Genomic DNA, 56,652 nt, shown 5'->3' on the forward strand with positions numbered 1-56,652 from the left:
TGTGTTTTTGCGGGTTGAGCCGGCGACCAAAGAAGCCGAGCACAGCCCGACAAAAACCAACCTTTGGACGAGGACTTGCAGCGAAAAGCCCGACCTAGAGCTTGTCGGAGGGGCACGCCCAAACTATAATTAAGTATTTATTTCAAGGTCTTTGATGTAGTCTTCGTGTTCGTAGAAAAAGTATTCGAAGGATTCCATTTTTTCTGCAAAGAAGGTAAAAATTGTGTTCCAAGTGGCTTTGTTATTGATGCTAATGTTATCGATTTCGACCCAAATTCGGCTGATGATTTTTCCGTTTTCAAGGTGGAAGTTTTTTTCGAAGATGGCGTCTTGTAAATAATTTTCTGCCAGTATGGTTTTGAGTGATTCCATTTTTTCGAAATAAATTTTTCGGTGTTCTTCGTCTTTGGGTTCGATATCTAAAGAAACCATGGCTTTTTTATTATCGACATGAAATTTGAAGGTTACATCTTTTATTTTGGTGTTGTATAGTAACCATTTTCTTGGATATTCCTGTGCGAAGGTGATCCAAAATTCTCGTTTTATCTTTTGTGCTTCTTCTTTACTGAACATTAGTTAATGAGGGTTACTTTGATTTTTATATTCAAAAGTGGAAATTCTTTTTTGTCGGTTTCTTGGTTGGCAATTTCGTCCATTACATCAAAACCTTTGGTTATTTTGCCAAAAACAGTGTGTTCTTTGTCTAAATGATGAGCTCCGTTTTTGTTTTGAACGAAATAAAACTCATAAGGATTACTGAGTTTTTCGGGGTTTTCTTCCCATAGTCTTGCGGAAGCTAAGGCTCCGTAATGGTGTTTGAGTCCGTTGTTGAATTCGGGAGGAATGAGGTATTTGCCAATGTTTTTTCTATCTTTTTTTGTGATAGATTCATCTGAGCTTCCGCCTTGTATGATAAAATTTTTGACTACTCGATGAAAATAAGTGGTGTTGAAATAGTTTTTTTTGACTAAATAGATAAAATTGGCTCTGTGTAATGGTGTTTTATCTGACAATTCGACTTCTATATTTCCATATTTTGTTTCGATAAGGACTTTGTTTTCGGGATTTCTTTCGCCATACCAGGTTAAAAAGCCGACTACATTTTCGTCTGTAAGTACAATTGTTTCTAAATCATATTTTGGTTTTTCAGCACTATTTTTTTTGTTTACTGAATCATTTTTTTGCTCTCTATTTTTTTCTGATGTATCTTTAGGTTTATTTTCACATGAAAATAAAATTGATATCGTTAAAAAAAGGAGTATTGTATGGAATTTCATAGTTTTTTAAAATATGTTCCAAAAATAGCAAAAGAATCGCTTCCTGCTACAAGTGCTCATTTAAAAATGGCTCCTTTGTTTCGACAAGAGTTGTTGAAAGAGATGGATTATGATTCGTATCAACCTAGAAAAGCAGCAGTTTTAATGCTTTTTTATCCTAAAAATAATGAAACGCATTTAGTTTTAATTGTTCGAAATACGTATCCTGGCGTTCATTCGTCTCAGATTGCTTTTCCTGGTGGAAAGGTAGAATTGGAAGATGAATCGTTAGCTCACACTGCTTTGCGTGAAGCAGAAGAAGAAATTGGGGTGAATCGGACATGTGTAGAAATCGTTAAATCGTTTACGGAGGTATATATTCCACCTAGTAATTTTTTGGTTTCTCCCTTTTTAGGGATTAGTCAGAAAGAATTGGAGTTTGTTATGCAGGAAGATGAAGTCGCCGGAATAATTGAATTGTCATTACGTGATTTTTTAGATGATAATAATGTGGTGATGAGAAAATTAACGACTTCATATGCCAATGAAATTGATGTTCCTGCTTTTTTGGTGAAAGAGCACATTGTTTGGGGAGCCACAGCAATGATGATGAGTGAGCTAAAAGAAACTATTAAAATGGTACTTTAATTGATTTGATTTTTATAAATTCGCAATCAATTTTTCTAATAAAAATAATTATGGGATTGTTTAAAAGAAATCCTTTCGGACATATTCTGTTTTTAAAAAAATGGCTGATACGTATTTTTGGTGTGATGACGCATCAACGTTATCGCGGTTTTAATGAAATGCATATTGAAGGTTCTGAGATCATTAAAAATTTGCCTGACACTGGTGTTTTGTTCATCTCCAATCACCAGACCTATTTTGCTGATGTAGTGGCGATGTTTCATGTTTTTAATGCCAGTTTAAGTGGTCGTGAGGATAACATTAAAAACGTTGGTTATTTATGGAATCCTAAATTGAATATTTATTATGTTGCTGCAAGCGAAACCATGAAAGAGGGTTTGTTACCCAGAATTCTGGCGTATGCTGGTGCAATAACGGTAGAAAGAACATGGCGAGCTAAAGGTCAAGATATTAAACGTGAAGTCAATCCGAACGATACTGAGAATATAAAAATAGCCCTAGATGATGGTTGGGTAATCACTTTTCCGCAAGGAACTACGCGTTCGTTTAAACCCGTTCGAAAAGGAACGGCTCACATTATCAAACAACATAAACCGATTGTGGTTCCAATCGTAATTGACGGTTTTAGAAGGTCGTTTGATCGTAAAGGACTTCGTATTAAGAAAAAGGGCATTCTTCAATCTATGGTCATTAAAGAACCACTTGAAATTGATTATGACAACGAAACCATTGAAGAAATTGTTGAGAAGATCGAATTTGCCATTGAGCAACACGCTTCGTTACTCAAAGTAATTCCGGTAGAAGTTTTAGAAGAACAAAAAGAATTAGACAAAAAAAGAATGTGGGAATATTAAAAAACAGCTTCAACTTTATAACCCGCTTTTCTCAATAAGACTATAACGCCATTTTCTCCGCCTAAATGGCCGGCTCCAACGCCAAAAAATGTTGGCGTTTCTTTAGCTATTGTTTCAATTTGTGGAATCCATTTTTTGTTTCTATCGGTTAGCAAAACTTCTTCAAACTTTGATGTTATTTCGTTTTCCGATTCTTTCATCATGGCTACCATCGCAGTGATATCTTCCGATTTATATGTTTTAAGCATTAAATCCATTTCAGTTTTGTCGTGGTCTAAATTACTTTTAGCGGTTTTAACTAATTCGTTCATTTGAACCTCATAAGGAATTGCGTCAAATACGGCAAGTTGTTCTTGAACGGTTTCTAAACCTAAAATTTCTTCATTTTGTTCTTTAGATAAGGCTATTAAAGCTCCTTCCACCGATTTCATTTCACAATCAATCATTTTCGGGTAAAGCATAGCACTAATCATAAAGGGTTTGATAGTGTTGAGCATTTGTGCTGAATAGCCCAAGTTTTTTTGTAAAAAATCGTCAACAAGTTTAAAATCCTCTGCTGAGGATAAAGAGGTTAATGTTTTACCCTCTTTCATCATCATTCCGCCCATCATCGATTGTTGTAGAGTTGGATCGTCCATATCTAATTCCAAATAGAGCTGTTTGGTTTGATTCATTGCTTTAACAGCCTTGGGTGGCAATTTATCATCACATGTTATATGGATGGTTCCATACAAATAGGAAGCCTCTTTTAAACCATTTCCTGAAATTTTCCACAGAAGGGAATTTTCTAAATTCTGTCCTTCAACTTGAGTTGAAAAAATTGTCAATAATGCTAAAACTATCTTTTTCATATTAAAAATCCATTTTCTTTAATTCTTCATAATTTTTGTATAATCTTCTCATCAAAAACCCATAAACTAACCGGTAGAATAGCCAGAACAATCCAAAAGTTACAGCGAATAAAACGAAGTACGTTAATCCAATCACAATCCAAAATGCCTGTGGATTACTGTCTTTTGCATTTTCCAAAACCGAATTAATATTCGGATCATACGTGATTTGAGAAATGACCACAATTATAAAAATTAAGGCAAACATGCCTAAATTATACCAAATGTAATACTGAACTGTTTTACGAGTTTTTATAATCGAACGCATCAATTTTTTGACTGTATCAGTCGTCGAAATTGTTCTGAAATTTTTATAAAATACATAGATAAAAAAGAAAACAATAACATAGTTAATTACAGTTAACACCTTAAATAATGAATCAATATGATACATTTCTAAGGTTTTTAAATAATTATCATCCACGGTGAACAAGCCAATTCCTGCCCATAAAATCAATTCGGCAATACTAATCATCAAAATCCATTTTACAATGGAAGACGATCGTTTGTGAATCATTTTATATATTTGGTTTTCCGTCACTTGCTCATATGAGTGTGCGTCTTTTTTCCAAGCTTTTTTCAATAAATCCAATTCCTCAGTCATACTACTTATGGATTAACGATTTTTTTTAATTTTCCTTTAATTCTATTCATTTTTACTCTTGCATTAACTTCAGTAATTCCCAGCGTTTCGGCAATTTCTTCATAATCTTTGTCTTCCAAATACATAAAAACCAGTGCTTTTTCAATGTCATTCAATTGTTGCACGGCTTTGTATAACAACTTTATTTGCTCTTCCTCTTCAAAATTATAATCATCCGGGGCAATAAACTGTTTTTTGCCTTCCATGTCGGTGGTAGCAATCGACCGCGTACTTTTTCGATACAACGTAATGGCAGTATTTAATCCCACACGATACGCCCACGTCGAAAATTTCGAGTCGCCACGAAACTTCGGAAATGCTTTCCATAACTGAATCGTAATTTCCTGAAATAAATCATTGTGCGCATCTTCACCCGACGTGTACAAACGACAAATCTTGTGAACGATGTTCTGATTTTCCTTTAATTGCGTAACAAAAGATTGCTCCAGTGAATTGCTCATAGTGTGTTAGTAGTCGGAATATAAAATTTGTTACAAGATACACTATTTTTCAGAAGCTAATCCCGCTATCCGTTCCAAGCTTTTTTGTCTTGTTGCGTTTTTCTAAGGCAAAAAAAGAGTCCCGATAGCTATCGGGATTGGTCGCTTTTTTTTGCCAAGAAAAACTGCAACAATCCTGCAAAAGGCTTTCCACTGCTATCGGGGCTATTTCCGTTGTCAGTTATCAGTTATCAGTTTTCAGTTTTCAAGTTTCAAGTTTCAGGTTGCGACTAATCCTTTTTCGATATTCTATTAATTTTTTACAATTTGTGGTCACAATTCGCAACCCGCAACTTTCCAACCCGCAACCCTAAGCTCTGTGCCTTGTCTTCTTTCTGGCAAAATTACCAACCAAAAATGATAAAATTCAGTTAAATTTTGACCTATCAAAAAACGAGTAATTCATCAAATGTTAAAATCAACTATCTTTGCCATACAAAATCTCAGTAGCTCAGTTACTCAGAACCTCAGCAACAAAAAAAATGAACATCCCAAATACCAATCTTCCTCGCATAGTCATCATCGGTGGCGGATTTGCCGGAATTGCACTCGCCAAAAGCCTCAAAAACCAACGTGTTCAGGTCGTTTTAATCGACAAACACAATTACCATACATTCCAACCGCTTTTATATCAAGTAGCTACGGGCGGACTCGAAGCCGGTTCAATCGCTTACCCCATTCGGAAAGTGGTTCAAGAATACCAAAACTTTTATTTCCGTTTAGGTTTTGTCAACGAAATCGATACACAAAACCAAAAAGTAAAAGCCGATATTGGCGATTTGCGGTATGATTATTTGGTGTTAGCCACCGGTTCCAAAACCAATTTTTTTGGCAACAAAGAGATCGAACGAAATAGTGTGGCAATGAAAACCATTCCACAATCACTCAACATCAGAAGTTTGATTCTCGAAAATTTTGAACAAGCCTTGTTGACGAACGATATTCACGACCGACACAGTTTAATCAATTTTGTACTCGTTGGTGGTGGACCAACCGGAGTAGAATTAGCCGGAGCTTTGGCCGAAATGAAAAAAGCCATTCTTCCCAAAGATTATCCCGATTTGGATGTGCGAAAAATGCAAATTAATTTGATCCAAGCAAGCGATAGAATTCTCGATACCATGAGCGAAAAATCATCACAAGCCGCAGAAGATTTTTTGATTAACTTAGGTGTCAATGTTTGGAAAAATGTGCGTGTGACCGGCTATGACGGAACTACCGTAACCACCAACACTGATTTGACCTTTGAAACCGCTACCGTAATCTGGACAGCCGGAGTGCAAGGAGCATTGCCTTCCGGAATAGATTCAAATGCGATAATTCCACGAGCGGATCGCGTAAAAGTAAATGAATTTAACCAAGTAGAAGGTTACGATAACATTTTTGCGATTGGCGATATTGCTGCGATGTTGTCTGAGAAAAACCCGAAAGGACATCCTATGATGGCACAACCAGCGATGCAACAAGGAAAATGGCTGGGCGAAAATATCGTTAAAAAAATAAATAAAAAACCGCTCAAACCGTTTGTTTACAACGACAAAGGTTCGATGGCAACGATTGGTAGAAACAAAGCTGTGGTTGATCTACCAAGGTTTCATTTTAGTGGCGTTTTTGCTTGGTTTGTTTGGATATTTGTACACTTATTTTCCCTCATCGGGTTTAAAAATAAAGCGGTAGTGTTGACCAATTGGATATACAATTATATCCGTTTAGACCGCGAAGGACGATTAATTATCAGACCGTTTAAAAAGAAAAATGTGACTTCTTTTGTGGCGGATGAAGTTTAATTATGCAGTGTTCAGTTTTTAGTGTTCAGTGAATCATGCCTACTAAAAACTGCTTACTGAACACTCTTTAATTATGCAGTGTTCAGTTTTTAGTGTTCAGTAAATCCTGCCTACTAAAAACTGCTTACTGAACACTCTTTTCCATCCCAATCATCAATCCCACAAACTTACTATAGCCTTCCAAACCGTCTTTTTGTTTGTTGAATTTTAAAAAATTGTCGTAAAAGGTTTTGAAAATCGGTTCTAAAAACGTTTTGTATTCTTCGTGAAATTGTTTACTTTCTTCAAAGTTTTTGAGAATTCCCGGATTGAGTAAGGGTAAAAACTTTTCACTGCTGCCTTCTTTGATGCGTTCTAAATTTCGCAGACAATGTTTCACGGCAAAACTATAACCGGAATATTGAAAGTAAATATCGTCACTTTTCACAGAAGCTAAAAACCCGATAAAATTGGCTTCGCTTTCACTGGCATAGCCGATTTGATGAGCCATTTCGTGCAACGTGGTAGTCGGGAAATTATATTTTGGTAGGCAATCATTCACTTGAGCTTCATTGGTAAATGGATTTAAATAACCGCCAAATCCCATATAACTTAATGGAACACTAATCAGCGAGGGTTTGATGCTTTCTTTTTCATACCCAAAAAAAGAAAATTCCTTTTCAAGTGTAGTATAACTTTTGACGCTCAAATCAAAAATTTCCTGAGTTGAGTAGGGAACGACCACTTTTACGGAATCATTTTGTGTGATTTGTTGTTGAATGGCATTGGTTTTTTCTATTAACCTTAGCGTAAAAGCTTCTAATTCTGATATGGAATATTCTTTGTTAATTTCCATTTTTTCATACAATTTCACCCGATGATAATTGGTTGCCCACAACAAATGAAACAGAAAGTAAAATACGGAAGCAAAACTTGCAATTTTCAACAAATTGTCTTTCCAACTAATTTTCCACGTTTTTCGAACCTTCCAAAACCATCGGAAAACCAAAAACAAAACGATACCGTAAATAAGATCACCAATGGAAATGGAAGTAAATCCAAACGTAGTTCTTGAAATTTTTGAGATAATCGGGTAAATACCGTTGCTATAATAATCTTCTATAAACTTCGGAAATAAAGAAGCGATTTTTAATACAATAATTTGCATCAAAAGGAATAGTGGGAGTATGTATTTTTTTTGAATCATAGCAGGGTCAAATATATGAAAAGGTGATGGGTTATTGGTAATTGGTAAAAGGTTTGGCGAAATTTTAATAAATTTAACTTCTTTATTTAGAATAAATAAGAATAATATTTTTACATTTGTAACATCATTTTTCAATCATGGGAAAAGCAAAAAAATCCGAAAAAGTAATTTATTTCTGCGACGGCAAAAAATGTTGTAAGTACAATAGCGAAATCAAAGATTGTCTAAAAGACTTAGTCAAAGAAAATGGTTTGAAAGATAAAGTTTTCATTGAAAAAATGAAATGCCAAGGCATCTGCAAACAAGCTCCGGTTTTGTGTATTCACAAGAATGAATGTGTGGGCAAAGTATCGACTAAGGATGCTAAAAAACTCTTTGAAAAGCATATTGCTTAACGTTTTACTTCTTTCTTAATAATTAAATTGAGGTGATTATTATTGCTTACCAAGCGCAATTAAAGTTCTAGAATGCCAACTTGTTTTTGAATAGGTTTAAATGTTATATATTTGAGGTACTTACAAATCATCTGTGAGTCTTAAATTCTTAAGAACTATGAAATGGACCTACAGTATAAAAAATAAATTGACGGCTTCCGGTGCACTTTTTTCACTTTGTGTATTGGTGTTGTTCAGTAATTACCTTGACAGAACGCATACAGAAAACGTAAAAAAGGCAATCAGCACCTTGTATGAAGACCGATTAATTGCTGAGGAATTTATTTTAAAAATGACGAGTGGTTTTTATCAAATTAAAGAAGTAATAAATTCTGATTCGACTGATGTTATTAAAATCAACAGTGTACATAATTTAATTGCCGATATTGTAACGGTAAGCAATGCCTATCAAAAAACTAAATTTACAACTGCAGAAACAAGCAAAGCAGATGAATTGTTACTTATACTCAAAGCGTTTGAATCCGATATTCATCCTATTCAAGTAAAATTAGAATTTGCGAATAAGGCACTTGTAATTCTCAATGAACTTTCTGCAATTCAGTTAGCCGAATCTAAACAAATCATGGATCATGCTGAAGAATTGTATCTCTCAGGAAAAACATCGTCCCAGTTTGTTTTTGTTATCATAGTTATCATATTGATTGTGCTTCAAGCGCTTGTATTTACCTCTAAAAGTTTAGTTTCAAACACAAAATTTCCAAATTTGAACTAACGAAACTAGAAAAGAAATGAACAATACTAAAATTTTTAAAACCTCTTTTGCAAGTGTTTATCCTTATTATATTTTAAAAGCGGAGAAAAAAGGTCGCACCAAAGCAGAAGTGGATGAAATTATATTTTGGCTCACAGGATATAACGAAGAATCCTTCCAAAACCAATTGGATCTTAAAGTTGATTTTGAAACTTTTTTTGCTCAAGCACCACAAATGAATCCAAATGTTTCAAAAATAACAGGCGTCATTTGCGGCTACCGTGTAGAAGAAATGGAAGACAAACTCATGCAGCAAATTCGTTATTTAGATAAGTTGGTAGATGAGTTATCAAAAGGGAAAACAATGGAGAAGATTTTCAGACAGTAGCCATTTTGAAATCTCAATCATTTTAGTTTGAACTACATTTTCTAAATACGCTTCGATTCTAATTTTCCAAAAACTTTCCCTTTTTCATTTCCAAAAATCCCTCAATTTCTTTGTAACTTTGCATTGCTGAAAAAAACTCAGCAACTCAGAATCTTAGAATCTCAGCAACTCAGAAAAAATGAACCAAGAAATCAGAAACCTAGCACCCAAAGCACTTTGGAATAAATTTGCCGATTTAAACGCCGTTCCACGTCCGTCTAAAAAAGAAGAACGGGTAATTGCTTTTATGATGGATTTCGGAAAGCAATTAGGCTTAGAAACCATCAAAGATGAAGTCGGAAATGTAATCATCAGAAAACCGGCTACTGCAGGATTAGAAAATAGAAAAACAATCGTGATGCAATCGCATTTAGATATGGTTCATCAAAAAAATAACGATACTACTTTCGACTTTGATACACAAGGAATCGAAATGGTGGTAGATGGCGATTGGGTTCGTGCCAGAGGAACTACACTTGGAGCCGACAACGGTTTGGGTGTTGCGACTATTATGGCAATTTTGGAAAGCAATGATATTCCACATCCGGCCATTGAAGCCCTTTTTACTATTGACGAAGAAACCGGAATGACCGGAGCTATGGGTTTAAAAGGCGGCTTGTTGAATGGAGAAATTCTGTTGAATTTAGATACAGAAGAAGACGATGAAATCGACATCGGTTGTGCCGGTGGAGTAGATGTAACCGCAACCCGAAATTATCAAGAAGAAGAAACGCCCGAAAATTCGTTGGCTTTTATCATTACCGTTAAAGGGTTAAAAGGTGGTCATTCCGGAATGGATATTCACAAAGGTTTGGGCAATGCCAACAAGATCATGAACCGTTTATTATTTGACGGATTTGAAAATTTCGGTTTGCAAATTGCAGAAATTAATGGTGGAAGTTTACGCAATGCCATCCCAAGAGAAAGTGTTGCCAGAGTGATTATTTCGGCTATTTATGAAGGAGCATTTCAATTGGATATGCAAGAAGTGATTGATGACATTAGAACCGAATTCAAAACCACCGAACCTAATTTAACGATAGAAATCACCGAAACCGAATTACCTAAAAAAGTAATGGATTTAGGTGTGCAAGAAGGTTTACTTCGTGCAATTTATGCCGCTCATAATGGTGTTTACCGAATGAGTGCCGATATGGAAGATTTGGTGGAGACTTCAAATAATATCGCAAAAGTTACTGTAAAAGATGGAACTATAACCGTTCAATGTTTGACGCGTTCGTCGGTGGAAACTTCTAAATTTGATTTGGCAAATGCGTTGCGTTCTGCGTTTGAATTAATGGGTTGCGAAGTCACTTTTGGCGGAAGTTATCCGGGTTGGACACCGAATGTTAATTCTCCAATCTTAGATGTTTTAGTGAATATTTACGAAAAACAAAACGGTGCAAAACCAAATGTTGTAGCTTGCCACGCCGGATTAGAATGTGGTATTTTAGGCACCAATTATCCGGACATGGATATGATTTCATTTGGACCAACGATTCACGGAGCTCACTCCCCGGATGAACGAGCTTCCATTTCATCGGCACAAAAATATTGGAAATTTGTGTTGGAGATTTTGGAGAATATTCCGGTGAAAAAGTAAGAAGATAGAAATCCTGATGAAAGTCGGGATTTTTTGTGAGCTAAAAAGGCTATCACATGCCGTTTTTCTTTTTTCGCCATTCTTTAAGATTACTCATTTTATTAGTTTTCGGCTCAAAAAACTTTACTTCAAAAGGTTCAGAAAAAACAGCAAAATTGTATTTAGCAAAATTATCATCTTCATAATTATCTCCTTTTCCAACCCTAATCCAGTAATAATCTGTTTCGTCAATTAAAGGACCCTGATAAATATATACTGAATATCCTTTTACTTCAGGAAAATTTTTAAAATAGTCTAGAATTTGAGTTCTGACCTCATTATCATCATTGATGGTTATGTCAAAATCAGGGTGTCCAGTTGGAAAATATATTTCTTTAAAAAAGAGATTATTCTTCTCAATGTTTATAATACGATTTAGAACAGGTTGGTAATAAAAATAATGTTGGTGACGTCTTTTGTCATTTTTTATTTCATTGTATACTTTTAAGGCAGAATCTTTGTTTTCGATACTTTCATAATAATTTCCAAGTGCATAATCATAAATATAACAGCCTTTACCAATACTATCTATAAAAGATTTTGCTAAATCTCTTTTCCCAAGTTTGATGTAGTTTGCAGCAATAGCTGTTGCATCTTGAGAATGAATGGACTTATATTTATAATTTGATTTATAAATATTTGCTATTGACATTTCATAATTTCCTGTACCGTAATATATCTCAGCTTTTAAATAAAATAAACTTGAAATAATATGATCTGAAATCTGTAATTTAAATTCGTCTTTCTCTTTTTTTGTAACCTCAATAATGCTATCAATTTTAGTTAAAACTTTTTGCGGCTGGTTTTCTGATTCTTGATACAAAATCACTAGCTGTTGGTCAAATTTTTTAATTTCTGTACTTACTTTATCTAATTCTTTATGAATTTCGTTATGATATTCTTCATAAGTTTGGTTATCACTTGTAGATTGTCTACATGAAATAAAAGTTATAACCATAACTAAAAAATAAATTATTAAGAATCGTTGCATATTTTCTTAAATAGAGTTCAAATTGTAATAAAATAGTAATGATTTAGAAATCTTCTAAAGACAGACTTATCAGCTAAATTAGGAGAATTTATCTGAAAAATTTATATTTCATCCTCTAATTGATAGACAATCCCCTCTTATTGTAAACAATGAAACTACCCATTCTCCAATCAAAATTTAGCAAATCTTGAACAATCAGACACCTACCAAATCTTGATACTTCGTTTGTGTAGAATGAAATTGCTTTCCATCATAATCAAACAACGCACTACAATTCATCACGTTTGGAATGTTGTCAAATTTACAGAGTAAAACGATTACCGCTTCTAAACCGTTAAATAAAACCTTTTTGCCTACCTTTTTAGAGGAAAAAGTGGTGTGGTGAAGGGGAAGTTGATATCCACACCCTTGCAAGAACGTTTTTTCAATTTCCAATAGTTCCAATGGGGAATAGCCATTGAATTTTCTTTCCAATCGCTGGTGAACTACTCCAACATAGTTTAATTGTAAGCTGCCATTAGCATCTGAAAACTCTTTCCAATACGTTTTGTGGTCTAAAATCGTTCCCACTGCACAATGCTGAAAGGACAAAGGTTTTAAGTTGTTTTCGTGAAAAGCTTTATACAATTTATTGACGGTCTCATTAAATCTTTTAGAAGTTCCCATGACTTACTTTTTTGAATGTATTCAAATTTATGAATAAATTCATCAGAATTCATGGAACAATCGTTAACTTTTTGAAGTAGATTAATTCACTTTCTTAAACGGAAACCCCTGACTCTTCCCATCACCACTAATCTCAGCATACAAACTGTCTTTCATTACTAATTTATAAGTAATTTTTTTTGGAAAATCGTGCGTAGGATTTTCAAAAACTAAATAATCTGAAGTAGAAGAAGTTAATTTGAATTCCACCGGTTTAGCTTCATTTTGATTGGGAACGGTGACGATGTAAAATAAATCATTTTCACGTTGAGCTAATCGAACGGTTTCGGAAAAAAGTGTATCATTTTCTTTAATGAAAAAACTTTTACCCAACAACAAAGAATCATTTTCAACTATCCATTCTTCTGAGAAAGTGCCTTCGGGAGTTTCATTTTCCCATTGGCCTAAAAACCAGTTCGCTTTTTCTAATTCTGCATATGTTGTTGCATTTTGTTGACAGGAAAAACAGCAAAATAGAAGTATGGATGCGATATAAAATATATTTTTCATATTTTAAAATTTGATTTAACAATACTACAACAAAACATTGAAATGAGAAACTTGACACTTGAAACAAAAAATCGTACTTTTGCACTCCAAAATAGAGTTATAAGACCATGTTAGACAGATTACAATATGTAAAACAACGTTTCGATGAGATATCGGATTTGATTATTCAACCGGATGTGATTTCCGATCAGAAGCGTTATGTGCAATTGAACCAAGAATATAAAACCTTAAAAGGTTTGGTGGACAAGCGTGAAGAATACATCCGTTTGACGCAAAGCATTGAAGAAGCCAACGAAATCATTGCCGATGGTTCGGATGCCGAAATGGTGGAAATGGCCAAGATGGAATTGGATGATGCCAAGGAAAGAATGCCTCATTTGGAAGACGAAATCAAATTTATGTTGATTCCGAAAGATGCTGAAGATGCGAAGAATGTAATGGTGGAGATTCGTGCCGGAACAGGTGGAGATGAAGCTTCAATTTTTGCAGGTGATTTGTTTAGAATGTACACTAAATATTGCGAATCACGTGGTTGGAGAACTTCGGTTGTAGATATGAATGAGGGAACTTCAGGTGGTTTTAAAGAGGTTATTTTTGAAGTAACCGGCGAAGATGTTTACGGAACTTTGAAATTTGAAGCAGGCGTACATCGTGTACAACGTGTTCCACAAACGGAAACACAAGGTAGAGTTCACACATCGGCGGCAACCGTTATGGTTTTGCCGGAAGCAGAAGAATTTGATGTTCAGATTGATATGAACGATGTTCGTATTGATTATTTCTGTTCGTCCGGTCCTGGTGGGCAATCGGTGAATACAACAAAATCAGCGGTTCGATTAACGCATATTCCAACTGGATTGGTGGCTCAATGTCAAGATCAAAAATCGCAACATAAGAATAAAGATAAGGCGTTAGACGTTTTGCGTTCCCGTTTATATGAACAAGAATTAGCTAAAAAACAAGCCGAAGATGCTGTAAAAAGAACATCACAGGTTAGTTCAGGTGACCGTTCTGCAAAAATTAGAACCTACAATTATTCGCAAGGTCGCGTAACAGACCATCGAATTGGTTTAGATGTTTTTGATATGGATGGAGTGATGAATGGAAAAATCCAAAAATTTGTTGATGAACTTCAGTTAGTCAATAACATGGAGAAATTAAAAGAATCGGAAGTATTTTAAATAAAAAAACGGAGCCAAATTGGCTCCGTTTTCCTTTCCACAAAAGAGTAGGTTATTCTTTTGCTTCGGCATTTTCTGTTGATTTTGCTGACATTCTATTAATCTTGAAGAACGTAGCAAATCGAGTTTTTAAGCCTGCAATTTTTAAATTATCTGAACCGGATAATCCTTCTTTTTCAACTGTATTTTTACGGGTATTTAATGCTTCCCAAAGCAATTTGATTTCGTCCCACTCTTCTCTTGTATAGTTGTCTTTATTATCTGAAGCCGTGTTTACAAAAGTTTCAAAGGTTTGTAAGATGTTGTCTTTGTTTACCCAAGCAAAACTCATGTCGTCATTAATTTCTTGACCACCAAAAAGTGAAGATCTTACTTTAGCTTTATAATTAGCCGCTTCCATTTTTTGTCTTTCAGCAACTAAATTTGCTTTAAATTCTTCGTATTTTGCTGAAGATGCTTCAACTTTTCTGTCTAATTCTGCTCTATCTTCTAAATTTTCTAAAGCCGATTCTGCCTCAATTTTTTTAGCTACATAAGCATTTTCAATAGCATCCCATTTTTCAGCTAGATCTTCTGAAGCAACATTGCTAACAGAATCAATGTAAGCTGTGTAATTGTTTACGGCTTTTTCTGCTTCCGTTTTTTTCTCGTCTGCACATGAAACAAATGTAGTAGCAACAATTGATGCTAGGAATAGTGATTTTAAATTTTTCATTTTATTTAGGTTTAAGGTTGTTATAATTTATTTAATTCTGGTTCTTCTGTATCTGAAACAGTTTCATTTGAACTTACTTTTGTTAAGTAATTGGTCACTACAAATTGTAAAACTGTACCAAGTACTTTTTTTATCGGATTACTGGAACTTCCCACAATAACTTTTTTAGAGATATATCCACCAACAATACTGAGCACGGTTGGAAGCAAATGGTTTTTGTTTGTTACTGTTTCATATACTCCTTGCAGTCCTTCTTGAATAATGTTGGATGGAGAAATGCTTTCTTGAACAAGTCTAAACTGTTCTTTTATTTCATTAAGTTCTTGCTTGTGCTGTGCTGTGAGTAATGCAATTCTTTGATCCAATAATTCGTTTTGATTTAGCTTTTTCATAGTACTATCCATTTGAATTATTGATTGTCTCTTCGTAGAAATTTTCATCTTTCGTTTTCAGTAGCTTTCCTACTACGATGTTGTCGATGGGAACTTTAATTAATGATTTTCGGAAAACATAAATTAGGATACCAACAAAAACATAAAATCCTGATACAATAAAAAATCCAATTGCATAATTTGCTAAGATTTTACCAATTAGCAGAGCTAATCCAATATTTATAAACAATGTAAATATAGCCACAACAAGTGTAAGGGTTAGAACAACGGCAAGCGATGATATTACATCTGATGATTTATCAATTGCATTCAATTTAATGAGTTCTAAGCTCGTTCTTGAGTACTGCTCCGCTTTGTCGTAAAGCTTACCCAAATTTGTGGCTATATTTTCCATGATTTATACTTTTATTTATTCAATTCGCGGTTAATTTTTTCAAGATTCGCTTTTCCTTCGTTGGCTACGTTTTGAGCAACGTCCTCTGCTTTTGAAGAAAGCGAATGATACTGATCTTCCACTGAAGTTAAAAAATCATTAAAACTTGATTTAACGGTATCTTTTATATCACCACTTTTTTTGGCAATTTTTTTACGGGTGTTTTCACCTTTATCCGGTGCAAATAATACACCTAAAATTGCTCCTGCGGCTAATCCGCCAATTACTCCTAATACTACATTTGATGCTTTCATAATTTCTAATTTTTAGATGGTTAATAGTTATATGTTTTTTCCTTTTATTAGTCTAAATAATATTGCAATTACAGCAATAACTAATAAGATGTGAATGATCGATCCTATGCTGTACACAAAAAATCCTAGTGCCCATAATATGATCAATATTACAGCGATGGTGTATAATAAATTTGACATAATTTATCGTTTTAAAATGTTATTAATTAAAATTTAAAGGCTGCATAAATACTAAGATTACTGTTCTTTCCATCAGGAAAAGTGTAATTCGTACCTAAAAAGTCTCTTTCTTTTCCAACTTTGGCTAAACCATAGTTGTATCGAGCTCCAATTCCAAATGAATCAAAATCAAATCCTAATCCGGCAGATAATCCGTAGTCGAATTTATTGAAGTCATCATTGCTCAAATTCTCTTCAAAGTCAAAATTTCCGGAGGATGATTCATTGGTTACATCTGCGTCGATCAAATAAGCAAAGTAGGGACCGGCGTGAACGTTGAAGTTTTTTGTTAAATTAATTTTTAACAAAACCGGCACTTCAATATAATTCAATTTAAATTTTGCTGTACCTGTAGCAAAGGCGTTGTTATAGACCAGTTCGGCTCCTTTTCTTGAATAAAGAACTTCGGGTTGAATGGCTAAGAATTCCGTAATGGGCATTGTGACAAAGATACCCACATTAAAACTGGTAAGTACATTATTGTCGTCCACGTCTTCTGTGTAAAGATTGGAGAAGTTAACTCCACCCTTAACCCCAAAGCTTGCGCCTGTGGCTGTATTGTCATTTGTTTGTGCATTTGAAAATGTAAAAGCAACGAGGGACAATGTTGTTAAAATTAATTTTTTCATGTTTAAAAATTTAGGTATTTGATGTTTTTAATTTGATTCTGTTTGTTATTGTTATTTAACAGTACAAAGTTGCAACAGTATGTCTCCTTTTGTGTTACATGATATTTTTAATTTGTTACAGAATTACCACTTCCCCATGTTTTCCTATGATTTCAGCAGGATTTATAAACAAAAAAATCTCATTTCAAAATGAGATTTAGCTTAGTTACCGATATGGAAATTAATTTTTTTTGAACTAGTTTGTTTTAATGTCGTCTATGCAAATGTCATTTTCCTTTTTTAATTCTTTAATTTCATCATCAGCAGATTGAATTGTTTTGGCGTCTGTTGTTACAGCAATGTATTGAACAATTTCAGCGTATTTTGATGGTTTGATGGGTTCTGCAAATTTTACAGCATAGCATTTTGCAAAAGTAGCTCCTAAATAGAGAATCACAGAAGAATAATAGACCCACACCATCAAAACTACTATAGAACCGGCAGCACCGTAGACAGAGCTGATATTTGAATTAGCTATATAAAAGGTGATTATAAATTTCCCTAGCATAAATAAAAAGGTCGTTGTTAATGCGGCCACTCGAACTTGCTTCCAAGTTATTTCTGCATCCGGAAGGATTGTAAAAATAGCTCCAAAAAGGAGAGAGGTAATTATCACAGTTGCAAGAATATTTGATACATAAAAAAAACCTACACTTATTTCAGAATACGTTTGTGTCAATTGATTACTTATTCCGTCTAATAAAGTTGAAAAACCTAAGGCAACTAAAAGAATAAATCCCAGACTCCCAATTACACCAAACGATAATAATCGAGCTTTAATAAATAACCATAACCCTGATCTTTTCTTTGGTCGTAATCCCCAAATGGTGTTAATAGAATCTTGTATTTCGGCAAAGACAGACGTAGCAGCAAAAATCAAAGTAGCAATTCCGATTACGGCAGCAATAGTACTGCTTTGTGATAACGCTAAATTCTGAATCATGGATTGCAATTGTTCAGCACTTGAAGCACCCACAAAACTTTTAGCTTGTGAGTAGATGGCTCCTTCAATGGCTTCTCTTCCCCAAAAAACGTCGCAAATAAATAAAATTACTAATAAAAGTGGAGCCAACGAAAAAACAGTTATATAGGCTAAAGAGGCACTCATTTTCAGTATTTTGAACTCTGTAAAGCCTTCTAAAGTATCTTTGATTACTTCGTAAAACGATTTGATATAGCTTTGATTTGTAGGCATTTAATTTTTGTTTTATGCTGTAGGTAAATAAATTATAATCTTGGCTCCTTCATCGGGTTGACCTTCGGCACAAATGAAACCGTAATGATTTTTAACTATTTTTTTACAAATTGCTAATCCAACTCCTGTTCCTTGGTAGCTGTCTTTTGCATGCAGTCTGTTGAAAAGTAAAAATATTTTCTTTGAATCATCCGGATGAAATCCAATACCGTTATCTAAGAAAGTAATTTTGTGATACATTCTAGTTGAATTATCCTCAATATTATCTTCTTCATTTGCTTTTACTTTATCACATGCAACGGTAATAATTGGTGGTTGATTTAGTTTCCTGTATTTGATGGAGTTATTGATTAAATTGATAAACAATTGCCTTAACTGAAAGGGAATTCCTTTCACTTTAGGAAGCTCTTCAAAATGAACCGTTGCATTGGTTTCTTCCATCAATTGAGATAATTCCTGAATTGACGCATAGGCTGTATCATTTAAATCAACTTCTTCAAAACTGCTGTCGGTTTTATTGGTTCTTGAATATTGCAACAAGTCATCAATCAATACACGCATTCTGCTAGCGGCCACCACAATTCTTTCCAGATATTCTTTTCCTGTTTCTGTCAAATGGTCTTTTTCTTTTTCGTTTATTCGAGAAATAAAGGTTTGAATTTTTCGCAGTGGTTCCTGTAAATCATGACTGGCGGCATAATTAAATTCAACCAATTCTTTGTTGTTTCTCTCTAAATCTGCATTTTTTTCATGTAAAATTATTTTTTTCAAAATATCTTCTGTGACGTCTTGCGTTGTTCCGATGATGATTTTTTCATCAAATCGGTTTATGAATAACTTTCCGACAGAACGCAAATGTCTCACCGCACCATCTTTTCTAATTATTCTGTAATTTATTGTTGGAAGGCTTTCATTATTTATAACGTTATTTATGGAATTTGCAGCAATTTCCATATCCTCGGGATGTACAAATTTTAAAAAATCTGCAACAGTTGCTTCAAAAGATTGCGGTTCTAATCCGTGAAGTCTGAATTGATTGTCTGAAAATTGGATTTCATTTTTTTCCATGTTCCAAGTCCAACTGCTGTAATTTCCCAAAATTTCAGCTTGTTTTATTGATTCTTGAGAAACTTTTAATTTGGAATTGGATTGCTCAATTCTTTTAAAATCACTGTTTATTTTGATGTAGGCTAGGATGATAAAAAATAAGGTTATAAATATGACGAGCAAGGCGTAAAGAGGCGTATAAGAAAGGGAGTCGTTAAAATGATATTCTCGTCTTTCCAAAAGTTTATTTTCGAGAGAAATCATTTCGTCAACTTTCTTACGAATTTGATCCATCACAATCTTACCATTGCTTTCATAATATTTTTTATATAGATCTTTGTCTTCGTATTTTTTATTAAAATAAGTATACCGCAACACAATTAAATGATGGAGTTCTTTTAGTTTTTTTTGTTGTGATTGATTGTCTGCTGTAATTTTTTGGAGTCTAAAAAAAGCGTTGTCCACTTTTTTTCTTGAATGTGTGTAGGAGTCTAAAAACAGCGTATCTCCGTATAATAAATAACCCCGATAACCGGTTTCGCCATCTTTAATATAAGAGATAACACGCTCTAGTTCGAGTTGAACTTCATAGGAGTGAATTACTAAGTCTCTCGATTTGTTGAGGTTTATGATGTGTTTATACGATACAGCAGCGGTAAACAAAATGGCAGCCAACGAAACAACAAACACTATTCTAAGTAAAAGAGGCGATTTATGTAGGTTAATAATTTTAAGCATTTTACATTCTCAATAAGAAATTATCTTTGTTTAATCTAGAGGTGTGATATTGCCAGTTTAAGGTCACCACTTCTCGTAATATCTTTTTTAAAGTATCAAAATCACTTGGTTTTTTAATATAAATATTGGCTCCTTGCACAAATGTGTTTTCTACATCTTCTTCTGAGGAGGATGTAGAATAAATGGCAATGGCTATATCATTAAATTTTTCTACTTTCTTTATTTCTAATAAACATTCAAAGCCATTTTTCTTTGGCATGTTTAAATCTAGAAATAGAATGTTTGGCAAAATCGTTTCCGGATGATGCAAAAAATTCATTAATTCTTCACCATCGCAATGTGTGGTAACAACAGTATTAATTTTTAACTCTTCAAAAGCGTCTTCAAAGAAAAGTCGATCATCTTCATCATCATCAGCAAGAGCAATAGTAATGTGGTTTTTTTGCATAATTTATAGGTTAGTTTTTTAATGATTGTACCCTTCGTTTTGCGATAATACGCTGAAAAGCTGAAGGAGTGATTCCGGTAATTTTTTTAAACTGCGTGCTCAAATGGGCCACACTGGAGTAATTGAGTTGATATGCAATTTCAGTTAAAGTCAGTTGGTTGTTGAGAATTAAGTTTTTAGCCAATTCAATTTTCTGTATCATAATGAAATTTTCTATGGAAGTATAGGTAACTTCTGAAAATAAATTAGATAAATAGCCATAACTGTGATTCAATTTTTCTGTAAGATAAACAGAACTCTTAACAGATAAAGGTTCTTCACTATTCACCATTTCTGTAATAGTATCTTTTATTTTTTGTATCAGTATACTTTTTTGATTTTCAATTATTTCAATACCGTATTCCGATAAGGCAGTTGTTATTAGCTCTAATTTTTCATTCGAAATAGTATCTTGTAGTTCAATTTCGCCAAAGCCAATGACCGAAAACTTGAGGTTGAGTGCAGCCAGTTTTTCTTCCACAATTTTTTTCGTTAAAATGGTATAATCAAACTTTAAATATGCTTTCATAGGCAGTTAATATATTGAGTAAAAATAGATAAATCTTTCTGGAAATTAAATAGTTTTGTAGTAATAGTTTTATTTCCTGTAGGATTAATTAGTCTATAATTTTGGATTTTTCTTTTCTCATTTTTTTCCAAATTTTCAATCGTATTCTTGCATTGCTGCGTAAATGTTCATCTAAAGGTTCACCAATTAAAAACCCATAAGGCTTTAATTCAGGAATGGTGTCAAAAATAACTTTTAAACTGGCAACAACCGGAAGGGCTACAATCATTCCGGCAATTCCCCAAAGCATTGAAAACAAAATTATAGAAAGAATGGCAACAAATGCATTGATACTTACTTTGGAACCAGTAACTTTTGGGGTGATGAAATTTCCTTCCAAAAACTGAATAAAGCCAAAAATCGCAATAACCATAATAGGATATAACAAAGAGTCTTTTGTCGCGAGTGCCACAATAGCCGGAAGCAGCGAGCCAATGATGATTCCGATATAAGGAATTAAAAGCAGTAATGCAGCTAAAAAACCAAAGAAAATCGCGTTGTCTATTCCTAAAATTAATAAACCAATCGAGTTCAGAATTCCAACAATTCCCATAACGGTAAACAAACCAATTAAATAGTTTTGTTGAACGTGATATAGTTTACCTAAAATTGTTTTAGCTCGTAAGGTATTGCCGTCTTTTGAAAAAGCCCTGTAAATAAAGCTCTTGAAAAATTTGCGGTAGATTAAAAAGAAAAAGATGTAGAGTGGAATTAATACTACATCGGTGAAGATACTACCCGACATGGTAACAAATTCAATAATATTTGATGAGTTTTCCTTTAAAGTTTCACCAAGATTTATTTTTTTTAAGGATAATTCGCGTTGGTCTATTCCAAAGGTCGATTCAGCTTTAGTGGCTAGGGAATTATAGACATCACTCAATTTGTCTGCATACGTCCCACCTTTATCCATAATGTCTGAAATCTGAAAACCGATAAAAGTGAGTAAGGAAAACACCATCAGTGACAGCAACACAATTGCAAAAATAGCAGAAACCACTCGGTTAAAGTGCCATTTCCGTTCCAGATAAGATACAAAAGGAAAAACAGAAACACTTAGGATAATGGCAATAATAATAGGGACCACTACTGGTTTCAGCACATATAAAACAAAAACCAGACTTATAATAAAAACCAGGTTCTGTGCATAGGAATTTTCATTTTTTGCAGTGGTTATCATACAAAAATTATTGGTTAGATTTAAAAAAGAGGAATTATCACAATTCCTCTTTTCAGTTTAAAGGTACACAATTTTAAAGCTCTTCAATCATTTTCTTCACTTCTTCTTTGGTTTTGCCAACCCTTTGTTGAATTTTTCCGTAAAGTTCATCTTCTTTTCCTTCAACATAAAGCAAATCATCGTCTGTTAAGTCAGCATATTTTTGCTTCAATTTTCCTTTTAACTCGTTCCATTTTCCTTTCATTTCAGTCGTTTCCATGATCGTTTGATTTAAATTAATATACGTTTGTTTTGTACTTACAAATTTACCACCGGTTCATTAGAATGGTGTTACATAATTTTTTCAGATTGTTATATAATTATATGGAAAGTCGTTTTCATCTTTGTAAATTTGCCAAACAACTAACTTTTTTGTCTTGACTACAACACAACTTATTGAACAGATTCATCTGAAAAAATCGTTTTTATGTATTGGTTTAGATGTCGATTTGACTAAAATTCCACAATATCTTCTTCAAACAGAAGATCCGATTTTTGAATTCAACAAAGCCATTATCGATGCAACACATGACGTGTGCGTTTCCTACAAACCCAATACCGCATTTTATGAAGCGTATGGTTTGCAGGGATGGCAATCGCTACAAAAAACAATTGATTATATCAATCAAAATTTCCCTGAAATTTTTACCATTGCCGATGCCAAACGTGGCGATATTGGAAACACTTCATCCATGTATGCTAAAGCTTTTTTAGAAGATTTGAATTTTGATTCCGTCACCGTTGCACCTTATATGGGAAAAGATTCGGTGGAACCATTTTTGGCTTTTGATAATAAGCATACCATTTTATTGGCATTAACATCCAATGAAGGAGCCTTCGATTTTCAAACCAAACTTTCTGATGGGACTGAAATTTATAAACACGTTGTAGAAACTTCAAAGACATGGAAGAACAGTCAAAATTTGATGTACGTAGTCGGAGCCACCAAAGCCGAGTATTTCTCTGAAATCCGGAAAATTGTTCCCGATAGTTTTTTACTTGTTCCCGGAGTTGGAGCACAAGGCGGAAGCTTACAGGAAGTTTGCAAATACGGATTGAATGCAAATGTTGGTTTGCTCATCAATTCTTCACGCGGAATTATTTATGCTTCAAACGAAGAGGATTTTGCGATTAAAGCTAGAGTGGAAGCGTTGAAATTGCAAAAAGAGATGGAAGAAATTTTGAAATAGAAATCAAAAATGATTTACATCGACCAAATAGAAACTGAACATACATTTGAGACCACTCCCAAACGCATTGTTTCCCTCGTTCCTTCGCAAACCGAATTGTTATATGATTTAGGTTTGGAAGATTCCATTGTGGGCATCACAAAATTTTGTGTTCATCCCTCTCATTTTAAGGCAACCAAGCAAATCGTTGGCGGAACAAAAACAATCAAATTCAAGAAAATACTTGCTTTAAAACCCGATCTTGTTATTTGCAACAAAGAAGAAAACACCAAAGAAATAGTAGAAGAATTAAGTCTAATTTGTCCGGTTTGGGTAACAGATATTGTTACGATTCAAGATAATTTGCAAATGATTTCCGATTTTGGTCAGCTCTTCAACAAACGCACGGAAGCTCAAAAATGGGTGGATAAAATCAATTTTGCCTACAACGATTTTCAACACTTTGTCAAAGAAAAACCCATTCGAAAAACAGCTTATTTCATTTGGGCAAATCCGTATATGGTAGCCGGAAAAGAAACGTTTATCAATGAAATGCTATTGTTAAATCATTTTCAGAATATTTACCAGGAAAAAGGACGTTATCCTGAAATTGAATTGGAGAAAATGCGACAAGAGGGCGACCCCGAGATTGTTTTTTTATCCTCAGAACCATTTCCATTCAAAGACAGTCATGCTTTTGAAATTGGACGATGTACGCATCATGCCAAAACCATTTTTGTAGATGGAGAAATGTTTTCTTGGTATGGTAGCCGAATCCTAAAAGCCTTTGATTATTTTAAAAAAATACATGAACAACTATAGTTCAACCTCTTCTAATACGAGGGTTTCCCTTTTTTCAGTTTAAACATTTTCCGGTTTTTCAGCACTAGGTTGCTTTTTGTTTTTCAAGAAGTTTGAAAATTCTTCCTTTAAAAACTGTAATTCTTTATTTTCTTTAAATACGCCTTTCATGGGGGTGAAGTTTTATTTTAGCAAAGATACATTATTGAAACATTAAATTTTCATTAAGATTTGTTAAGATTGCAATTGTAGATAAAATGACTATTTTTGTTGAAAATCAAAATTTAGTGATTGCTTATACTATTTACAACAATAATTCCAGTTCAGAATGGGTAACTTTTGTGCATGGAGCGGGAGGAAGCTCTTCCATTTGGTTCAAACAAATTAGGGAGTTTCAAAAACATTTTAATGTTTTGTTACTGGATTTAAGGGGTCACGGTGATTCCAAACCCAATTTAAAAAACGGATTCAAACAAAAATATACCTTCAAATCCATCGCTCAAGATGTGTATGAAGTAATCGAGCATTTAAAAATTGAATCTTCGCATTTTGTGGGAATATCACTCGGAACGATTGTGATTAGACAATTGGCAGAAATGCATCCTACTAAAGTAAAATCCATGATTATGGGTGGAGCCATTTTAAAAATGAATTTCCGCTCACAAATTCTCATGAAACTCGGAAATATTTTTAAATACGTTTTACCTTATTTAGTGCTCTATCGCTTTTTTGCTTTTGTGATCATGCCCAAGAAAAATCACAAACAATCGCGATTACTTTTTATCAACGAAGCCAAAAAATTATACCAAAAAGAATTCATCAAATGGTTTAAATTAACAGCCGAAATAAATCCCGTACTAAAATGGTTTCGTCAAGTCGAAATCAATATTCCAACACTTTATGTGATGGGTGAAGAAGATTACATGTTCCTGCCTTCCGTTCGTCAAGTAGTGGAAAAACACTATAAAACGGCAGAATTATTTGTGATAGAAAATTGTGGACACGTAGTAAATGTGGAGCAACCACTTCAGTTCAATTCTGCGGTTATTTCATTCGTTCAGTCTAAAGCATAAAAAAAAGTCAGCGGTCTCAATCACTGACTTTCTTTTAACTAACTAACTCTAACCAAACAAACCTTAAATTTATACTGCAAATATCGGCAGAAAAAGTAGAACGTTGTGTTAAGCATTTGTTATATATATGTTATTGATTATTAAATTTTTAGATCCGTCAAAAAACCCATCACCCATCACCATTCACCCATCACCTTATTTATTATCCTGCATCGCAAAAACCCGCTTTAATAAATCCGAACTTCTCGCACTCAAATTCGTTCGAATCTCTTTTTCTTCCACAGCCACCATTTTAAACACACCTTCCATGGCTTTGTTGGTAGTATAATCTGTTAAATCCGGATTAACTTTTGTAACCAACGGAATCGAATTATATTTTGTAATGATGTTGGTCCAAACTTTATCGGCACCCACTTTTGCAAACGAATTTTTAATCACCGGATTAAATTTTGAATACAACGCGTTCGAAGTCGTGTTCTGCAAATAGGAAGTGGCCGCTGTCTGATTTCCCATTAAAATAGTCTTTGCATCATTAAACGTCATTTGTTTCACGGCATCCACAAAAATCGGAGTCGCTTCTTTCACCGCATCTTCCGCAGCACGGTTCAACACTTTCAAACCTTCATCAGCCAAACTCGATAAACCCATCGCACGTAGCCTCGAATCCACCATTTTTAACTCATCCGGAAGCAAAATTTTAACCGCCTCATTTTTAAAAAAGCCATCCGTTTTGGTCAGTTTCGACACTTGTTTGTCAATGCCATTGTTCAACGCTTCCTTCAACCCATTGGCAATATCAGCATTTCCGAGGATTCCACCGGTTTGAGGAAGTTGATTGGCAATTTGTTGCATTTCTGCACAACTAAAAAAGGTAAAGGCACACAAAAACAAAATCGTTTTTTTCATAGTAGAGTAAATTTATATCCCAAAAGTAAGCAAATAGCATGCCTTTTCCATCCGCACTAAGTTTTTTTTAAGAAGCTATTCCCGCTTTCCGTTCCAAGCTTTTTTGTCTTGTTGTTTTTTTCTAAGGCAAAAAAAGAGCTTCCGTTGGTCGCTTTTTTTTAGCCAAGAAAAAATACAACAATCCTGCAAAAGGCTTTCCATTGCAATCGGGGCTAGGGGAGCAGAGTTAAAAAGAAGTTTCAGGTTTCAAGTTTCAGGTTGATGCGTCCATTTTTCAGTTTCATAAACTTTGTGCTTTAATTTCTTTGTGGCAAAAAAAGTCTCAGTGTTCAAATTAATGAAATTGTTAGCCAAATAAATCCGTTAAAATCGCACATAGCGAAGCTATCAAAATCCGTTAAAATCTGCGTTTAGCTTTAGCTAATCCGTTCAATCCGTGTTCCAATTAAGAGTTTCCAGAAACTTTGTGCCTTAATTTCTTCGTGGCAAAAAGAAGTTTCAAGTTTCAGGTTTCAAGTTTCAGGTTGATGCGTCCATTTTTCAGTTTCATAAACTTTGTGCCTTAATTTCTTTGTGGCAAAAAAAGTCTCAGTGTTCAAATTAATGAAATTGTTAGCCAAATGAATCCGTTAAAATCCCACATAGCGAAGCTATCAAAATCCGTTAAAATCTGCGTTTAGCTTTAGCTAATCCGTTCAATCCGTGTTCCAATTAAGAGTTCCCAAAAGCTTCGTGCCTTTCCAACTTCGTGGCAAAACCGAAACAAATAATCCCTCCAATTTTTAAAATCTGTGTTCAAAATAACCGACAACAGAAAACCGACAACAGAAAACAAAAAAACCGCTATTGTTTTTTATTAATTCCGTAAATTGCACCCTCAAAAACATCATTTTTTTATCAATGGAACAAGCAACTCCTTATATTCCTAAAAATAAAGTAAGAATTGTAACAGCCGCATCCCTTTTCGACGGGCACGATGCTGCTATCAATATTATGCGTCGTATTATTCAATCCACCGGCGTAGAAGTCATTCACCTTGGTCACGACCGAAGTGTAGAAGAAGTCGTTAACACTGCTATTCAAGAAGATGCCAATGCAATTGCGATGACATCCTACCAAGGTGGTCACAACGAATATTTCAAATACATGCACGATTTGCTCAAAGAAAAAGGAGCGGGTCATATCAAAATATTTGGCGGTGGAGGAGGCGTAATCCTTCCCGAAGAAATCAAAGACCTTCATGCTTACGGAATAACAAGAATTTATTCTCCCGATGACGGCCGTGCGATGGGTTTACAAGGAATGATTAATGATTTAGTGCAGCAATCCGATTACCCCATTGGCGATAATTTGAATGGTGAAGCCAATCACTTGGAAGAAAAAAATCCAAGAGCTATCGCAAGAGTGATTTCCGCCGCAGAGAATTTCCCTGATATCGCAAAAGAAACGCTCGATGCCATTCACAAGAAAAATGAAACCTCCAAAATTCCCGTTCTCGGAATCACCGGAACCGGTGGAGCCGGAAAATCATCATTAGTAGATGAATTAGTTCGTCGTTTTCTAATCGATTTCCCTGAAAAAACAATCGGATTAATTTCCGTAGATCCATCCAAAAGAAAAACAGGTGGAGCGTTGTTGGGCGACAGAATCCGGATGAACGCCATCAATAATCCACGCGTTTACATGCGTTCGTTGGCTACACGTCAATCCAATTTAGCGTTATCAAAATATGTTGCTGAAGCCATTCAAGTGCTCAAAGCAGCAAAATACGACATCATTATCCTCGAAACTTCCGGAATTGGTCAAAGTGATACCGAAATCATTGAACATTCCGATGTTTCGTTATATGTAATGACTCCCGAATTCGGTGCTGCAACGCAATTAGAAAAAATCGATATGCTTGATTTTGCTGATTTAGTTGCTATCAACAAATTCGATAAAAGAGGTTCACTCGATGCTCTTCGCGATGTCAAAAAACAATACCAACGCAACCATAATTTGTGGGATGCCGATTTAGATTCACTTCCCGTTTTCGGAACAATTGCTTCGCAGTTTAATGATCCGGGAATGAACACACTTTACAAAAAAGTGATGGACAAAATCGTTGAAAAAACCGAAGCTGATTTACAATCTACCTTTGAAATCACACGTGAAATGAGCGAGAAAATCTTCGTCATTCCGCCACATAGAACCCGCTATCTTTCTGAAATTTCAGAGAATAACCGCAAGTATGACGAAACAGTTCTTTCACAAGTAGATGTCGCTCAAAAATTATACGGAATTTATAAAACCATCGAATCGGTTGGTCATATCAATGCTTTAGGGTTAACCAAATTCGGAATCAACGAAGAACAACTTCAAAACGCTGAATCAACCACCAATAAAGAATTTTTAAGTTTATTGACCAAAGAATTCGACCGAGTAAAAATGAACTTCGACCCATTCAACTGGGAAATCATTTTAACGTGGGACGAAAAAGTAAATAAATACAAAAACCCGGTTTACAGTTTTAAAGTTCGTGACAAAGTCATTAATATAGATACGCATACCGAATCCCTTTCGCATTCGCAAATACCAAAAGTGGCGTTGCCAAAATACCAAGCCTGGGGCGATATTTTAAAATGGAATTTACAGGAAAATGTGCCCGGAGAATTCCCTTTTGCATCAGGACTTTACCCGTTCAAACGAGAAGGCGAAGATCCATCCAGAATGTTTGCCGGAGAAGGCGGACCGGAGCGAACCAACAAACGTTTTCACTACGTGAGTGCAGGTTTACCCGCCAAACGTTTGTCAACGGCGTTTGACTCGGTGACCTTATACGGAAACGACCCCGATTTGCGTCCGGATATTTACGGAAAAATTGGTAATGCCGGGGTTTCCATTTGCTGTTTAGACGATGCTAAAAAATTATATTCCGGTTTCGATTTGAGTCATCCGATGACTTCGGTGAGTATGACCATAAACGGTCCGGCTCCGATGTTGCTTGGCTTTTTTATGAATGCTGCCATCGATCAGAACTGTGAAAAATACATCATCGAAAATAATTTACAAGTTGAGGTTGAAGAAAAAATCAACGAAATTTATAAGAAAAAAGGATTCGAAATACCAAGATATAATGGCGAACTTCCGGAAGGAAATAACGGTTTAGGCTTGATGTTATTAGGCGTAACCGGAGACCAAGTGTTGCCGCAAGACGTGTACCAAGACATCAAAATTAAAACCTTAGCACAAGTTCGCGGAACCGTTCAAGCCGACATTTTAAAAGAAGATCAGGCACAAAACACCTGTATTTTCTCCACCGAATTCGCTCTTCGATTGATGGGCGACGTGCAGGAATATTTCATTCAAAAGAATGTGCGTAATTTCTATTCGGTTTCCATTTCGGGTTATCACATTGCAGAAGCAGGAGCAAACCCCATCACGCAATTAGCGTTCACGTTGTCGAATGGTTTCACTTATGTGGAATATTATTTGAGTCGTGGCATGAACATCAACGATTTCGGACCGAATTTATCCTTCTTTTTCTCCAACGGAATCGATCCGGAATATGCCGTGATTGGCCGTGTGGCGAGAAAAATTTGGGCAAAAGCCTTAAAAAATAAATACGGAGCAAACGAAAGAGCTCAGATGCTGAAATACCATATTCAAACGTCCGGACGTTCGTTGCATGCACAGGAAATTGATTTTAATGACATCCGAACCACGTTGCAAGCCTTGTATGCCATTTACGACAACTGTAACTCGTTGCACACAAATGCGTATGACGAAGCCATTACCACACCAACCGAAGAATCCGTTCGTCGTGCAATGGCAATCCAATTGATTATCAACAAAGAATTAGGTTTAGCCAAAAACGAAAACCCAATTCAAGGTTCGTTCATCATTGAAGAATTAACCGATTTAGTGGAAGATGCCGTCTTACAAGAATTCGACCGAATCACTGAACGTGGTGGCGTTTTAGGTGCAATGGAAACAATGTACCAACGTTCCAAAATTCAAGAAGAATCGTTGTATTATGAAACCTTAAAACACAATGGCGATTTCCCAATCATTGGGGTAAATACGTTTTTAAGTTCAAAAGGTTCGCCAACAGTAGTGCCAAGAGAAGTAATTCGTGCCACCGAAGACGAAAAACAATTTCAAATTAAAACCTTAGAAACTTTACATCAATTGCACGAGCAAAAAGTGAACGAACAACTAAATGGTTTACAAGAAGCCGCCATTAAAAACCAAAACATTTTTGAACGGTTGATGGAAGCCACCAAATATTGCTCGTTAGGTCAAATTACGAGTGCGTTGTTTGAAGTGGGAGGGCAGTATAGGAGGAATATGTAGTTTAACTTTATATGATTTAAAAGGACGACGGGAGTTGTCCTTTTTTTTGTTTGTGCTAATACGAGGCTGTGTCATTTCGACGATAGGAGAAATCACATAACGTGAACAAATTATGTGATTTCTCCTGCGTCGAAATGACACAATAGGTATTAGATAGGTAATTTCCAATTCAACATCAGTTTAATTGTATTTGTTTTTAATTCAGTAAAACCTTCGGTAAAAAAAGTTTGATTTTTAGTAATATTAGCAAGACCTATTTCATTTCTTAAATCAATAGTAATTTGATGATTACTCAGGTTAAATTGATAACCAAGTGCAATTAAAAGCCCATAATCGCTATTTTGAATAATATTGTTGATTGGAAAAGGATTAATCATTTCACTTGTCTGATTAACCTTAGTTTCACTTTTTACATCTAATAAATAATTATAAAATCCTCCGGCATTTATATTTAGTCTGTTGTTTTTTCCAAAATAATATCTTGCAAAGACCGGTATACTAATATAATTGAACTTTATTCTATTTTTTGCAGTAAATTCAGATGGATTTCCAAAATCATCGGGTATTCCAAATCTTTCAGACTCCATTATTTTATTATCATAATTTACATTCGATAATAGTGAGATTTTTTCACTGACTTTAATTTCAAATGATATTCCAACAGAATAACTTAATTTTCCATCATATTTATCAAAGAACTCCTCTTGTTTTAAATCAAGTAGATTTGTGCCTATATTTAAGCCAAATTTTACATTATCGCTAACGAAACTTTGTGCGAAGCTTTGATAAGATATAAAGGTAAAAAATAAAAAACTAATTATGATTTTTTTCATATTTTAAAGTTTAGTACCGGTTTGTGACTTTGCTTTTCGTAGGGCATAACAGCGTGATTAAAAATTAAGTAGACTTCGTTTTGCTTGGATTATTATTCGCTTCGAAGTCAGAGACATTCGAAGAGCAGCGTGTTATAATACTGCTATTAATGACTTTTATTCAGACTTCGTGGAGTTGTTGTAATTACTTCAACCACACGAAAGGATTCGTGCCGCAGCGGCTGAGAATGCAAACCAATGCAAATTCACATTACTAATTATTAATCTCTTTTTCTTTGCGTAAACTATTCTTTAAACCGATTAAGCCACAAACCATAAGTACAAATAAAGCTCCACAAATAATATAATTATTCATTCCATATTTATCGAAATCAGTTTTTTGAGTGTACGAGATTAATATAATAATAGGACCAACAATAAGCATTATTGCAGCATTTTTCTGTGATTTTATTTTTCTGCTTTTTTCGTTATTCATTTTGTAGTTCTTAAGTTTTGATTGATTTTAAATTGGAGCTAACTTTCATGTAATCAATAATTAATCATTTTATCAACATTTATAATTTTAGAGGTATCGCTATGCTTAATTTAATTACGTTTTATTTTTTTACTAAAATACTAAAAATTTTCTCACTTTACTATTTCCTTATAAAATTAGCAAAACCAAAACCCTTTTACCAAGTCATAAAACTCAATAAAGGGGTTATATATAAAAAGTAAGAACGTTCACCAATCAACCTACACAAACAAATTCGCATTCGGTTCTTTAATCGAATTAACCATTATAATTATCGGTTCCGAAGAAAAAAACACTAAAAGCTCTGCATTAAAAAATTTCATAGGTCCAGTCATTTTTTAAAATGAAAAACAATTGTATAGTAAGTTTAGGATTAAAAATTATAGTTGTCTAACTATAATAGGATTTATTTATTAATCTGTATAGTTATTTTAGGACGAGTCAGGACGAGTCAAGGACGGGTCAACTGTATAGATACAGTATTGATACAGTATGGATAAAGTATGGATAGTGTATGAATAAAGCATCAATCGTGACAGATTTTCTAGATCCTCAATTGCCCTTCAACTAAAGTCTTCTTAAATTACACTCTAGGCTTTGATTCATTTAAGTAATCGCTAAATAAAAGAATAGGGCAAAGAAACCCTTAGTCACTCTTTATTTAGGTTATCTCAACGTAAGCTGAATGCTCTGTGCAAAGATGAAAGTAACAACCCCTTCACTAAGCTATAAAACTTAATAAAGGGGTTATATATAAAAAGTAAGAACGTTAACCAATCAACCTACACAAACAAATTCGCATTCGGCTCTTTGATCGAATTCACCATCGTGATAATCGGTTCCGAAGACAAAAACTCTAAAAGCTCTGCGTTAAATAGTTCCGGTTGCTCCATATTGGATAAATGTCCGGCATTATTAATCACTTTCAACGTCGAGTCTTTAATGTGTTTATTCATAAATTCGGATTGTTCCAAAGGGGTCACTTCATCTTCACGGCCACAAATAATCAACGTAGGAACAGCAATTTTTTCCAAAGAGGAACGCGTTTCCGTTCGGGTTGCCAACGCTTTCAAACCGGCTGTTATGACTTCCGGTGTATTGGCCAAAATATCGGCATTTATTTTTCCTACTAATTGTTTTTTCGTCGAATAAGTGTCATCAGCAAAAAGCGAGTCCAAAAACGTAGCCGAGAATTTCGACGTTCCGTTTTTCTCAATTTCTTCAATTGTTTTATACCGTTTTGCTTTTTGTTCCAAAGTGTCGGCAACACAGTTTGTATCACATAAAATTAGTGCTGCAAAACGTTCCGGAAAGCGTGTAATCGCATTTAATGCCACAAATCCGCCCATTGAAAGTCCGCAAATAATCACTTGTCGCAATTTCAACGCATTCAAAAAACCAATCAAATCATCTGCCAATACATCCATACTTAATTCCGAACCATCATTTGACGACTGTCCGAAACTTCTAAAATCTAACGAGATAAAACGATGCGTATCCTTAAAGGTTGCCAATTGGTTATCCCACATCGACTTATTAAATGGAAAACCGTGTAAAAAAACAACCGGAATTTTTCCAATTCCCACATCGTTATAGGATAATTTGATGTTATTGACTTCGATTGTGCTATTGATATTTGAATTAGACTTTTCCATAACAAATGTGTTTAAAATTATAACCATAAAGGTCGATTAAATTTTAACTTTTGCGTTATAAGATTAAGTGATATCATTACATAATTTACACCATCAGAATGCCTATTTTTGTGTAAACTTTTTTACATGGATTCACTCAGTCAAATCGTTCTCGGTGCCGCAGTCGGAAACCAAGTGCTCGGCAAAAAGATCGGCAACAAAGCTATTCTTTACGGAGCTATCATTGGAACGATGCCCGATTTGGATGTGCTTTATGGAGAGTTTTTAGATCCGTTAACCGCCACAGATATTCATCGTGGCTTTAGTCATTCCACTATGTTTTTTATTTTTCTTTCTCCCATTTTAGGATGGATTTTACAAAAAGTAGAACATAAACAGAAAGTGAATTTCAAAGAAGCAACATTGTGCTCCTATTTAATTTTACAGACACATGCATTGCTGGATTTGTTTACTACATGGGGAACCCAGCTACTTTGGCCGTTGGAAACACGATTTTCATTGCAATCTATTTTTGTAATTGATCCGCTTTATACCTTGCCTTTTTTGTTCTTGCTAATTCTTTCGATGAAGAAAAAGAAACAAGATCCAAAAAGAATGTTTTGGAACAGAACCGCTTTGATTGTGAGTACGTCTTATTTGTTTTTCACCCTAATCGTTCAAGCCATTGCCTTGCAAAAATTTGAAAAACAATTGGAACAAAACAAAATTAGTTACCAAGAAATTGTGGTAAAACCATCGCCGTTCAACATTATTTTATGGACAACCAATGTCAAAGTGGATAACGGCTATTACATTGGCGATTATTCTTTTTTTGATACAAAACCCATTCAATTTCAATTCATTCCTACGCAAAAAGAATTGATAAGTAACATTGAAGATGCCGCCGTAATCATTCAATTAAAAAGAATCTCCGAAGGTTGGTACTGCATTACTGAAAAGGAAGAACAACTACTTTTTAACGATTTGCGGTTTGGTGTGATGAATGCGGATAAAAACGACATGCAGTTTTCGTTCAGTTACCATATCACTGAAGAAAACGGGGAAGTCAAAGCGGTGGAATTACCCAATAAAAACCGAAAAGAAGCGAAGAAATTGTTGGGGAAACTTTGGGTGAGGATGTGGGGGAATTGATTATTTTGCACCTCTAAACTTAGCATACCTTTTTTCCATCTCCTGCTCAATTCCTGTGCTATCACCAAATCCACGAGTTTTATTTAATATTTCTTCATAATTTGGATGCAATCCACCCTCGCAAATAATAGTATGTAAATCATTTTCCAACACCTTTACACCACGTTGATAAATATGAATTAGCAACGCACTAGTGTTATAAGTTTCAATACTATTTCTTCCTCGAATGTAATTATAACCAATTAATCTTTCATTAGGAAATCCGTATTTATCTGTCAACTTATCAAAATCTAAAAGAATTTCATAAGATCCATCAATTAATTCTTGTAATGACATTTCAATTTTTTTCTCTCTCCATTCGTGATTTTTATCATTGAATTTTTTATCACGTTCAATCAATGCTACTAATTCTTCCCTTAATTCAGGTTTAAAATTCTGATTATAATAATCGGAATAAGTTTTAAAATCAGATGCAAATTTATCAAACCATTTAAAAGATTTTAGTTTAACAAAGTACCTGAAAGGAACACCTCCTTTTGCTAATTGAATGGAAATTTTTTCAGACCATTCATTATTTTTATTTTTTTGGGCAATTAATAAAGCTAAATTTAAGTCTTTACCTAACGGAAAATCTACTTTTGAAAAAGCAAGTTTCAGTTTATTCTCAGCTTCTTTATATTTCTTGTTATTATAATCTTTAGTTGCAGCACTTATCAAAGGATAGTATTCAGCGTATTTACAATTTTGAGCAAACAAAAATTGTATAGAAATTATAAAAGAAAGTACAATGAGAACTTTTTTCATGTTTTTCATTTTACTGCATAAACCTCACCTCACTAATCTTACCATCCGTAATCGTATACATCGCAATCGCATAAACTTTAGGTTCCGATTTCATAAAAACAACTTCTTCATGGTCGATGACTTTGTTATTCAACACAATTCGATTGACCAATTTGCAATGTAAATCGGGTAATTGATTAAACATAGAGGTATATTCTTCTCGCATCTTAGCTTTACCTTCATATAAAAGTTGATCCGGAAAAGTATATACTTTTACATTTTCACTATAAGGTTTTAAAAAAGCTTCGATATCTCTTTTATTATAACCGTCCAATTGTTCTTGGGCTAGGGCGGTGGCTTCTTTTTCTATGGCAACTTTGTCTTGGGCAATTCCATAAGAAATAGTGAAAAATACGAAAGTAATCAAAAGTAAATTTTTCATAGTAAAGATTTAATTAGTTAGTGGTTTCATTTTCATCACCATTAAACTTCCGCACAATCGCCTTCAACTTCTCTTTTCTTGCCATTTCCTTCTCTTTCTTTTTGGCTTGCTCTTTGTGCAACTTATCGTTGTGAATTTTGATGTTTTTCGGATTATTTCTGCCCATCTTTCAGTAGTTTATCAATTTTTACATACCCAATTTCTAAAACATCCTCTTGATTAGAATCGGATTTCGAAATTTTCAATTGGAATTTTTCTTTAAATTGTGGAGACAAAATATCTTCAATTTCATGAATATCATCCACATCTACGCCATATTTATCGTCAATGTGTGAGGTGGAACCTTTAAATCCACAATGTTTATAAAACGTAGTCGCTTTTGCTTTTTTAATGGCTTCGGCTTTGTTTTGGGCAACGGTTAATACTTTATAATGGTATTCTTCAAATTCATTTTCTTTATAACCACCAAGGTTAATGAAAAATAATTTTTCATTGTTGCGTAACTTTTCCTCACGGGAAACCACTTCAATTGTATAACCATCAATGCAAGTCACTTTTCGCCATGCATCAATGTGAATTCTGCCTTTCGCTTCCGGCCAAAAGTCTTTCATATTGGGAACTAATTCTTTCAAATTTTGTCCAATTCCAAAAAAAATATCGTGTTGTTCGGTCAATCTCCCGGGCGGAGTGGCTCCTAGCATGACCATAAAAAGCGTCTGATTTTCTTCCATCTTTCAAAAGTAAGAAAAATAAAATTAGGGCAAATCATTCAAAAAAGATAACTTTGGCACAAGTATTGGTTAGAAATAACTATCGTTAATCATTAAAAAAAATAGACGTATGAAAAAATTTACATTCATTTTAGTGTTAATCGGGATGATAACATTACAAAGTTGCGAAGGTCCTCAAGGTCCTCCGGGAAGAGATGGGTTTAGTGTTGAAGCGGAGGTATTTGAAGTAACAACAAATTTTGGACCTCAAAATGATTATAGTAGGTTTATTAACTTAAATCCACCAATTTTAGCCTCAGATGTAGTCCTGGTTTATGTGCTTTGGGAGGTTGATGGCGGCACACCAATTTGGCGATTGATGCCGCAAACTGTTCAACTTTTTGAAGGTGATTTACAATATAACTATGATTTTACTCGCTTTGATGTCAATATCTTTTTGAGTTCCTTAGACTTTAATTTAGGTATTTTAGGGCCAGAATGGACTCAAAATCAAAGGTTCAGAATCGTAATTATCCCGGGTTACTTCTCAGGAAGAATGGATTTCAGAAACTATGAGCAAGTAATGGCAATGAATGGTTTAACCGAAGCCGATGTAAAACCAATCAGTGCACGTCAATAATTCTAAATAAATTTTTAAAAGGTCTTTCATAGACCTTTTTTTATGCCTACTATTTGCCTAATTTTGCAACACATTTTTATAAGTTATTATGGATTTTCTATTTATCATTCTCGGTTTAGTTCTTCTCGTTTTTGGTGGCGATTGGTTGCTCAAAGCTGCAGTCGGAATGTCACTTCGCCTCAATATTTCCAAAATCGTAATCGGGATGACCGTGGTTTCATTTGCTACTTCTGCACCGGAACTAATTGTGAGTGTCAAATCGGCTATGGCTGGTTTTCCGGATATTGCTCTCGGAAACGTAGTCGGTTCTAACATTGCTAATATTGGTCTGATTCTCGGATTGGTGATGATTATCAGTAAAATGAAAGTAGATACCTCCTTCTTTAAAACCGATTGGCCTGCCATGATTGTAGCTTCTTTTCTGCTTTTCGGAGTACTTTTATACGATGGAGAAATTAGTAGAACAGAAGGATTTATCTTTTTTTTCTTAATCATCGCTTTTGTGGTTTACCTTGTCAAATCACAAAAAAAGAAAGAAGAAATAGAAATTCCACTCGAAAAAACCATGGAAATGTACAAAATTATGGGATTTTTGGTCGTAGGTGGTGCGGCTCTTTATGGGGGTTCCGAGTTTTTAATTAAAGGAGCTGTTAATGTTGCCCAAGCATTTGGTGTTTCAGATCGAGTTATCGCCGTAACCGTTGTAGCAGTGGGAACAAGCATTCCCGAACTCGCCGCATCGCTCATCGCCGCCATCAAAAAAGAAAGTTCCATTTCCATCGGAAACGTGTTGGGTTCAAACATATTTAATATTTTGTCTGTACTTGGTATTACCGCCATTATCCATCCTATAAAATTAGTCGACAACCGTCTTATCACCTTCGATATTTATTGGATGCTCGGCTTTTCACTTATACTTTTACCATTAGTATTGCTGCCACAAAAAGGCTTCCTCGATCGCAAAGCGGGTGTCATTTTACTCGGTAGTTACATTCTGTTTGTCTATCTCACGTTTGCCTGATTTTTTTCAGGAGCTATTCCGGCTATCCGCTGCAACTCCTCGGCCTAAAAGCTATTTTTCTATAACTTTTTCGCGGCTTCTTTGGTCGCCCCAAAAAGCCAAGAAAAAGTAGCTTTTAGTCCTGCGGGGTTTCCGCTGCTATCCGGGCTAAAAGTTGCGAGTTTGAAAGTTACGGGTTTCAGGTTTCAGGTTTCAAGTTTCAGGTTTCAAGTCAAGCATTTCAAGTCAAGCATTTCAAGTTTTCAAAAGCGTCGTGCTTTTCTTTCTTCGTGGCAAATAATAAGTCTTAGTTTTTAAACAATCTTGTTATCCTGACGAAGGAAGGATCTCAGCAACTCAGTATCTCAACAACTCAGCAACTCAAAACTATCATTTCCTCAAAAATTACACCCATTTAATCGATATTTTTTACTTTTTATGGATTTAACCCCTAAAAAAATAGGGGTATAGTTGTTTTAAAACAATTTTTAAATATATTTGCACCATAAAATAATATAGTTAAACCTTAAAAATTAATTTATGTCAACATTACGTTTTCAAGCATTAAAAGATGCATCAAGCAGAAAACCGGTAAAATTTGAAGAGTCAGGCAGAAAATCTGAACTTTTCGGGTCCAATGTGTTCAACGATAAATCAATGCGACAGTACCTCACTGCCGATGCCTACAAAGGTGTAAAAGATGCCGTGCAGCACGGAACAAAAATTGACAGAAAATTAGCCGATTACATCGCTCTTGGCATGAAAGAATGGGCTTTGGCAAAAGGCGTAACACATTATACACACTGGTTTCAACCACTTACTGGTTCAACCGCAGAAAAGCACGATGCGTTCTTCGAAACTTCGTATGATGGTTCAGACCCGGTAGAAAAATTTGGTGGCGGACAATTAGTGCAACAAGAACCGGATGCATCCTCTTTCCCAAATGGTGGAATCAGAAATACATTTGAAGCTCGGGGCTATACGGCTTGGGATCCAACTTCTCCGGCATTCATTTTCGGAACGACTTTATGTATTCCAACGGTATTCATTTCGTACACCGGTGAAGCATTAGATTATAAAACACCTTTATTGCGAGCGTTAAATTCTGTTGACGAAGCGGCAACCGAAGTGTGCAAATATTTCGATAAAAACGTAAAAAAAGTAACCGCAACCTTAGGTTGGGAACAAGAATATTTTTTGGTCGATTCTGCATTAGCAAACTCTCGTCCTGATTTAATGTTAACGGGAAGAACGTTACTTGGACACACTTCTGCCAAAGGACAACAATTAGATGATCATTATTTCGGTTCCATTCCATCAAGAGCATTGGCTTATATGAGAGAATTGGAAGAAGAATGTATGTTGTTGGGGATTCCGGTTAAAACACGTCACAACGAAGTAGCTCCCAACCAATTTGAGTTAGCTCCAATATTTGAAGAAACAAATTTAGCGGTTGACCACAACTCATTGTTAATGGATGTAATGTCAAAAGTAGGAGAGCGGCATGATTTTGCAGTGCTGTTCCATGAAAAACCTTTTAAAGGTGTAAACGGTTCAGGAAAACACAATAACTGGTCGTTGGCCACAGATACCGGCGTGAACTTACTTTCACCGGGAAAAACACCAATGAGTAATTTACAATTTTTATCATTTTTCATCAACACCATCAAAGCAGTAAATGAATATGAAGAATTGTTAAGAGCTGCTATTGCAACGGCAAGTAACGACCACCGTTTAGGTGCAAACGAAGCTCCTCCGGCGATTATTTCGGTTTTCATTGGAGAGCAATTAACCAAAGTATTAGCTAATTTAGAAGGTGTTTCCAAAGGAAAACTTTCTCCGGAAGAAAAAACAGATTTGAAGTTGAATGTCGTAGGTAAAATTCCGGACGTAATGTTAGACAACACGGATAGAAACAGAACTTCTCCTTTTGCTTTCACCGGAAATAAATTTGAATTTAGGGCCGTGGGTTCTTCTGCGAATTGTGCGAATGCGATGACAACATTGAATTCTATCGTTGCCAAACAACTAAAAGACTTCAAAAAAGAAGTAGATACGTTAATCGAGAAAAAAGATTTAAAGAAAGACGAAGCGATTTTTAATGTCTTGAGAGAATACATCAAAACAACAAAAAATATCCTTTTTGAAGGTGATGGTTATAGCGAAGAATGGGAAAAAGAAGCCAAAAAACGCGGTTTAAGTAATCATAAAACTACTCCAACTGCTTTAAAAGCAAAAGTTTCTAAAAAAGCATTGGATTTATTCAAAGATTTGAATGTGATGAATCACGTTGAAGTAGAAGCTCGTTACGAAATTGAATTGGAAGAGTACACCAAAAAAATCCAAATCGAAGGAAGAGTTTTAGGCGATATTGCAAGAAATCACGTAATTCCAACCGCTATTCGTTATCAAAATACACTAATTGAAAACGTTCGTGGCTTAAAAGAAATTTTCGGAAAAGATTTTGAAAAAATTGCGAAAGAGCAAATTTCATTAATCAAAGAAATTTCAGCTCACATCGAAGGAATCAATTCTAATGTTGAAGCAATGACCGAAGCTCGCAAAAAGGCAAATGTTTTAACTGATGCTCAAAAAATGGCCGAAACGTATTGTGATAAAGTTAAACCCTACTTTGAAATCATCAGAGAACATTGTGATAAATTAGAACTTTTGGTTGACGATGAAATCTGGACGTTGACTAAGTATAGAGAGTTGTTGTTTACGAGATAAATTTAACTCATAAAGAGGTAGCCACAAATTACACAAATTAGCACAAATTAATTCGTGCTAATTGGTGAAATTCGTGGCTATAATTTTTATTAATCAATCATGTATGTTTGTTTTTTAGTGGTGACTTTTGTCATAAAACATTAATTTTTTTAATCAAAATGCTACAATATTAAAATAATTTTATATTTTCGTATCGCTTTCGTAAATAAATACTTTTTTCAAAAAGCAAAAATGCCCCCAGCATTAAAAAAAATCTAGATAATATAACCGTGGGAAGTAGAGTGGTATTTTAACAGTGAGTTTTCTGTGTTCAAAAATACTACATCAAAATCTTTTTGATTTTGATCACAACAAACTAAATTTCCAACAAATTAACACTAAAACGGGTGGGATAACGAAAGTTGTCCCACTTTGTTTTTTTATACCAACTATGAAATTAATTAGTTGTATTTTCGTTATTGTAAAAACATCAACTATGAAATTGCTATTAGCAGCACTATTATTTTTCTGTACAATTCAATTTATTTCTGCTCAGGAACAGTCAACCTATTATTTTGACACCAATAAATCGGAATTAAAAAAGACAGAAATACAAAAGCTGAATGATTGGATTTTGAACAACAAAGAAGTCAAAATTGTTGCTATTAACGGTTATACCGATGAAGATGGAACAATAGGTTTTAATGATACGTTAGCCCAAAAACGAGTTGATTTTATTTATCAATTTGTGAAAGATAAAGTAAAAATTAGAGACGATTTTAAAACCCGAAGTTTCGGAAAATTACACAAACAATCCGATAATAAAGCAGAAAATAGAAGAGTAACCGTCTATTATATTGAAGCAAAAGATTTAGCCAGAGAAGATGAGATTTTAGGAATTGTTACAGAGGAAATCACTCCAAAACCAAAACCTAAAAAACAATTTCCGGAAGCCATTGTCATTCAAAATCCAAATGGAACCGAATCTACTTTTGAGTTAGACGTAGCCTTTATGCAAGAAGTTGATGCGGCAAAACCCGGTGAAAAACTAAAATTGGAAAACCTTAATTTTCAATTAAATACCTTTGCCATCGTGAATGAAAGTCGAGGGAAATTATATGAATTACTCATCGTGATGCAACAGAATCCTGAACTTTCTATCGATATTCAAGGCCATTTGTGTTGCATGCCAACCGATCGCACGGATCTTTCAACCCAACGAGCTAAAGCAATTAGTCAGTTTTTGCGAATGAACGGAATCGAAAATTCAAGAGTGACTTACCGTGGTTTTGGAAGTTCGCAACCCATCTATCCGTTACCGGAAAAAGATGAAGAAGAAAGAGCCGCCAACCGCAGAGTAGAAATTGAAATTGTAAAGAATTGAAAAGCATAATCCATTTACTTTTAGTGCTTTTTGTTGTTCCACTTTCCGCTCAGGAAAAATTGGACGTTTTTTTCGATTTCAATAAATCAAATCCAAACTCAAATTCGATTGAGGTTTTGAACCAATGGATTAAGCAAAATGCAACGGCAGAAGTTTATAAAATGGAAGGATATTGCGATACAGTAGATTCCAAAACGTACAATTTGAAATTAGCTGAACGAAGAATTCATACCATCGAAGCTATTTTAAAACTCAATAAAATCAAAGTTAGTGATAAGGTAGAAAGAATTCCTTTTGGCGAAGATTTCAATTTTTCATTAAACCAAGACGAAAATAGAAAAGTAAGTTTTATGTACAGAATTTTGGATGAACCAATCATAGAAACCTTACTAACGATAGAAGAAAAATCCAAAGAAGAATCGACTGTTGAGAAAATTGAAAAGGAAAGAATTTCATTACTAGATAAGTTTGAAAAAGCGAAAATTGGGGATAGAATTGTGATTAACAACATTCACTTTCAATTTAATTCAGAAATTATTATTCCTGAATCAGAGCCTTTAGTAGAACAATTATTATTTGTAATGGAGTTAAATCCAGATTTAGAAATTAAAGTTTTAGGTCATATTTGCTGTAATCCTGACCCAAAGGATACAAAATTATCGTATCGTCGGGCTTTAAAAATTTTTAATTATTTGAGAGATAACGGTATTCAACTTCGTAGATTGGCTTATAAAGGTTTTGGAAGTAATGAACCAGTTTATCCGATTCCTGAAAAAAACGAAGAAGAAAAAATAGTCAATCGAAGAGTAGAAATTGAAATTGTTAGGAAATGAAAAAATTAGCTCACTTAGTTCTAGTTTCATTTTTTATTCCACTTTTCGCTCAGGAAAAAGTGGATGTTTTTTTCGATTTTAATAAAGCGAACCCCAATTCAAAGTCGATTCAGATTTTGAACGATTGGATAAAACAAAATCCAACCGCAGAAGTATATAAAATGGGAGGATATTGTGATACAGTAGATTCCAAAATTTACAATTTGAAACTAGCCGAACGACGAATGCATACTATCGAAGCTATCTTAAAACTCAATAAAATTAAAGTTATCGATAGGGTAGAAAGAATTCCTTTTGGCGAAGATTTTAATTTTTCATTAAGTCAAGATGAAAACAGAAGAGTTTCCATTTTCTATCAAAAACCAACTCCAACTAATTCATTTTCCGAAAAGGTAAAAATTGCAAAAGTCGGTGAATTATTGAATTTGAAAGGATTGAATTTTTATAACATGAGCGATGTCGTTCTTCCAAATTCAAGACCAATTATGGATGAATTACTTCAAATCATGAACAATAATCCAACGTTAATAATTGAAATTCAAGGTCATATATGTTGTAATCCTGGCGAAGTAGATGATATTTCACTCAAACGTGCCAAAACCGTTTATAATTTTCTATTATCAAACGGAATTTCAGCAGATAGAATTACCTACAAGGGATTTGCTTCTTCACGGCCAATTTATCCTTTGCCCGAAAAAAATGAAGAAGAACGCGTTGCCAATCGAAGAGTTGAAATTTTAATTATTGAAAAATAGCACTTCCGGATGCATTTTAAAATTGCTACATTTTCACATTAATCCTATCTTTGCCAAACAATTATTCTGAATCTGAAACAAGTTCAGATTAAACAACACACCTATGAGTTCTGATACCAGCAAACGTTATGCTCTTCGCGGAGTTTCTGCCGCCAAAGAAGATGTGCATAATGCCATTAAAAACATTGACAAAGGTTTATTTCCTAAAGCATTCTGCAAAATTGTTCCTGATTATTTAACAGGAGACAACGATTATTGTCTCTTAATGCATGCCGATGGTGCCGGGACAAAATCGTCGTTGGCTTATTTATATTGGAAAGAAACCGGTGATATTTCGGTGTGGAAAGGCATTGCTCAAGATGCATTGATTATGAATATAGATGATTTGCTTTGTGTTGGTGCAACCGATAATATCATGCTTTCATCCACCATCGGAAGAAATAAAAATTTAATTCCGGCTGAGGTAATTTCTGCCATCATCAACGGAACGGAAGAATTAATCCAAGAACTAAAATCATTTGGTGTTACGATTCATTCAACCGGTGGCGAAACTGCTGATGTGGGCGATCTAGTTCGAACAATCATAGTAGATTCTACCGTAACTGCCCGAATGAAATGCAGCGATGTGATTGACAATGCCAACATTAAATCAGGCGATGTTATTGTAGGATTGGCTTCGTTCGGACAAGCTTCTTATGAAAAAGAATACAACGGCGGAATGGGAAGTAATGGTTTGACCTCTGCTCGTCATGATGTTTTTGCAAAGTATTTAGCCGAAAAATATCCGGAAAGTTTTGATGCTGCTGTTCCTTCTGATTTGGTTTATTCCGGTCAAGTAAAATTGACAGACGAAGTAGAGAATAGTCCGATTGATGCCGGAAAATTAGTGCTTTCTCCAACGCGAACCTATGCTCCAATTATCAAAGCAATTTTAGAGAAATATTCCCCAAAGGAAATTCACGGCATGGTGCATTGCAGTGGTGGAGCACAAACAAAAATTTTACATTTTATTGATAATCTGCACATTATCAAAGATAATTTATTTCCGATTCCGCCTTTATTTAAATTGATTCAAGAACAATCTAAAACCGATTGGAAAGAAATGTATCAAGTGTTTAATTGCGGTCACCGAATGGAATTGTATGTTCCTGCCGAAATCGCCAACGACATTATCGAAATTTCAAAATCATTCAACGTTGATGCTCAAATTGTCGGTAGAGTAGAAGCTTCCGAACATAAAAAATTAACAATTACCAGTGAATTTGGTACATTTGAATACTAATTCATTTACCTTTAACCCATTACCAATAACCAATTACCATAAAAAATGGACTTACCAAAATTCGTTTTAGCAGACAATACCGATCATCCGGAAGATATTTTTATCATTCATTTAGAATATCCTCGTTTTATAATCAATTTAAAAGATGATGAAGTTGAAATCATTGAAGAAGTTGATGCAGAAGACGAAAAAGACCTCGAAACTGAAATGGAAAAGTTAATCGAGTTAGCCGGAGCTTTTTATGATAGAGAAATGGAACGATATGAGGAGTAATTTTTAAAAGAAAATTTTATTATATTTATAAAAATTATTTTTATGAAAAAAACTTTACTTATTGCTTTGCAGGTGTTTTTCTTCTACCAAATTTCAGTAGCTAATAATGTTGGAAATTTTGAAGAAAACAACAAGAACTGTAGTTTTATTTTATCAGAAAGAATTGATACTGTTACACCAATCTTTAATAATGGCTCGGATACTATTCAATTTTGTAATGGTTCTACCATTCCTATGTTGCCAACAACTTCGGAAAATGGTATTACCGGAACTTGGTCTCCCTCAACAATAGATAATACTACTTCTGGAAACTATGTTTTTACGCCAAATCAAGGGCAAGATGCTACAGCTTTTACTCTACAAGTAATTATTATTTCTTCAATCACTCCAAACTTTTCAACCAATTTGACTATTTATATGGGTGATAATGTTCCACCTTTATCTCTTGTTTCACCAAATGGAGTTGTGGGAACTTGGATTCCAGCAGTTATAGATAATACAATTTCTGGGACATACACTTTTATACCAGAACCCAATCAATGTGCTTCACCTATAACTCTAGTTGTTGATGTCATCCCAATCGCCAATCCTGTAGCACCTAGTCCTCAAACGTTTAATGCCGGTAGCACACTTGCCGACATTGTAATCACACCTTCAAATGTACTTTGGTACGACACTTTTGATGATGCTCAAGCAGATGTTAATCGGTTATCATTAAGTTTGCCTTTGGAAAATAATAAAACGTATTATGCAGTAAACGATGATGGTGAATATAGAAGTCAGCCTTTTCCGGTTACAGTAATTGTTACTTTAAATACGGCTAATATTGAATTGCAAAATTTGAAGTTTTATCCCAATCCTGTTTCTTCGACTTTAACAATTTCTACTAGTTTTCCAATTCAATCGATAGAAATTTATAATCTACTTGGTCAACGTTTGATAAATGAAAGTTACGATGCAACCGAAGTTAATGTAAACGTATCCAATTTACCAAGTGCTTTGTATTTGGTTAAGATAAAATCTGAAAATCAGACGAAAGAATTTAAAATTGTGAAAGAATAGATTTTATAATTGTTTTTACTAAAAAAAAGCCGACTCATTTTATTTTTGGGTCGGCTTTTTAAACTAAATTTAACTGATTATATCTACTCTCCATCAAACTCAAATACTTCATTTTAAATTCATCACTCACAAAACTTTTTCCCAAAACGGCTTCCATTTCGGGTTTGGCATACACAAAAAGTTCTAATGTATTATCCAATACTTTTTTACTTAATCCACATTTTTCGTATGCGGATAGAAAATCTTGGTATTTTAATTTTCTTTTTTTGGCATTTAAAGTCAAAGCCAATTCTTCGGTATCAGCTGGATTGACTAGGGCTGTTGGCACTAAATCATAAGCCGGACATAAACTCAAACCTTGTCCTTCTTTTTCCAACAAAGAAAAATTCTTCAAATGCATATCTGAATTTCCGGTAAAAAAACTAAATAATACTTGTTCATAAAAATTGCTCACATCCAAAAGTGGTGAGCTCGAATATTTTAAAACCAATTTGGCCACTTGTTCGTGACTTCCTTTGTATTTATCTTCTGTTAATCGTTCGCTAAGTTGACACATATCTTCCATAAGGAGTTTGCTTTTTCGAGTTCGATCCACACGTTTTGTGATGTAACAAAGGGTTTCGTCTTGCAATTTAACCAAACTGTGTGGAACTACTTTTATACCGCAAACATCCGCCATATGCATGGTTGCACTTTCCAGTTCCGGTAATTGGGCATAATGTTCCGATGGCGGTTTGAGTATATAATCACCATAAAGACCAACGATGGTTAGTTTTTTGGTTAAATTTTTTTCTTCTTTTCGAAATAAACTCAATGATACTTTGGCTTGAACTCCTGTTACCGCCATTTGACTTTGGATGACTTTTGATGCTAATTCTTGCAGATTTTCTAAGTTGTAATTGAGTTGTGGCGTTTTTAATTGACCAAAAAAGCGTTTATTGCAGGCTTCATGAAAATCGGATGAACTATCTAAAAGAGGTTCGTAGCAATACAAACATCTCCTGCCATAAAAAGTTCTTGGTTCTTGAACTTCCCTGGTGGAATTTTCTAATCGTGCTAAATATTTCTTTTTATAGTTCTTCATTTTTTACAACACTTACAGCCCCAATGCAATCTTTACAGCAGGTGAGGAGCAAACCCATTCGGTCTTTGTAATTTATTTTCCAATTTTTCTCGGCGAGATCTAACAACCAACCTTCGGGAATTAATCCATCAAAAAACGCAAAAAGGGTTTTACTTTGATAGGGGTTTTCAGTTAGTGGTAATGTTAGGCTTACTGCTTGAGCATTTTCTTTTTTTAAATACTGGGAATCATATTGAAATAAATAACCTTGATCAGTTTCTAAAACTGTTCCGCAATATTCATTTTTCATATATACTTTTCCACTTCTATTCATCTGTTATCAATTTATCTCGATCCATTGGAACTGGTCCTAATGTTTCTCCAAATAATCGTAATACATCATTCACTTTATCCATTCGCAAGGTGCTTTTCCCTTGTTCTAAATCCCGCACAAATCGCAATCCTACTCCGGCTTTTAAGGCTAATTCGGGTTGTGTGAGTTTATTTTGCTTGCGTTTGAGTTTAATGTGCTTACTCAAATCGGTTAAATTTTCTCGCATATTTATACCTTTTAAGCCACAAATATATAAAAATATCGAAAAATAACACCATAAAAGGTATATTTTTTAATTTTATTTATATTTTATACCATTTATAGTATAAAAACAAAAATATTACAAATTTTGAATTAGATAGGGTATAAAATAAGAATTTATTTAAAATAAGTTGAAAGTAATTCCATCGCTGCCGCAAAAGGTGAAAGTGAATTGTTTTGAACGGCTTTTTTCTTTTTCTCCAATAAATCAATAATTTCAGGATGGTTGTAAAAATGATTTTTTAATTGTTCATTAATGGTTTCCATCATCCAATATTGGTTTTGCTCTTTTCTTTTTTCTTGAAAGTAGGCATTAGATTGTGTTAACTCCAAATAATTGGTAATGGTTTTCCAAACTTCATCAATTCCATCTTTTGTGTAAGAACTACAAGTAGAAACAGTCGGCATCCAACCTGATTTTTTAGCAGGAAAAAGATGTAATGCTCGATTGAATTCTGATTTGGCTAAGTTTGCTTTTTTGATGTTATCGCCATCTGCTTTGTTAATAACGATGGCATCGGCCATTTCCATAATGCCACGTTTGATGCCTTGCAATTCATCGCCCGCACCGGAAATTTTTAAAAGTAAAAAGAAATCAACCATACTGTGAACAGCGGTTTCACTTTGACCAACACCAACTGTTTCAATGATGATGGTATCAAATCCGGCAGCTTCACATAAAATAATGGTTTCACGCGTTTTTCTTGCAACACCACCCAACGTTTCTCCCGAAGCAGAAGGTCGAATGAAGGCGTTTTTATCTTTAACCAATTCTTCCATTCTGGTTTTGTCGCCCAAAATGCTTCCATGAGAAATGGTGCTACTCGGGTCGACAGCCAAAACGGCTACTGTTTTTCTTAACGAAGTTAAGTGTTTTCCGAAAGCTTCAATAAACGTACTTTTTCCAACGCCGGGAACACCGGTTATACCAATACGAACGGATTTATTTGCATGTGGCAAACACGCATTTATCACTTCATTCGCTTTTGCTAAATGTTCGGGATTTGTGCTTTCCACTAAGGTAATCGCACGACTTAAATCAGAAATATTTCCTTTTAAAATGCCATCAATCAATTCATTTGACGACGGTTGAATTTTTCGAAATTGCTTAATGTTTTTCACAACCAAATCACTGATGAATTCCGGTTGAGGGACACCTTTTTTTTCATTCAAAGCAGATTTATTCGGAATTGTTTTTTTCACAACATTAGTTTAAAGTAGTAAAAGTAAGTAAAATCAATAAGAGTTTCAAGACAATAAAAAGAGGTTAAAAAATAAATCGATAATTTTATAATGGTATTTTTGCACTCTATTTTAATTTATGGATAATCTAATTTTGATTTTTCTTTGTTTAACGATTGGATTTGGATTGCAATTTCTCAAAAGTTTTCCAAAAAATGGATATGTAGCTTTAAACCATTTTGTGATTTATATTTCACTTCCGGCTTTGGCATTGTATTATATTCCCAAAATAGAGATTTCTTCAAAATTATTGTTTCCAATTGGTGTGGCGTGGCTCGGATTTGGGTTGTCATTTTTGTTTTTTTATAGCTTGGGGAAATGGTTGGGTTGGTCTAAAAAACTAACCGGTTGTTTGATTTTAACCGGCGGATTGGGAAATACTTCTTTTGTTGGATTTCCCGTGATTGAAGCGTTATATGGTCAAGAGGGTTTACAAACCGCAATTATTGTTGATCAACCCGGGTCGTTCGTTGTATTAGCTACTTTGGGAGTGACTGTCGCCTCAATTTTTTCAAAAGGTGAAGTTGATTCAAAACTAATCGTAAAGAAAATTTTGTTCTTTCCACCGTTTATTGCTTTTGTAATGGCTTGTTTGCTTAATGTCTTGAAACTAGATTTTCCTGATATGCTTCAATCTGTTTTTCAAAAAGTGGGCGGAACTGTTTCAACAATTGCTTTGGTTTCGGTAGGCTTACAATTAAAAATTGATAAAAATAGTCAGCATTGGAATTTTTTGGCTTTGGGATTATTCTTTAAATTGATGCTAACGCCTTTATTTTTCCTGATTTTATATAAGTTTATTCTTAAGGGTCAAGGTTTAGTAGTTGATGTTTCTATCATGGAATCAGCGATGGCTCCCATGATAACAGGAGCGATTTTGGCTTCAACGTATGGATTAAAACCGAAATTAAGCAGTATGATGGTTGGAATCGGTATTCCACTTTCATTTTTAACCTTAGCTTTTTGGTATTGGCTACTTTCGTTGGTATAATTTTTTTACCTTTATTGGTTTAAAAATAAAGTATGCAACTCAATTCCGGAATTTTATTCAAATTAGAAAATATCGTTGGTCAATCGTTTGTTTTTACCGATGAAGAAACCCGAAATCACTACGGTCACGATGAAACCGAAGATTATGTTTTTCCACCTCATGTGGTCGTAAAACCTTCTTCCGCAAAAGAAATTGCTGAAATTTTAAAAATTGCCAACCAATATAAAATCCCGGTTGTACCGATTGGAGCTCGAACCGGTTTGAGTGGCGGAGCATTATCCGTTCAAGGTGGAATCGGACTTTCGATGGAACGGTTTAATAAAATTTTATCCATTGATGAACAAAATTTGCAAGTCATTACCGAACCTGGTGTGATTACGCAAGTGTTACGTGAAGCCGTTTCAGAGAAAGGTCTTTTTTATCCAGTCGATCCAAGCAGTATGGGAAGTTGTTTCATCGGCGGAAATGTTGCCGAAAATGCCGGTGGTGCAAGAGCGGTAAAATATGGCGTAACCAAAGATTATGTGCTTAATTTAGAAGTGGTTTTGCCAACCGGAGATATTATTTGGACCGGAGCGAATACCTTAAAAAACTCAACTGGTTACAACCTTACGCAGTTAATGGTAGGAAGCGAAGGAACGTTGGGAATAGTAACCAAAATTGTTTTAAAATTACTTTCGAAAAATACGCATAACGTATTAATGTTGGTTCCGTTTTACAAAGCCAATGAAGCTTGTGAAGCGGTTTCTGCTATTTTTAGAGCAGGAATTGTTCCGAGTGCATTGGAATTTATGGAACGTGATGCCATTGATTGGGCTTTAGAATTCATTGAGGGATTGAGCGTGCAAGTGAAACCTGAAATTCAAGCTCATTTGCTCATTGAAGTGGATGGAAATTATCCCGAAATTTTGATGGTTGATGCCGAAAAAATTATGACCGTTGTTGAACAATTTCAAATTGATGATATTTTATTCGCCGATACCGAAGACGAAAAAAAGGCCTTGTGGAAAATGCGTCGAAGTATTGCCGAAGCGGTGAAAGCCAATTCAATTTATAAAGAGGAAGATACGGTTGTTCCGCGATATGAATTACCAAAATTATTAGAAGGTATAAAATCGATTGGAAAAAAATATGGTTTTAAATCGGTTTGTTATGGTCATGCCGGCGATGGAAATTTGCATGTAAATATCATCAAAGGAACGCTTTCTGACCAAGAATGGAATACAGAAATTACCAAAGGCATTCGAGAAATTTTTGAATTAACCGTTTCTTTAAACGGAACTTTATCCGGCGAACACGGCATTGGCTATGTTCAAAAAGAATATATGGACATCGCTTTTTCTAAAACACATTTAGAATTAATGGAACGCATTAAGTTTGTTTTTGACCCCAATGGAATATTAAATCCGGGTAAAATTTTGCCTTAAAACAACAAAAAAGGGATTAAAAAATTAATCCCTTTTGTTTTTCTTCTCGCGTTTCTCTTCTTTTTTCTCTTTCGCCGTTTTTAAAGGCTCTTTCTTTACGTTTTTCTTAGCGTCTTGACTCTTTGCCATAATTTTTTGGTAATGCCATTAGAAGCATGAGAGTAAAGATAGTATTTATTTTTTAAATTATTGTAAACCCAATTGTTTTACAACATTTTCACCCAATATCATATTTAGCAATTGAGGTTGATTTTTATCGTAATTAATCAATTTCCATTTGTTTTGGGTAGCTTCTTCCGAAACAGCAATCATGATATCTTTTCCATCAATGTAAAAAGCATTACGGTCTTTTTCAAATGTAATTTTTTTGGATGTCATTGTTGTTTTCAACGATTCTTCAATCGAACTTTTTTCTTCCTCCGAAAGCGGATTTTCATAAATCATTCGCATGGCTTGCGGGTATTCTACCACACAAATTTTCTTTCCTTCAATTTCTTTAACTTCTGAAAAAGTAAATGTTGTTTTTGGATGAACCAACCGAATGCGTAATTGATCATTTTGAAATGTTTCATCCAAAATCGTTAGCATAGTTTCTCGATCAGCAATTTCAAATACTTTAGGATGCGTATAATCCAAAATTTTTTCAAATTCCATGTTGTATGTTGATTCATACATTGTTGCACAATCCGATTTTAATGTTTCAATGGATTGAGAAATACACAGATAACTTATCAGAAGAAAAAGGATTATCAATTTTGATTTCATATGTACTTTTTATCAAAAATATAAATCTTTCCGATAACTAAAATTAGTTTTTCTTCTTTTTTGCTTCTTCCGCTTTGCGTTCTTCTTCTTTTCTAATTTTTTCTTTTTTCTCTTCGGCTTTTTTCTTCGCTTTCTCTTCGGCTTTTTCTTTTCGATTGAAATAACCTCTTAATAGAAAGTTTTCTTTGGCAGCCTCCATATTTTCGTCTAAACCTTTTGAACTACTTTTGAGATTTGACATCGTTTGACTCAAGTTTTCAGCAATTTTCGGATCGTTGATCAGTCTTCCAAGCGTTCCCTCGCCACTGTTAATTGAAATCATGATTTCGGCTAATTCATCTGTAATTAATTCTGCATTTTCGGCTGTAATTTTTAAACTTGCAAAAATCTCGTCCATCTCAATTGGTTCATTTGAAACTAAGGAAGAGCCATCTTTTGCAAAATTGGCATTTGAGGTTCCTTGTGAAATTTGAAGCAGTTTATCACCAATCAATCCTTCAGATCCAATGCTTATTTCACTATTGGTTTTAATGAATTTTTGAACATCTTTTTTTATAAACATGGTGACACTAACAGTGGAGTCATTGATTATTCTAACGGCATCAACCGTCCCGACGTTAATTCCTGAAAAGCGAACTTTATTTCCTACTTGTAAACCACCAACGTTATAAAATGTTGTGTTTAAAGTATAAACCGGATTGAAGAGGTTTTTTTGTTTTCCAATTAAAAATATGGCGACAACAAAGATGAATATTCCAATTGCGATAAAAAGGCCTAATCGTACTTTGAAGTTTTGTGAATGTACTTTCATTATGTTTTAATTAAAAAATGATTGTATTAATTTTTCGTTTGATTTCTCAAATTCCTCTAATGTTCCTTCTTTAAAAACATTTCCTTTGTCGAGCATGACAATTCTATTTGCCGTTTTTTGAGCACATTTAATGTCATGTGTAATAATAATAGAAGCAGTTTTATATTTTTTTTGAACTTCAACAATTAATTCGCTAATTTCGTTTGAAGTAACAGGATCGAGGCCTGTTGTTGGTTCATCGTATAACATTATTTTTGGGTCAATCACAAGCGTTCGAGCCAAACTAATTCTTTTTCGCATTCCTCCCGAAAGTTCAGAAGGCATTTTGTCAATAGAATCTGTAAGTCCAACATTTGCAAGGACCTCTTTTACTTTTTCTTCAATTTGCTCTTCAGTGAGTTCTTTTTTAATTCGTCTTAACGGAAATTCAATATTTTGACGAACGGTCATCGAATCATATAACGCTCCACTTTGAAAAAGGAAACCCATTTTTTCTCTAATTAAGGCCAATTCTTTTCCAGAAGCCGAAGTTATATTCTCATCAAAAACTAAAATTGTTCCGCTGTCTGTTGACAGTAATCCAACCAGACATTTTATCAAAACTGATTTTCCGGTTCCTGATTTTCCTAATACAACTAAATTTTCGCCCTCATATAATGACAAAGAGATATCTTCTAAAATCACTTGATTACCAAATGATTTTTTGAGATTAGTTATCTCCACCACTTTTTTTCTGTTTGTTTGATTGATCATGATATGAACATGTCTGTAATTTGAACGGCAACCATGTCTATTATAATTACCAATAAAGAAGCTAAAACAACTGCTGAGTTGGCTGCTTTTCCAACACTTTCTGTCCCTCTGCCGGCATTAAAACCTTTGTAACAGCCAACCAAACCAATTGCTGCTCCAAAAAAGAAGGTTTTGATTATGGCAGGAAATAAATCAATAAATTCAACAGGTTTAAAAGCTTGTGCAAAAAACAGAACGAATGAAACATCTCCTTTGATGTTTGCTCCTATCCAACTACCTATTATGCCTAACGCATCCGCATATAAAACCAAAATAGGAACCATTAATGTTGTTGCTAATACCCGAGTAACAATTAAAAAGCGAACCGGATTGGTAGATGAAACTTCCATGGCATCAATTTGTTCGGTTACTTTCATCGAGCCCAATTCAGCACCGATTCCTGAACCAATTTTTCCGGCACAAATTAAAGCCGTAATTACTGGCCCCATTTCTCGGATAATTGACACAGCAACCATACTGGGTAACATGGTTTCTGCACCAAATTTTATTAGAACCGGTCGTGATTGAATGGTAAGTACTAGACCCATGATCGTTCCCGTTATTGAAATTAACGGAAGTGTTTTATAACCAATCTGATAGCATTGTTTGAGGAATTCTTTGAATTCAAAATCTCTCGAAAAGGTTTCTTTAAAAACTACTGTCAAAAAAAGTACGACATCTGAAATTTTAGTAAAAAAAGAAAACGCTTCTTCTTTCTTAGTAATAGTTTTTTCACTAAGCTTAAGAATTTTTTCTTTCGTTTTATTAACTGAAACAGTTGCCAATACTTTTCTCATAGTTGAAATCTTTCTTAAATATATTCTTAAGCTACTAATTTTGTAGAACAAAAGCTGATTTCTAGCTCAGTACAAAGATCAAAAAAGAAATGCGGTGCCAATTACATAACTATTTTTAATAGTTACATAATTGACATGTATGAAGACAAAAAAAATCCCCAATTGATTAACAATTGAGGATAGTTTTACTATTTTTTATACTATTAATGAACCAGAACCCATTCGCCACTCGCAATCATACTTTCGGCTTTTTTATATTTCATACTTTCCGTTTTTCCACTCATCACATGTTTAACAGTAACGGTATCATTTCGGTTAATTTTTGGTGTTTCACGAACAATCGTTTCCGTAATTGGCTGACGTTGCGTTTGTCCAGCTTCACGATGTTGAGCTGCTAATGAATCGCTGTTCGGAATTTCATCTTTAGAAGTTTGATAATTTTCTTTCGGACGAACTTCTTTTGCTTCCTTAATATTGGCTGTATTTTGATTTGGCAAATCACCTTTGAATAAGAACGAAATCACTTCTTTATTCACTTTATCCAACATCGTTCTAAACAAATTAAACGCCTCAAATTTATAAATTAATAACGGATCTTTTTGCTCATGAACAGCCAATTGAACCGATTGTTTCAATTCATCCATTTTGCGAAGATGTTTCTTCCAAGCTTCATCAACAATGGCTAAGATGATATTTTTCTCAAAATCGGCAACCAATTGTTTTCCTTCTGTTTCGTATGCTTTTTTAAGATTTGTAACCACATTCAACGTCTTTTGACCGTCACTAAATGGAACGACAATTCGCTCATATTGATTATTCGGATTTTCAAAAACATCTTTTATGATAGGGAAAGCTTCTCTGGCATCTCTGGCATTTTTCTCATGATAATAAGCCAATGCTGCTTTGTAGATTTTTCCGGTAATTTCCATTTCAGAAAGTTTGTTGAACTCACTTTCAGTAATTGGAGAAGTAATTGAAAAATAGCGAATCAATTCAAACTCGAAGTTTTTAAAATTAACTACGGCTTTATTTTCGTTGGTGATGTTCTCACACGTGTCATAAAGCATATTCGCAATATCCACTTTCAAACGTTCACCGTGTAAAGCGTGTCTTCTGCGTTTGTAAACCACTTCACGTTGCGAATTCATTACGTCATCATATTCTAACAAACGTTTACGAACACCAAAGTTGTTTTCTTCTACTTTTTTCTGAGCTCTTTCAATGGATTTAGTCATCATTGAATGCTGAATCACTTCGCCTTCTTTCAAGCCCATTCTATCCATTACTTTGGCTACTCGTTCAGAGCCAAATAAACGCATTAAATTATCTTCTAACGAAACATAAAATTGCGAACTTCCCGGATCTCCTTGACGACCGGCACGACCACGTAACTGTCTGTCTACACGACGCGAATCGTGACGTTCTGTTCCGATAATGGCCAGACCACCGGCTGCTTTTACTTCGGCACTAAGTTTAATATCCGTTCCACGGCCGGCCATGTTGGTGGCGATGGTTACAATTCCGGCTTTACCGGCTTCCGCAACAATTTCTGCTTCTCTTTTATGCATTTTTGCATTC

62 protein-coding genes (1 of these 62 only partly in view) are annotated in these 56,652 nt (G+C 34.4%); 24 read left to right on the top strand and 38 right to left on the bottom strand.

Going from position 1 to position 56,652, the window contains the following annotated elements; translation table 11 throughout:
* Positions 1–129: 129 nt before the first annotated feature.
* Positions 130–573, bottom strand: a complete 444-nt coding sequence (locus B0I10_RS14240) for a DUF4268 domain-containing protein (RefSeq protein WP_112087187.1) — start codon at positions 571–573, stop codon at positions 130–132.
* A complete protein-coding gene (locus B0I10_RS14245; protein ID WP_112087188.1) occupies positions 573–1,277 on the bottom strand; it encodes a peptidylprolyl isomerase in 705 nt (234 codons plus the stop codon). Before B0I10_RS14245 ends, B0I10_RS14240 begins: the two co-directional genes overlap by 1 nt.
* Here B0I10_RS14245 and B0I10_RS14250 point away from each other — a divergent pair.
* Positions 1,266–1,904: an NUDIX hydrolase gene (locus B0I10_RS14250; RefSeq protein WP_112087189.1), complete on the top strand. Its 639-nt coding sequence runs from the start codon at positions 1,266–1,268 to the stop codon at positions 1,902–1,904. The two genes, B0I10_RS14245 and B0I10_RS14250, sit on opposite strands and share 12 nt — an antisense overlap.
* A 50-nt stretch (positions 1,905–1,954) precedes the next feature.
* Positions 1,955–2,758 (top strand): lysophospholipid acyltransferase family protein, encoded by an 804-nt coding sequence (locus B0I10_RS14255; RefSeq protein WP_112087190.1) that lies wholly within the window; start codon positions 1,955–1,957, stop codon positions 2,756–2,758.
* Here B0I10_RS14255 and B0I10_RS14260 read toward each other — a convergent pair.
* From B0I10_RS14260 to B0I10_RS14270, 3 genes are read right to left on the bottom strand one after another with little or no spacing between them, the layout of a single operon-like run.
* Positions 2,755–3,609, bottom strand: coding sequence for a TraB/GumN family protein (locus B0I10_RS14260; protein ID WP_112087191.1), 855 nt, complete (start codon positions 3,607–3,609; stop codon positions 2,755–2,757). The genes B0I10_RS14255 and B0I10_RS14260 overlap by 4 nt on opposite strands.
* A gap of 1 nt (position 3,610) precedes the next feature.
* Positions 3,611–4,252: a hypothetical protein gene (locus B0I10_RS14265; RefSeq protein WP_112087192.1), complete on the bottom strand. Its 642-nt coding sequence runs from the start codon at positions 4,250–4,252 to the stop codon at positions 3,611–3,613.
* A gap of 5 nt (positions 4,253–4,257) precedes the next feature.
* Positions 4,258–4,752: an RNA polymerase sigma factor gene (locus B0I10_RS14270; protein ID WP_112087193.1), complete on the bottom strand. Its 495-nt coding sequence runs from the start codon at positions 4,750–4,752 to the stop codon at positions 4,258–4,260.
* Positions 4,753–5,273: 521 nt separating this feature from the next.
* Between B0I10_RS14270 and B0I10_RS14275 the strand changes: the two genes are divergently transcribed.
* On the top strand, positions 5,274–6,578 hold the full coding sequence (locus tag B0I10_RS14275; protein ID WP_112087194.1) for an NAD(P)/FAD-dependent oxidoreductase: 1,305 nt from the start codon (positions 5,274–5,276) through the stop codon (positions 6,576–6,578).
* 124 nt (positions 6,579–6,702) lie between these two features.
* Here B0I10_RS14275 and B0I10_RS14280 read toward each other — a convergent pair whose 3' ends face one another.
* The gene (locus B0I10_RS14280) at positions 6,703–7,725 is read right to left on the bottom strand and encodes a DUF3810 domain-containing protein (RefSeq protein WP_245943004.1); all 1,023 of its coding nucleotides are present in this window, start codon (positions 7,723–7,725) and stop codon (positions 6,703–6,705) included.
* Positions 7,726–7,901: 176 nt separating this feature from the next.
* Between B0I10_RS14280 and B0I10_RS14285 the strand changes: the two genes are divergently transcribed.
* From B0I10_RS14285 to B0I10_RS14300, 4 genes are all read left to right on the top strand, one after another.
* Positions 7,902–8,159, top strand: coding sequence for a (2Fe-2S) ferredoxin domain-containing protein (locus tag B0I10_RS14285; RefSeq protein ID WP_112087195.1), 258 nt, complete (start codon positions 7,902–7,904; stop codon positions 8,157–8,159).
* Between the two features lie 157 nt (positions 8,160–8,316).
* Complete coding sequence (locus tag B0I10_RS14290) at positions 8,317–8,931, top strand: MCP four helix bundle domain-containing protein (RefSeq protein ID WP_112087196.1); 615 nt, start codon at positions 8,317–8,319, stop codon at positions 8,929–8,931.
* Positions 8,932–8,947: 16 nt separating this feature from the next.
* Positions 8,948–9,298 carry a DUF2200 domain-containing protein gene (locus B0I10_RS14295; protein ID WP_112087197.1) on the top strand — a complete coding sequence of 117 codons (351 nt, stop codon included), beginning with the start codon at positions 8,948–8,950 and terminating at the stop codon, positions 9,296–9,298.
* A 178-nt stretch (positions 9,299–9,476) separates the two neighbouring features.
* Complete coding sequence (locus B0I10_RS14300; protein WP_112087198.1) at positions 9,477–10,940, top strand: aminoacyl-histidine dipeptidase; 1,464 nt, start codon at positions 9,477–9,479, stop codon at positions 10,938–10,940.
* Between the two features lie 52 nt (positions 10,941–10,992).
* Here B0I10_RS14300 and B0I10_RS14305 read toward each other — a convergent pair whose 3' ends face one another.
* The 3 genes from B0I10_RS14305 to B0I10_RS14315 all read right to left on the bottom strand — a co-directional run bounded on the left by B0I10_RS14305 (position 10,993) and on the right by B0I10_RS14315 (position 13,185).
* Positions 10,993–11,970: a hypothetical protein gene (locus B0I10_RS14305; protein WP_112087199.1), complete on the bottom strand. Its 978-nt coding sequence runs from the start codon at positions 11,968–11,970 to the stop codon at positions 10,993–10,995.
* Positions 11,971–12,165: 195 nt separating this feature from the next.
* The gene (locus B0I10_RS14310) at positions 12,166–12,636 is read right to left on the bottom strand and encodes a Na(+)-translocating NADH-quinone reductase subunit F (RefSeq protein WP_112087200.1); all 471 of its coding nucleotides are present in this window, start codon (positions 12,634–12,636) and stop codon (positions 12,166–12,168) included.
* An 81-nt stretch (positions 12,637–12,717) separates the two neighbouring features.
* The gene (locus tag B0I10_RS14315; protein WP_112087201.1) at positions 12,718–13,185 is read right to left on the bottom strand and encodes a DUF6265 family protein; all 468 of its coding nucleotides are present in this window, start codon (positions 13,183–13,185) and stop codon (positions 12,718–12,720) included.
* A gap of 107 nt (positions 13,186–13,292) precedes the next feature.
* On the opposite strand from B0I10_RS14315, the gene prfA reads away from it, so the two are divergent.
* The gene (gene prfA, locus B0I10_RS14320) at positions 13,293–14,366 is read left to right on the top strand and encodes a peptide chain release factor 1 (RefSeq protein WP_112087202.1); all 1,074 of its coding nucleotides are present in this window, start codon (positions 13,293–13,295) and stop codon (positions 14,364–14,366) included.
* A 52-nt stretch (positions 14,367–14,418) separates the two neighbouring features.
* On the opposite strand, the gene B0I10_RS14325 is transcribed toward prfA, so the two are convergent.
* From B0I10_RS14325 to B0I10_RS14380, 12 genes are all read right to left on the bottom strand, one after another.
* Complete coding sequence (locus B0I10_RS14325; protein ID WP_112087203.1) at positions 14,419–15,081, bottom strand: hypothetical protein; 663 nt, start codon at positions 15,079–15,081, stop codon at positions 14,419–14,421.
* Positions 15,082–15,101: 20 nt separating this feature from the next.
* Complete coding sequence (locus B0I10_RS14330) at positions 15,102–15,473, bottom strand: hypothetical protein (RefSeq protein WP_146740373.1); 372 nt, start codon at positions 15,471–15,473, stop codon at positions 15,102–15,104.
* A 4-nt stretch (positions 15,474–15,477) separates the two neighbouring features.
* Complete coding sequence (locus tag B0I10_RS14335) at positions 15,478–15,867, bottom strand: hypothetical protein (protein WP_112087205.1); 390 nt, start codon at positions 15,865–15,867, stop codon at positions 15,478–15,480.
* Between the two features lie 11 nt (positions 15,868–15,878).
* Positions 15,879–16,160, bottom strand: coding sequence for a YtxH domain-containing protein (locus tag B0I10_RS14340; RefSeq protein ID WP_112087206.1), 282 nt, complete (start codon positions 16,158–16,160; stop codon positions 15,879–15,881).
* Positions 16,161–16,187: 27 nt separating this feature from the next.
* The gene (locus B0I10_RS14345; protein ID WP_112087207.1) at positions 16,188–16,340 is read right to left on the bottom strand and encodes a lmo0937 family membrane protein; all 153 of its coding nucleotides are present in this window, start codon (positions 16,338–16,340) and stop codon (positions 16,188–16,190) included.
* A 26-nt stretch (positions 16,341–16,366) separates the two neighbouring features.
* Positions 16,367–17,008: a porin family protein gene (locus B0I10_RS14350; RefSeq protein ID WP_112087208.1), complete on the bottom strand. Its 642-nt coding sequence runs from the start codon at positions 17,006–17,008 to the stop codon at positions 16,367–16,369.
* A 235-nt stretch (positions 17,009–17,243) separates the two neighbouring features.
* Positions 17,244–18,242, bottom strand: coding sequence for a YihY/virulence factor BrkB family protein (locus B0I10_RS14355; protein ID WP_112087209.1), 999 nt, complete (start codon positions 18,240–18,242; stop codon positions 17,244–17,246).
* Between the two features lie 12 nt (positions 18,243–18,254).
* On the bottom strand, positions 18,255–20,027 hold the full coding sequence (locus B0I10_RS14360) for a CHASE3 domain-containing protein (RefSeq protein ID WP_112087210.1): 1,773 nt from the start codon (positions 20,025–20,027) through the stop codon (positions 18,255–18,257).
* Position 20,028: 1 nt separating this feature from the next.
* Positions 20,029–20,475, bottom strand: coding sequence for a response regulator (locus B0I10_RS14365; RefSeq protein WP_112087211.1), 447 nt, complete (start codon positions 20,473–20,475; stop codon positions 20,029–20,031).
* 10 nt (positions 20,476–20,485) lie between these two features.
* Complete coding sequence (locus B0I10_RS14370; RefSeq protein WP_112087212.1) at positions 20,486–21,043, bottom strand: helix-turn-helix domain-containing protein; 558 nt, start codon at positions 21,041–21,043, stop codon at positions 20,486–20,488.
* 88 nt (positions 21,044–21,131) lie between these two features.
* Positions 21,132–22,262 carry an AI-2E family transporter gene (locus B0I10_RS14375; protein ID WP_112087213.1) on the bottom strand — a complete coding sequence of 377 codons (1,131 nt, stop codon included), beginning with the start codon at positions 22,260–22,262 and terminating at the stop codon, positions 21,132–21,134.
* A gap of 73 nt (positions 22,263–22,335) precedes the next feature.
* On the bottom strand, positions 22,336–22,521 hold the full coding sequence (locus B0I10_RS14380) for a CsbD family protein (RefSeq protein ID WP_112087214.1): 186 nt from the start codon (positions 22,519–22,521) through the stop codon (positions 22,336–22,338).
* Positions 22,522–22,678: 157 nt separating this feature from the next.
* On the opposite strand from B0I10_RS14380, the gene pyrF reads away from it, so the two are divergent.
* The 3 genes from pyrF to B0I10_RS14395 all read left to right on the top strand — a co-directional run bounded on the left by pyrF (position 22,679) and on the right by B0I10_RS14395 (position 25,344).
* Complete coding sequence (pyrF, locus tag B0I10_RS14385; RefSeq protein ID WP_112087215.1) at positions 22,679–23,491, top strand: orotidine-5'-phosphate decarboxylase; 813 nt, start codon at positions 22,679–22,681, stop codon at positions 23,489–23,491.
* A gap of 9 nt (positions 23,492–23,500) precedes the next feature.
* On the top strand, positions 23,501–24,292 hold the full coding sequence (locus tag B0I10_RS14390) for an ABC transporter substrate-binding protein (RefSeq protein WP_112087216.1): 792 nt from the start codon (positions 23,501–23,503) through the stop codon (positions 24,290–24,292).
* 266 nt (positions 24,293–24,558) lie between these two features.
* A complete protein-coding gene (locus B0I10_RS14395) occupies positions 24,559–25,344 on the top strand; it encodes an alpha/beta fold hydrolase (RefSeq protein WP_112087271.1) in 786 nt (261 codons plus the stop codon).
* A gap of 195 nt (positions 25,345–25,539) precedes the next feature.
* Here the strand turns inward: B0I10_RS14395 and B0I10_RS14400 are convergent, their stop codons facing one another.
* Positions 25,540–26,250, bottom strand: coding sequence for a DUF4197 domain-containing protein (locus B0I10_RS14400; protein WP_112087217.1), 711 nt, complete (start codon positions 26,248–26,250; stop codon positions 25,540–25,542).
* Between the two features lie 900 nt (positions 26,251–27,150).
* On the opposite strand from B0I10_RS14400, the gene B0I10_RS14405 reads away from it, so the two are divergent.
* The gene (locus B0I10_RS14405) at positions 27,151–30,585 is read left to right on the top strand and encodes a methylmalonyl-CoA mutase family protein (protein WP_112087218.1); all 3,435 of its coding nucleotides are present in this window, start codon (positions 27,151–27,153) and stop codon (positions 30,583–30,585) included.
* Between the two features lie 149 nt (positions 30,586–30,734).
* Here the strand turns inward: B0I10_RS14405 and B0I10_RS14410 are convergent, their stop codons facing one another.
* The 3 genes from B0I10_RS14410 to B0I10_RS14420 all read right to left on the bottom strand — a co-directional run bounded on the left by B0I10_RS14410 (position 30,735) and on the right by B0I10_RS14420 (position 33,587).
* Positions 30,735–31,418 (bottom strand): porin family protein, encoded by a 684-nt coding sequence (locus tag B0I10_RS14410; protein ID WP_112087219.1) that lies wholly within the window; start codon positions 31,416–31,418, stop codon positions 30,735–30,737.
* Between the two features lie 253 nt (positions 31,419–31,671).
* Positions 31,672–31,893 (bottom strand): hypothetical protein, encoded by a 222-nt coding sequence (locus B0I10_RS14415; protein ID WP_112087220.1) that lies wholly within the window; start codon positions 31,891–31,893, stop codon positions 31,672–31,674.
* 821 nt (positions 31,894–32,714) lie between these two features.
* Positions 32,715–33,587 carry an alpha/beta fold hydrolase gene (locus B0I10_RS14420; protein ID WP_112087221.1) on the bottom strand — a complete coding sequence of 291 codons (873 nt, stop codon included), beginning with the start codon at positions 33,585–33,587 and terminating at the stop codon, positions 32,715–32,717.
* 126 nt (positions 33,588–33,713) lie between these two features.
* On the opposite strand from B0I10_RS14420, the gene B0I10_RS14425 reads away from it, so the two are divergent.
* Positions 33,714–34,718 (top strand): metal-dependent hydrolase, encoded by a 1,005-nt coding sequence (locus tag B0I10_RS14425; RefSeq protein WP_112087222.1) that lies wholly within the window; start codon positions 33,714–33,716, stop codon positions 34,716–34,718.
* Here the strand turns inward: B0I10_RS14425 and B0I10_RS14430 are convergent, their stop codons facing one another.
* Genes B0I10_RS14430 through B0I10_RS14440 form a run of 4 tightly spaced genes read right to left on the bottom strand, consistent with a single transcriptional unit; the run spans position 34,719 to position 36,674 of the window.
* Positions 34,719–35,522, bottom strand: a complete 804-nt coding sequence (locus B0I10_RS14430; protein WP_146740374.1) for a hypothetical protein — start codon at positions 35,520–35,522, stop codon at positions 34,719–34,721.
* A gap of 10 nt (positions 35,523–35,532) precedes the next feature.
* Entirely contained in the window at positions 35,533–35,943 is a 411-nt protein-coding gene (locus tag B0I10_RS14435; RefSeq protein WP_112087224.1) for a nuclear transport factor 2 family protein, read from the bottom strand.
* A 13-nt stretch (positions 35,944–35,956) separates the two neighbouring features.
* Positions 35,957–36,109 (bottom strand): hypothetical protein, encoded by a 153-nt coding sequence (locus tag B0I10_RS15710; protein WP_181456966.1) that lies wholly within the window; start codon positions 36,107–36,109, stop codon positions 35,957–35,959.
* Complete coding sequence (locus B0I10_RS14440; protein ID WP_112087225.1) at positions 36,096–36,674, bottom strand: DUF1543 domain-containing protein; 579 nt, start codon at positions 36,672–36,674, stop codon at positions 36,096–36,098. The genes B0I10_RS15710 and B0I10_RS14440 overlap by 14 nt, the downstream gene beginning before the upstream one ends.
* Positions 36,675–36,783: 109 nt before the next feature.
* On the opposite strand from B0I10_RS14440, the gene B0I10_RS14445 reads away from it, so the two are divergent.
* From B0I10_RS14445 to B0I10_RS14485, 9 genes are all read left to right on the top strand, one after another.
* Positions 36,784–37,293: a hypothetical protein gene (locus B0I10_RS14445; RefSeq protein ID WP_112087226.1), complete on the top strand. Its 510-nt coding sequence runs from the start codon at positions 36,784–36,786 to the stop codon at positions 37,291–37,293.
* 88 nt (positions 37,294–37,381) lie between these two features.
* Positions 37,382–38,314, top strand: a complete 933-nt coding sequence (locus B0I10_RS14450; protein ID WP_112087227.1) for a calcium/sodium antiporter — start codon at positions 37,382–37,384, stop codon at positions 38,312–38,314.
* A gap of 519 nt (positions 38,315–38,833) precedes the next feature.
* Positions 38,834–41,023 (top strand): glutamine synthetase III family protein, encoded by a 2,190-nt coding sequence (locus B0I10_RS14455; protein ID WP_112087228.1) that lies wholly within the window; start codon positions 38,834–38,836, stop codon positions 41,021–41,023.
* A gap of 475 nt (positions 41,024–41,498) precedes the next feature.
* Positions 41,499–42,386 carry an OmpA family protein gene (locus B0I10_RS14460; protein WP_112087272.1) on the top strand — a complete coding sequence of 296 codons (888 nt, stop codon included), beginning with the start codon at positions 41,499–41,501 and terminating at the stop codon, positions 42,384–42,386.
* Positions 42,383–43,219, top strand: a complete 837-nt coding sequence (locus B0I10_RS14465) for an OmpA family protein (RefSeq protein ID WP_112087229.1) — start codon at positions 42,383–42,385, stop codon at positions 43,217–43,219. The genes B0I10_RS14460 and B0I10_RS14465 overlap by 4 nt, the downstream gene beginning before the upstream one ends.
* Positions 43,216–43,974, top strand: a complete 759-nt coding sequence (locus tag B0I10_RS14470; protein ID WP_112087230.1) for an OmpA family protein — start codon at positions 43,216–43,218, stop codon at positions 43,972–43,974. Before B0I10_RS14465 ends, B0I10_RS14470 begins: the two co-directional genes overlap by 4 nt.
* A 103-nt stretch (positions 43,975–44,077) precedes the next feature.
* Positions 44,078–45,256 carry an AIR synthase related protein gene (locus B0I10_RS14475; protein ID WP_112087231.1) on the top strand — a complete coding sequence of 393 codons (1,179 nt, stop codon included), beginning with the start codon at positions 44,078–44,080 and terminating at the stop codon, positions 45,254–45,256.
* Between the two features lie 45 nt (positions 45,257–45,301).
* Positions 45,302–45,529 carry a hypothetical protein gene (locus tag B0I10_RS14480; protein ID WP_112087232.1) on the top strand — a complete coding sequence of 76 codons (228 nt, stop codon included), beginning with the start codon at positions 45,302–45,304 and terminating at the stop codon, positions 45,527–45,529.
* A gap of 42 nt (positions 45,530–45,571) precedes the next feature.
* Positions 45,572–46,591 carry a T9SS type A sorting domain-containing protein gene (locus B0I10_RS14485; RefSeq protein WP_112087233.1) on the top strand — a complete coding sequence of 340 codons (1,020 nt, stop codon included), beginning with the start codon at positions 45,572–45,574 and terminating at the stop codon, positions 46,589–46,591.
* 58 nt (positions 46,592–46,649) lie between these two features.
* Here the strand turns inward: B0I10_RS14485 and B0I10_RS14490 are convergent, their stop codons facing one another.
* The 4 genes from B0I10_RS14490 to meaB form a co-directional block, all read right to left on the bottom strand.
* The gene (locus tag B0I10_RS14490) at positions 46,650–47,675 is read right to left on the bottom strand and encodes a HipA domain-containing protein (protein ID WP_112087234.1); all 1,026 of its coding nucleotides are present in this window, start codon (positions 47,673–47,675) and stop codon (positions 46,650–46,652) included.
* Positions 47,662–47,988 (bottom strand): HipA N-terminal domain-containing protein, encoded by a 327-nt coding sequence (locus B0I10_RS14495; protein ID WP_112087235.1) that lies wholly within the window; start codon positions 47,986–47,988, stop codon positions 47,662–47,664. Before B0I10_RS14495 ends, B0I10_RS14490 begins: the two co-directional genes overlap by 14 nt.
* On the bottom strand, positions 47,981–48,214 hold the full coding sequence (locus B0I10_RS14500) for a helix-turn-helix transcriptional regulator (RefSeq protein ID WP_112087236.1): 234 nt from the start codon (positions 48,212–48,214) through the stop codon (positions 47,981–47,983). Before B0I10_RS14500 ends, B0I10_RS14495 begins: the two co-directional genes overlap by 8 nt.
* A gap of 152 nt (positions 48,215–48,366) precedes the next feature.
* Positions 48,367–49,452, bottom strand: a complete 1,086-nt coding sequence (gene meaB, locus B0I10_RS14505) for a methylmalonyl Co-A mutase-associated GTPase MeaB (protein ID WP_112087237.1) — start codon at positions 49,450–49,452, stop codon at positions 48,367–48,369.
* Between the two features lie 118 nt (positions 49,453–49,570).
* Here meaB and B0I10_RS14510 point away from each other — a divergent pair, with 118 nt between their 5' ends.
* Entirely contained in the window at positions 49,571–50,482 is a 912-nt protein-coding gene (locus B0I10_RS14510; protein WP_112087238.1) for an AEC family transporter, read from the top strand.
* Between the two features lie 32 nt (positions 50,483–50,514).
* Positions 50,515–51,909 carry an FAD-binding oxidoreductase gene (locus tag B0I10_RS14515; protein ID WP_112087239.1) on the top strand — a complete coding sequence of 465 codons (1,395 nt, stop codon included), beginning with the start codon at positions 50,515–50,517 and terminating at the stop codon, positions 51,907–51,909.
* Positions 51,910–52,095: 186 nt separating this feature from the next.
* Here B0I10_RS14515 and B0I10_RS14525 read toward each other — a convergent pair whose 3' ends face one another.
* The 5 genes from B0I10_RS14525 to secA all read right to left on the bottom strand — a co-directional run.
* Positions 52,096–52,674 carry a hypothetical protein gene (locus B0I10_RS14525; protein ID WP_146740375.1) on the bottom strand — a complete coding sequence of 193 codons (579 nt, stop codon included), beginning with the start codon at positions 52,672–52,674 and terminating at the stop codon, positions 52,096–52,098.
* A 43-nt stretch (positions 52,675–52,717) separates the two neighbouring features.
* The gene (locus B0I10_RS14530) at positions 52,718–53,485 is read right to left on the bottom strand and encodes an MlaD family protein (RefSeq protein WP_112087242.1); all 768 of its coding nucleotides are present in this window, start codon (positions 53,483–53,485) and stop codon (positions 52,718–52,720) included.
* 6 nt (positions 53,486–53,491) lie between these two features.
* Positions 53,492–54,238 carry an ABC transporter ATP-binding protein gene (locus B0I10_RS14535; protein WP_112087243.1) on the bottom strand — a complete coding sequence of 249 codons (747 nt, stop codon included), beginning with the start codon at positions 54,236–54,238 and terminating at the stop codon, positions 53,492–53,494.
* A complete protein-coding gene (locus B0I10_RS14540; protein ID WP_112087244.1) occupies positions 54,235–55,074 on the bottom strand; it encodes an MlaE family ABC transporter permease in 840 nt (279 codons plus the stop codon). Before B0I10_RS14540 ends, B0I10_RS14535 begins: the two co-directional genes overlap by 4 nt.
* A 203-nt stretch (positions 55,075–55,277) precedes the next feature.
* On the bottom strand, positions 55,278–56,652 hold the 3' end of the coding sequence (secA, locus tag B0I10_RS14545; protein ID WP_112087245.1) for a preprotein translocase subunit SecA. It continues 1,976 nt past the right edge of the window; the window shows 1,375 of its 3,351 coding nt (coding positions 1,977–3,351); its start codon lies off the right edge, out of view; it ends in the stop codon at positions 55,278–55,280.

This window comes from Flavobacterium lacus (assembly GCF_003268815.1).
Lineage (GTDB): Bacteria > Bacteroidota > Bacteroidia > Flavobacteriales > Flavobacteriaceae > Flavobacterium > Flavobacterium lacus.

What these genes read in the sequence shown, in the direction of transcription:
- B0I10_RS14530 (WP_112087242.1), bottom strand. Translation starts at nt 53,485, where the DNA reads ATGAAAGTACATTCACAAAACTTCAAAGTACGATTAGGCCTTTTTATC.
- prfA (WP_112087202.1), top strand. Translation starts at nt 13,293, where the DNA reads ATGTTAGACAGATTACAATATGTAAAACAACGTTTCGATGAGATATCG.
- B0I10_RS14345 (WP_112087207.1), bottom strand. Translation starts at nt 16,340, where the DNA reads ATGTCAAATTTATTATACACCATCGCTGTAATATTGATCATATTATGG.
- B0I10_RS14390 (WP_112087216.1), top strand. Translation starts at nt 23,501, where the DNA reads ATGATTTACATCGACCAAATAGAAACTGAACATACATTTGAGACCACT.
- B0I10_RS14435 (WP_112087224.1), bottom strand. Translation starts at nt 35,943, where the DNA reads ATGAAAAATTTACTTTTGATTACTTTCGTATTTTTCACTATTTCTTAT.
- B0I10_RS14460 (WP_112087272.1), top strand. Translation starts at nt 41,499, where the DNA reads ATGAAATTGCTATTAGCAGCACTATTATTTTTCTGTACAATTCAATTT.
- B0I10_RS14340 (WP_112087206.1), bottom strand. Translation starts at nt 16,160, where the DNA reads ATGAAAGCATCAAATGTAGTATTAGGAGTAATTGGCGGATTAGCCGCA.
- B0I10_RS14490 (WP_112087234.1), bottom strand. Translation starts at nt 47,675, where the DNA reads ATGAAGAACTATAAAAAGAAATATTTAGCACGATTAGAAAATTCCACC.
- B0I10_RS15710 (WP_181456966.1), bottom strand. Translation starts at nt 36,109, where the DNA reads ATGGGCAGAAATAATCCGAAAAACATCAAAATTCACAACGATAAGTTG.
- B0I10_RS14295 (WP_112087197.1), top strand. Translation starts at nt 8,948, where the DNA reads ATGAACAATACTAAAATTTTTAAAACCTCTTTTGCAAGTGTTTATCCT.
- B0I10_RS14510 (WP_112087238.1), top strand. Translation starts at nt 49,571, where the DNA reads ATGGATAATCTAATTTTGATTTTTCTTTGTTTAACGATTGGATTTGGA.
- B0I10_RS14255 (WP_112087190.1), top strand. Translation starts at nt 1,955, where the DNA reads ATGGGATTGTTTAAAAGAAATCCTTTCGGACATATTCTGTTTTTAAAA.
- B0I10_RS14240 (WP_112087187.1), bottom strand. Translation starts at nt 573, where the DNA reads ATGTTCAGTAAAGAAGAAGCACAAAAGATAAAACGAGAATTTTGGATC.
- B0I10_RS14305 (WP_112087199.1), bottom strand. Translation starts at nt 11,970, where the DNA reads ATGCAACGATTCTTAATAATTTATTTTTTAGTTATGGTTATAACTTTT.
- B0I10_RS14445 (WP_112087226.1), top strand. Translation starts at nt 36,784, where the DNA reads ATGAAAAAATTTACATTCATTTTAGTGTTAATCGGGATGATAACATTA.
- B0I10_RS14275 (WP_112087194.1), top strand. Translation starts at nt 5,274, where the DNA reads ATGAACATCCCAAATACCAATCTTCCTCGCATAGTCATCATCGGTGGC.
- B0I10_RS14535 (WP_112087243.1), bottom strand. Translation starts at nt 54,238, where the DNA reads ATGATCAATCAAACAAACAGAAAAAAAGTGGTGGAGATAACTAATCTC.
- B0I10_RS14405 (WP_112087218.1), top strand. Translation starts at nt 27,151, where the DNA reads ATGGAACAAGCAACTCCTTATATTCCTAAAAATAAAGTAAGAATTGTA.
- B0I10_RS14265 (WP_112087192.1), bottom strand. Translation starts at nt 4,252, where the DNA reads ATGACTGAGGAATTGGATTTATTGAAAAAAGCTTGGAAAAAAGACGCA.
- B0I10_RS14485 (WP_112087233.1), top strand. Translation starts at nt 45,572, where the DNA reads ATGAAAAAAACTTTACTTATTGCTTTGCAGGTGTTTTTCTTCTACCAA.
- B0I10_RS14300 (WP_112087198.1), top strand. Translation starts at nt 9,477, where the DNA reads ATGAACCAAGAAATCAGAAACCTAGCACCCAAAGCACTTTGGAATAAA.
- B0I10_RS14440 (WP_112087225.1), bottom strand. Translation starts at nt 36,674, where the DNA reads ATGGAAGAAAATCAGACGCTTTTTATGGTCATGCTAGGAGCCACTCCG.
- B0I10_RS14310 (WP_112087200.1), bottom strand. Translation starts at nt 12,636, where the DNA reads ATGGGAACTTCTAAAAGATTTAATGAGACCGTCAATAAATTGTATAAA.
- B0I10_RS14540 (WP_112087244.1), bottom strand. Translation starts at nt 55,074, where the DNA reads ATGAGAAAAGTATTGGCAACTGTTTCAGTTAATAAAACGAAAGAAAAA.
- B0I10_RS14470 (WP_112087230.1), top strand. Translation starts at nt 43,216, where the DNA reads ATGAAAAAATTAGCTCACTTAGTTCTAGTTTCATTTTTTATTCCACTT.
- B0I10_RS14360 (WP_112087210.1), bottom strand. Translation starts at nt 20,027, where the DNA reads ATGCTTAAAATTATTAACCTACATAAATCGCCTCTTTTACTTAGAATA.
- B0I10_RS14400 (WP_112087217.1), bottom strand. Translation starts at nt 26,250, where the DNA reads ATGAAAAAAACGATTTTGTTTTTGTGTGCCTTTACCTTTTTTAGTTGT.
- B0I10_RS14245 (WP_112087188.1), bottom strand. Translation starts at nt 1,277, where the DNA reads ATGAAATTCCATACAATACTCCTTTTTTTAACGATATCAATTTTATTT.
- B0I10_RS14315 (WP_112087201.1), bottom strand. Translation starts at nt 13,185, where the DNA reads ATGAAAAATATATTTTATATCGCATCCATACTTCTATTTTGCTGTTTT.
- B0I10_RS14375 (WP_112087213.1), bottom strand. Translation starts at nt 22,262, where the DNA reads ATGATAACCACTGCAAAAAATGAAAATTCCTATGCACAGAACCTGGTT.
- B0I10_RS14290 (WP_112087196.1), top strand. Translation starts at nt 8,317, where the DNA reads ATGAAATGGACCTACAGTATAAAAAATAAATTGACGGCTTCCGGTGCA.
- B0I10_RS14350 (WP_112087208.1), bottom strand. Translation starts at nt 17,008, where the DNA reads ATGAAAAAATTAATTTTAACAACATTGTCCCTCGTTGCTTTTACATTT.
- B0I10_RS14425 (WP_112087222.1), top strand. Translation starts at nt 33,714, where the DNA reads ATGGATTCACTCAGTCAAATCGTTCTCGGTGCCGCAGTCGGAAACCAA.
- B0I10_RS14420 (WP_112087221.1), bottom strand. Translation starts at nt 33,587, where the DNA reads ATGGAAAAGTCTAATTCAAATATCAATAGCACAATCGAAGTCAATAAC.
- B0I10_RS14270 (WP_112087193.1), bottom strand. Translation starts at nt 4,752, where the DNA reads ATGAGCAATTCACTGGAGCAATCTTTTGTTACGCAATTAAAGGAAAAT.
- B0I10_RS14335 (WP_112087205.1), bottom strand. Translation starts at nt 15,867, where the DNA reads ATGGAAAATATAGCCACAAATTTGGGTAAGCTTTACGACAAAGCGGAG.
- B0I10_RS14495 (WP_112087235.1), bottom strand. Translation starts at nt 47,988, where the DNA reads ATGAATAGAAGTGGAAAAGTATATATGAAAAATGAATATTGCGGAACA.
- B0I10_RS14525 (WP_146740375.1), bottom strand. Translation starts at nt 52,674, where the DNA reads ATGAAATCAAAATTGATAATCCTTTTTCTTCTGATAAGTTATCTGTGT.
- B0I10_RS14260 (WP_112087191.1), bottom strand. Translation starts at nt 3,609, where the DNA reads ATGAAAAAGATAGTTTTAGCATTATTGACAATTTTTTCAACTCAAGTT.
- B0I10_RS14480 (WP_112087232.1), top strand. Translation starts at nt 45,302, where the DNA reads ATGGACTTACCAAAATTCGTTTTAGCAGACAATACCGATCATCCGGAA.
- B0I10_RS14450 (WP_112087227.1), top strand. Translation starts at nt 37,382, where the DNA reads ATGGATTTTCTATTTATCATTCTCGGTTTAGTTCTTCTCGTTTTTGGT.
- B0I10_RS14410 (WP_112087219.1), bottom strand. Translation starts at nt 31,418, where the DNA reads ATGAAAAAAATCATAATTAGTTTTTTATTTTTTACCTTTATATCTTAT.
- B0I10_RS14515 (WP_112087239.1), top strand. Translation starts at nt 50,515, where the DNA reads ATGCAACTCAATTCCGGAATTTTATTCAAATTAGAAAATATCGTTGGT.
- B0I10_RS14250 (WP_112087189.1), top strand. Translation starts at nt 1,266, where the DNA reads ATGGAATTTCATAGTTTTTTAAAATATGTTCCAAAAATAGCAAAAGAA.
- B0I10_RS14430 (WP_146740374.1), bottom strand. Translation starts at nt 35,522, where the DNA reads ATGAAAAAAGTTCTCATTGTACTTTCTTTTATAATTTCTATACAATTT.
- B0I10_RS14285 (WP_112087195.1), top strand. Translation starts at nt 7,902, where the DNA reads ATGGGAAAAGCAAAAAAATCCGAAAAAGTAATTTATTTCTGCGACGGC.
- B0I10_RS14365 (WP_112087211.1), bottom strand. Translation starts at nt 20,475, where the DNA reads ATGCAAAAAAACCACATTACTATTGCTCTTGCTGATGATGATGAAGAT.
- B0I10_RS14380 (WP_112087214.1), bottom strand. Translation starts at nt 22,521, where the DNA reads ATGGAAACGACTGAAATGAAAGGAAAATGGAACGAGTTAAAAGGAAAA.
- B0I10_RS14415 (WP_112087220.1), bottom strand. Translation starts at nt 31,893, where the DNA reads ATGAATAACGAAAAAAGCAGAAAAATAAAATCACAGAAAAATGCTGCA.
- B0I10_RS14475 (WP_112087231.1), top strand. Translation starts at nt 44,078, where the DNA reads ATGAGTTCTGATACCAGCAAACGTTATGCTCTTCGCGGAGTTTCTGCC.
- B0I10_RS14325 (WP_112087203.1), bottom strand. Translation starts at nt 15,081, where the DNA reads ATGAAAAATTTAAAATCACTATTCCTAGCATCAATTGTTGCTACTACA.
- B0I10_RS14500 (WP_112087236.1), bottom strand. Translation starts at nt 48,214, where the DNA reads ATGCGAGAAAATTTAACCGATTTGAGTAAGCACATTAAACTCAAACGC.
- B0I10_RS14370 (WP_112087212.1), bottom strand. Translation starts at nt 21,043, where the DNA reads ATGAAAGCATATTTAAAGTTTGATTATACCATTTTAACGAAAAAAATT.
- B0I10_RS14355 (WP_112087209.1), bottom strand. Translation starts at nt 18,242, where the DNA reads ATGCCTACAAATCAAAGCTATATCAAATCGTTTTACGAAGTAATCAAA.
- B0I10_RS14330 (WP_146740373.1), bottom strand. Translation starts at nt 15,473, where the DNA reads ATGAAAAAGCTAAATCAAAACGAATTATTGGATCAAAGAATTGCATTA.
- B0I10_RS14280 (WP_245943004.1), bottom strand. Translation starts at nt 7,725, where the DNA reads ATGCAAATTATTGTATTAAAAATCGCTTCTTTATTTCCGAAGTTTATA.
- B0I10_RS14455 (WP_112087228.1), top strand. Translation starts at nt 38,834, where the DNA reads ATGTCAACATTACGTTTTCAAGCATTAAAAGATGCATCAAGCAGAAAA.